Annotated in this window: 69 protein-coding genes, 1 tRNA gene and 1 pseudogene (1 of these 71 only partly in view); 43 read left to right on the top strand and 28 right to left on the bottom strand. The window is 41.7% G+C overall.

The window, feature by feature from the left end:
• Positions 1-199: transposase (locus tag AB685_RS09525; RefSeq protein ID WP_047970387.1), on the bottom strand; the 199-nt coding region annotated here is incomplete at its 3' end.
• A 384-nt stretch (positions 200-583) separates the two neighbouring features.
• Between AB685_RS09525 and AB685_RS09535 the strand changes: the two genes are divergently transcribed.
• Together AB685_RS09535 and pepF are read left to right on the top strand one after the other, a co-directional pair.
• Entirely contained in the window at positions 584-1,765 is a 1,182-nt protein-coding gene (locus AB685_RS09535) for a competence protein CoiA family protein (RefSeq protein WP_047970389.1), read from the top strand.
• 78 nt (positions 1,766-1,843) lie between these two features.
• On the top strand, positions 1,844-3,658 hold the full coding sequence (gene pepF, locus AB685_RS09540; RefSeq protein WP_047970390.1) for an oligoendopeptidase F: 1,815 nt from the start codon (positions 1,844-1,846) through the stop codon (positions 3,656-3,658).
• 624 nt (positions 3,659-4,282) lie between these two features.
• On the opposite strand, the gene AB685_RS09545 is transcribed toward pepF, so the two are convergent.
• The 4 genes from AB685_RS09545 to AB685_RS09560 all read right to left on the bottom strand — a co-directional run bounded on the left by AB685_RS09545 (position 4,283) and on the right by AB685_RS09560 (position 7,090).
• The gene (locus AB685_RS09545) at positions 4,283-5,155 is read right to left on the bottom strand and encodes a ClpXP adapter SpxH family protein (protein WP_047970391.1); all 873 of its coding nucleotides are present in this window, start codon (positions 5,153-5,155) and stop codon (positions 4,283-4,285) included.
• The gene (locus tag AB685_RS09550; RefSeq protein WP_047970392.1) at positions 5,145-5,561 is read right to left on the bottom strand and encodes a globin; all 417 of its coding nucleotides are present in this window, start codon (positions 5,559-5,561) and stop codon (positions 5,145-5,147) included. The genes AB685_RS09545 and AB685_RS09550 overlap by 11 nt, the downstream gene beginning before the upstream one ends.
• A 255-nt stretch (positions 5,562-5,816) precedes the next feature.
• Entirely contained in the window at positions 5,817-6,482 is a 666-nt protein-coding gene (locus AB685_RS09555; RefSeq protein ID WP_047970393.1) for a lytic transglycosylase domain-containing protein, read from the bottom strand.
• A complete protein-coding gene (locus AB685_RS09560; protein WP_047970394.1) occupies positions 6,482-7,090 on the bottom strand; it encodes a CYTH domain-containing protein in 609 nt (202 codons plus the stop codon). The genes AB685_RS09555 and AB685_RS09560 overlap by 1 nt, the downstream gene beginning before the upstream one ends.
• A gap of 281 nt (positions 7,091-7,371) precedes the next feature.
• Here AB685_RS09560 and AB685_RS09565 point away from each other — a divergent pair, with 281 nt between their 5' ends.
• The 4 genes from AB685_RS09565 to AB685_RS09580 are packed head-to-tail and all read left to right on the top strand — an operon-like array spanning position 7,372 to position 10,126.
• Positions 7,372-7,740: a hypothetical protein gene (locus tag AB685_RS09565; protein WP_047970395.1), complete on the top strand. Its 369-nt coding sequence runs from the start codon at positions 7,372-7,374 to the stop codon at positions 7,738-7,740.
• A 15-nt stretch (positions 7,741-7,755) separates the two neighbouring features.
• Positions 7,756-8,388, top strand: coding sequence for a GTP pyrophosphokinase family protein (locus tag AB685_RS09570; protein WP_047970396.1), 633 nt, complete (start codon positions 7,756-7,758; stop codon positions 8,386-8,388).
• A gap of 18 nt (positions 8,389-8,406) precedes the next feature.
• Positions 8,407-9,204 carry an NAD kinase gene (locus AB685_RS09575; RefSeq protein ID WP_047970397.1) on the top strand — a complete coding sequence of 266 codons (798 nt, stop codon included), beginning with the start codon at positions 8,407-8,409 and terminating at the stop codon, positions 9,202-9,204.
• A 13-nt stretch (positions 9,205-9,217) separates the two neighbouring features.
• Complete coding sequence (locus AB685_RS09580; protein ID WP_047970398.1) at positions 9,218-10,126, top strand: RluA family pseudouridine synthase; 909 nt, start codon at positions 9,218-9,220, stop codon at positions 10,124-10,126.
• A 249-nt stretch (positions 10,127-10,375) separates the two neighbouring features.
• On the opposite strand, the gene prpE is transcribed toward AB685_RS09580, so the two are convergent.
• Complete coding sequence (gene prpE, locus AB685_RS09585; RefSeq protein WP_047970399.1) at positions 10,376-11,119, bottom strand: bis(5'-nucleosyl)-tetraphosphatase PrpE; 744 nt, start codon at positions 11,117-11,119, stop codon at positions 10,376-10,378.
• A gap of 217 nt (positions 11,120-11,336) precedes the next feature.
• Here prpE and AB685_RS09590 point away from each other — a divergent pair, with 217 nt between their 5' ends.
• Both AB685_RS09590 and fabI read left to right on the top strand, forming a co-directional pair.
• On the top strand, positions 11,337-13,400 hold the full coding sequence (locus AB685_RS09590; RefSeq protein ID WP_047970400.1) for a cation:proton antiporter: 2,064 nt from the start codon (positions 11,337-11,339) through the stop codon (positions 13,398-13,400).
• Between the two features lie 147 nt (positions 13,401-13,547).
• The gene (gene fabI / locus AB685_RS09595; RefSeq protein ID WP_047970401.1) at positions 13,548-14,318 is read left to right on the top strand and encodes an enoyl-ACP reductase FabI; all 771 of its coding nucleotides are present in this window, start codon (positions 13,548-13,550) and stop codon (positions 14,316-14,318) included.
• A gap of 39 nt (positions 14,319-14,357) precedes the next feature.
• On the opposite strand, the gene AB685_RS09600 is transcribed toward fabI, so the two are convergent.
• Entirely contained in the window at positions 14,358-14,663 is a 306-nt protein-coding gene (locus AB685_RS09600; RefSeq protein ID WP_047970402.1) for a hypothetical protein, read from the bottom strand.
• Between the two features lie 231 nt (positions 14,664-14,894).
• On the opposite strand from AB685_RS09600, the gene AB685_RS31260 reads away from it, so the two are divergent.
• Positions 14,895-15,059 carry a hypothetical protein gene (locus tag AB685_RS31260; protein ID WP_157860712.1) on the top strand — a complete coding sequence of 55 codons (165 nt, stop codon included), beginning with the start codon at positions 14,895-14,897 and terminating at the stop codon, positions 15,057-15,059.
• A 94-nt stretch (positions 15,060-15,153) separates the two neighbouring features.
• Here AB685_RS31260 and AB685_RS09605 read toward each other — a convergent pair whose 3' ends face one another.
• Entirely contained in the window at positions 15,154-16,215 is a 1,062-nt protein-coding gene (locus AB685_RS09605) for a CotS family spore coat protein (protein WP_277814279.1), read from the bottom strand.
• Between the two features lie 273 nt (positions 16,216-16,488).
• Between AB685_RS09605 and AB685_RS09610 the strand changes: the two genes are divergently transcribed.
• The 4 genes from AB685_RS09610 to AB685_RS31265 all read left to right on the top strand — a co-directional run bounded on the left by AB685_RS09610 (position 16,489) and on the right by AB685_RS31265 (position 19,689).
• Complete coding sequence (locus AB685_RS09610; RefSeq protein ID WP_047970404.1) at positions 16,489-17,628, top strand: glycosyltransferase family 4 protein; 1,140 nt, start codon at positions 16,489-16,491, stop codon at positions 17,626-17,628.
• Positions 17,629-17,662: 34 nt separating this feature from the next.
• A complete protein-coding gene (locus AB685_RS09615) occupies positions 17,663-18,706 on the top strand; it encodes a CotS family spore coat protein (protein WP_047970923.1) in 1,044 nt (347 codons plus the stop codon).
• A gap of 1 nt (position 18,707) precedes the next feature.
• The gene (locus AB685_RS29715; protein ID WP_053073777.1) at positions 18,708-19,181 is read left to right on the top strand and encodes a hypothetical protein; all 474 of its coding nucleotides are present in this window, start codon (positions 18,708-18,710) and stop codon (positions 19,179-19,181) included.
• Between the two features lie 79 nt (positions 19,182-19,260).
• Positions 19,261-19,689: a hypothetical protein gene (locus AB685_RS31265; protein ID WP_047970925.1), complete on the top strand. Its 429-nt coding sequence runs from the start codon at positions 19,261-19,263 to the stop codon at positions 19,687-19,689.
• Positions 19,690-19,753: 64 nt separating this feature from the next.
• Here AB685_RS31265 and AB685_RS09630 read toward each other — a convergent pair whose 3' ends face one another.
• From AB685_RS09630 to AB685_RS09640, 3 genes are read right to left on the bottom strand one after another with little or no spacing between them, the layout of a single operon-like run.
• Positions 19,754-20,890 (bottom strand): glycosyltransferase family 4 protein, encoded by a 1,137-nt coding sequence (locus tag AB685_RS09630; protein WP_047970405.1) that lies wholly within the window; start codon positions 20,888-20,890, stop codon positions 19,754-19,756.
• Positions 20,887-21,843 (bottom strand): NAD-dependent epimerase/dehydratase family protein, encoded by a 957-nt coding sequence (locus AB685_RS09635; RefSeq protein WP_047970406.1) that lies wholly within the window; start codon positions 21,841-21,843, stop codon positions 20,887-20,889. The genes AB685_RS09630 and AB685_RS09635 overlap by 4 nt, the downstream gene beginning before the upstream one ends.
• Complete coding sequence (locus AB685_RS09640) at positions 21,840-23,129, bottom strand: UDP-glucose/GDP-mannose dehydrogenase family protein (protein ID WP_047970407.1); 1,290 nt, start codon at positions 23,127-23,129, stop codon at positions 21,840-21,842. The genes AB685_RS09635 and AB685_RS09640 overlap by 4 nt, the downstream gene beginning before the upstream one ends.
• A 396-nt stretch (positions 23,130-23,525) precedes the next feature.
• Here AB685_RS09640 and AB685_RS09645 point away from each other — a divergent pair, with 396 nt between their 5' ends.
• The 3 genes from AB685_RS09645 to AB685_RS09655 all read left to right on the top strand — a co-directional run bounded on the left by AB685_RS09645 (position 23,526) and on the right by AB685_RS09655 (position 26,294).
• Positions 23,526-24,344, top strand: a complete 819-nt coding sequence (locus AB685_RS09645) for a UTP--glucose-1-phosphate uridylyltransferase (RefSeq protein ID WP_047970926.1) — start codon at positions 23,526-23,528, stop codon at positions 24,342-24,344.
• A 213-nt stretch (positions 24,345-24,557) separates the two neighbouring features.
• Positions 24,558-25,967: an N-acetylmuramoyl-L-alanine amidase gene (locus tag AB685_RS09650; RefSeq protein ID WP_047970408.1), complete on the top strand. Its 1,410-nt coding sequence runs from the start codon at positions 24,558-24,560 to the stop codon at positions 25,965-25,967.
• A gap of 120 nt (positions 25,968-26,087) precedes the next feature.
• Positions 26,088-26,294: a hypothetical protein gene (locus AB685_RS09655; RefSeq protein WP_047970409.1), complete on the top strand. Its 207-nt coding sequence runs from the start codon at positions 26,088-26,090 to the stop codon at positions 26,292-26,294.
• A gap of 73 nt (positions 26,295-26,367) precedes the next feature.
• Here AB685_RS09655 and AB685_RS32080 read toward each other — a convergent pair whose 3' ends face one another.
• From AB685_RS32080 to AB685_RS09680, 6 genes and pseudogenes are all read right to left on the bottom strand, one after another.
• Entirely contained in the window at positions 26,368-26,742 is a 375-nt protein-coding gene (locus AB685_RS32080; protein ID WP_347230868.1) for a glycosyltransferase, read from the bottom strand.
• Positions 26,716-27,285 (bottom strand): annotated as a pseudogene (locus tag AB685_RS09660) (DUF4372 domain-containing protein); the annotation flags it as partial. The pseudogene AB685_RS09660 and the gene AB685_RS32080, both read right to left, overlap by 27 nt.
• Positions 27,286-27,778: 493 nt before the next feature.
• Positions 27,779-28,009 carry a hypothetical protein gene (locus AB685_RS09665; protein ID WP_047970410.1) on the bottom strand — a complete coding sequence of 77 codons (231 nt, stop codon included), beginning with the start codon at positions 28,007-28,009 and terminating at the stop codon, positions 27,779-27,781.
• Between the two features lie 132 nt (positions 28,010-28,141).
• Positions 28,142-28,435, bottom strand: a complete 294-nt coding sequence (locus AB685_RS09670) for a hypothetical protein (RefSeq protein ID WP_047970411.1) — start codon at positions 28,433-28,435, stop codon at positions 28,142-28,144.
• 137 nt (positions 28,436-28,572) lie between these two features.
• On the bottom strand, positions 28,573-29,337 hold the full coding sequence (locus AB685_RS09675; protein WP_047970412.1) for a hypothetical protein: 765 nt from the start codon (positions 29,335-29,337) through the stop codon (positions 28,573-28,575).
• A gap of 144 nt (positions 29,338-29,481) precedes the next feature.
• Positions 29,482-30,222 (bottom strand): hypothetical protein, encoded by a 741-nt coding sequence (locus AB685_RS09680; RefSeq protein ID WP_047970413.1) that lies wholly within the window; start codon positions 30,220-30,222, stop codon positions 29,482-29,484.
• A 178-nt stretch (positions 30,223-30,400) separates the two neighbouring features.
• Here AB685_RS09680 and AB685_RS31270 point away from each other — a divergent pair, with 178 nt between their 5' ends.
• From AB685_RS31270 to AB685_RS09725, 12 genes are all read left to right on the top strand, one after another.
• Complete coding sequence (locus tag AB685_RS31270; protein WP_047970414.1) at positions 30,401-31,378, top strand: hypothetical protein; 978 nt, start codon at positions 30,401-30,403, stop codon at positions 31,376-31,378.
• 94 nt (positions 31,379-31,472) lie between these two features.
• Positions 31,473-31,616, top strand: coding sequence for a hypothetical protein (locus AB685_RS31275; protein WP_157860713.1), 144 nt, complete (start codon positions 31,473-31,475; stop codon positions 31,614-31,616).
• Between the two features lie 61 nt (positions 31,617-31,677).
• Positions 31,678-32,031: a DUF1360 domain-containing protein gene (locus AB685_RS09690; protein ID WP_047970415.1), complete on the top strand. Its 354-nt coding sequence runs from the start codon at positions 31,678-31,680 to the stop codon at positions 32,029-32,031.
• A gap of 314 nt (positions 32,032-32,345) precedes the next feature.
• Complete coding sequence (locus AB685_RS09695; protein WP_047970416.1) at positions 32,346-32,798, top strand: YhcN/YlaJ family sporulation lipoprotein; 453 nt, start codon at positions 32,346-32,348, stop codon at positions 32,796-32,798.
• 13 nt (positions 32,799-32,811) lie between these two features.
• Positions 32,812-33,288, top strand: coding sequence for a stage V sporulation protein AC (spoVAC, locus tag AB685_RS09700; protein WP_047970417.1), 477 nt, complete (start codon positions 32,812-32,814; stop codon positions 33,286-33,288).
• Positions 33,288-34,301: a stage V sporulation protein AD gene (spoVAD, locus tag AB685_RS09705; RefSeq protein ID WP_047970418.1), complete on the top strand. Its 1,014-nt coding sequence runs from the start codon at positions 33,288-33,290 to the stop codon at positions 34,299-34,301. The genes spoVAC and spoVAD overlap by 1 nt, the downstream gene beginning before the upstream one ends.
• Positions 34,301-34,657, top strand: a complete 357-nt coding sequence (spoVAE, locus tag AB685_RS09710) for a stage V sporulation protein AE (RefSeq protein WP_047970419.1) — start codon at positions 34,301-34,303, stop codon at positions 34,655-34,657. Before spoVAD ends, spoVAE begins: the two co-directional genes overlap by 1 nt.
• A gap of 12 nt (positions 34,658-34,669) precedes the next feature.
• Complete coding sequence (locus AB685_RS30265) at positions 34,670-34,846, top strand: DUF1657 domain-containing protein (RefSeq protein WP_082153581.1); 177 nt, start codon at positions 34,670-34,672, stop codon at positions 34,844-34,846.
• A 109-nt stretch (positions 34,847-34,955) separates the two neighbouring features.
• Entirely contained in the window at positions 34,956-35,816 is an 861-nt protein-coding gene (locus AB685_RS09715) for a DUF421 domain-containing protein (RefSeq protein WP_047970420.1), read from the top strand.
• A gap of 49 nt (positions 35,817-35,865) precedes the next feature.
• On the top strand, positions 35,866-36,117 hold the full coding sequence (locus tag AB685_RS09720; RefSeq protein ID WP_047970421.1) for a hypothetical protein: 252 nt from the start codon (positions 35,866-35,868) through the stop codon (positions 36,115-36,117).
• 210 nt (positions 36,118-36,327) lie between these two features.
• Positions 36,328-36,471, top strand: a complete 144-nt coding sequence (locus AB685_RS30270) for a YjcZ family sporulation protein (RefSeq protein WP_082153582.1) — start codon at positions 36,328-36,330, stop codon at positions 36,469-36,471.
• A gap of 149 nt (positions 36,472-36,620) precedes the next feature.
• Entirely contained in the window at positions 36,621-36,881 is a 261-nt protein-coding gene (locus tag AB685_RS09725; protein ID WP_047970422.1) for a stage VI sporulation protein F, read from the top strand.
• A gap of 335 nt (positions 36,882-37,216) precedes the next feature.
• On the opposite strand, the gene AB685_RS09730 is transcribed toward AB685_RS09725, so the two are convergent.
• The 3 genes from AB685_RS09730 to AB685_RS09740 all read right to left on the bottom strand — a co-directional run bounded on the left by AB685_RS09730 (position 37,217) and on the right by AB685_RS09740 (position 40,380).
• Positions 37,217-37,687 (bottom strand): hypothetical protein, encoded by a 471-nt coding sequence (locus AB685_RS09730; protein ID WP_047970423.1) that lies wholly within the window; start codon positions 37,685-37,687, stop codon positions 37,217-37,219.
• Positions 37,688-37,736: 49 nt separating this feature from the next.
• Positions 37,737-37,922 (bottom strand): sporulation histidine kinase inhibitor Sda, encoded by a 186-nt coding sequence (sda, locus tag AB685_RS09735; RefSeq protein ID WP_047970424.1) that lies wholly within the window; start codon positions 37,920-37,922, stop codon positions 37,737-37,739.
• A 160-nt stretch (positions 37,923-38,082) separates the two neighbouring features.
• A complete protein-coding gene (locus AB685_RS09740; protein WP_047970425.1) occupies positions 38,083-40,380 on the bottom strand; it encodes an ATP-dependent helicase in 2,298 nt (765 codons plus the stop codon).
• A gap of 136 nt (positions 40,381-40,516) precedes the next feature.
• Between AB685_RS09740 and AB685_RS09745 the strand changes: the two genes are divergently transcribed.
• Positions 40,517-40,780: a hypothetical protein gene (locus AB685_RS09745; RefSeq protein ID WP_047970426.1), complete on the top strand. Its 264-nt coding sequence runs from the start codon at positions 40,517-40,519 to the stop codon at positions 40,778-40,780.
• A 29-nt stretch (positions 40,781-40,809) separates the two neighbouring features.
• Complete coding sequence (locus AB685_RS09750) at positions 40,810-41,718, top strand: MBL fold metallo-hydrolase (protein ID WP_047970427.1); 909 nt, start codon at positions 40,810-40,812, stop codon at positions 41,716-41,718.
• Here the strand turns inward: AB685_RS09750 and AB685_RS09755 are convergent.
• From AB685_RS09755 to AB685_RS09770, 4 genes are all read right to left on the bottom strand, one after another.
• Entirely contained in the window at positions 41,688-42,389 is a 702-nt protein-coding gene (locus AB685_RS09755; protein WP_047970428.1) for a DUF421 domain-containing protein, read from the bottom strand. The genes AB685_RS09750 and AB685_RS09755 overlap by 31 nt on opposite strands.
• A 116-nt stretch (positions 42,390-42,505) precedes the next feature.
• A complete protein-coding gene (locus AB685_RS09760; protein ID WP_047970429.1) occupies positions 42,506-42,931 on the bottom strand; it encodes a GNAT family N-acetyltransferase in 426 nt (141 codons plus the stop codon).
• A 3-nt stretch (positions 42,932-42,934) separates the two neighbouring features.
• Positions 42,935-43,456, bottom strand: coding sequence for a YjcG family protein (locus AB685_RS09765; RefSeq protein WP_047970430.1), 522 nt, complete (start codon positions 43,454-43,456; stop codon positions 42,935-42,937).
• A gap of 313 nt (positions 43,457-43,769) precedes the next feature.
• The gene (locus AB685_RS09770; protein WP_047970431.1) at positions 43,770-44,495 is read right to left on the bottom strand and encodes an esterase family protein; all 726 of its coding nucleotides are present in this window, start codon (positions 44,493-44,495) and stop codon (positions 43,770-43,772) included.
• A gap of 290 nt (positions 44,496-44,785) precedes the next feature.
• Here AB685_RS09770 and AB685_RS09775 point away from each other — a divergent pair, with 290 nt between their 5' ends.
• The 5 genes from AB685_RS09775 to AB685_RS09795 all read left to right on the top strand — a co-directional run bounded on the left by AB685_RS09775 (position 44,786) and on the right by AB685_RS09795 (position 49,323).
• Positions 44,786-45,559: an ABC transporter ATP-binding protein gene (locus AB685_RS09775; RefSeq protein ID WP_047970432.1), complete on the top strand. Its 774-nt coding sequence runs from the start codon at positions 44,786-44,788 to the stop codon at positions 45,557-45,559.
• Entirely contained in the window at positions 45,556-46,311 is a 756-nt protein-coding gene (locus AB685_RS09780) for an ABC transporter permease (RefSeq protein ID WP_047970433.1), read from the top strand. The genes AB685_RS09775 and AB685_RS09780 overlap by 4 nt, the downstream gene beginning before the upstream one ends.
• A 24-nt stretch (positions 46,312-46,335) precedes the next feature.
• Positions 46,336-47,331 carry an aliphatic sulfonate ABC transporter substrate-binding protein gene (locus AB685_RS09785; RefSeq protein WP_047970434.1) on the top strand — a complete coding sequence of 332 codons (996 nt, stop codon included), beginning with the start codon at positions 46,336-46,338 and terminating at the stop codon, positions 47,329-47,331.
• Between the two features lie 255 nt (positions 47,332-47,586).
• Positions 47,587-48,171 carry an SCO family protein gene (locus AB685_RS09790; protein ID WP_047970435.1) on the top strand — a complete coding sequence of 195 codons (585 nt, stop codon included), beginning with the start codon at positions 47,587-47,589 and terminating at the stop codon, positions 48,169-48,171.
• A 276-nt stretch (positions 48,172-48,447) separates the two neighbouring features.
• Positions 48,448-49,323 carry a GNAT family N-acetyltransferase gene (locus AB685_RS09795; RefSeq protein ID WP_047970436.1) on the top strand — a complete coding sequence of 292 codons (876 nt, stop codon included), beginning with the start codon at positions 48,448-48,450 and terminating at the stop codon, positions 49,321-49,323.
• A gap of 53 nt (positions 49,324-49,376) precedes the next feature.
• On the opposite strand, the gene AB685_RS09800 is transcribed toward AB685_RS09795, so the two are convergent.
• Together AB685_RS09800 and AB685_RS09805 are read right to left on the bottom strand one after the other, a co-directional pair.
• Positions 49,377-49,928 (bottom strand): HD domain-containing protein, encoded by a 552-nt coding sequence (locus AB685_RS09800; RefSeq protein ID WP_047970437.1) that lies wholly within the window; start codon positions 49,926-49,928, stop codon positions 49,377-49,379.
• 78 nt (positions 49,929-50,006) lie between these two features.
• Positions 50,007-50,231 (bottom strand): hypothetical protein, encoded by a 225-nt coding sequence (locus AB685_RS09805; RefSeq protein WP_047970438.1) that lies wholly within the window; start codon positions 50,229-50,231, stop codon positions 50,007-50,009.
• A 134-nt stretch (positions 50,232-50,365) separates the two neighbouring features.
• Between AB685_RS09805 and AB685_RS09810 the strand changes: the two genes are divergently transcribed.
• From AB685_RS09810 to AB685_RS09830, 7 genes are all read left to right on the top strand, one after another.
• On the top strand, positions 50,366-50,677 hold the full coding sequence (locus AB685_RS09810) for a hypothetical protein (protein WP_047970439.1): 312 nt from the start codon (positions 50,366-50,368) through the stop codon (positions 50,675-50,677).
• An 89-nt stretch (positions 50,678-50,766) separates the two neighbouring features.
• Positions 50,767-50,838: transfer RNA gene (locus tag AB685_RS09815), tRNA-Val, on the top strand.
• A 170-nt stretch (positions 50,839-51,008) separates the two neighbouring features.
• Positions 51,009-51,227 (top strand): hypothetical protein, encoded by a 219-nt coding sequence (locus AB685_RS31665; RefSeq protein ID WP_198530484.1) that lies wholly within the window; start codon positions 51,009-51,011, stop codon positions 51,225-51,227.
• Positions 51,228-51,443: 216 nt separating this feature from the next.
• Positions 51,444-51,719: a hypothetical protein gene (locus AB685_RS09820; RefSeq protein ID WP_128755843.1), complete on the top strand. Its 276-nt coding sequence runs from the start codon at positions 51,444-51,446 to the stop codon at positions 51,717-51,719.
• Positions 51,720-52,010: 291 nt separating this feature from the next.
• Entirely contained in the window at positions 52,011-52,334 is a 324-nt protein-coding gene (locus tag AB685_RS09825; protein ID WP_047970440.1) for an SCP2 sterol-binding domain-containing protein, read from the top strand.
• Between the two features lie 170 nt (positions 52,335-52,504).
• Complete coding sequence (locus AB685_RS31280; protein ID WP_157860714.1) at positions 52,505-52,645, top strand: hypothetical protein; 141 nt, start codon at positions 52,505-52,507, stop codon at positions 52,643-52,645.
• A 192-nt stretch (positions 52,646-52,837) separates the two neighbouring features.
• Positions 52,838-53,842, top strand: a complete 1,005-nt coding sequence (locus tag AB685_RS09830) for a DUF3231 family protein (RefSeq protein WP_047970441.1) — start codon at positions 52,838-52,840, stop codon at positions 53,840-53,842.
• 27 nt (positions 53,843-53,869) lie between these two features.
• Here the strand turns inward: AB685_RS09830 and AB685_RS30275 are convergent, their stop codons facing one another.
• Complete coding sequence (locus tag AB685_RS30275) at positions 53,870-54,190, bottom strand: CHY zinc finger protein (protein ID WP_082153585.1); 321 nt, start codon at positions 54,188-54,190, stop codon at positions 53,870-53,872.
• Positions 54,191-54,213: 23 nt separating this feature from the next.
• Positions 54,214-54,735, bottom strand: a complete 522-nt coding sequence (locus tag AB685_RS09835) for a hypothetical protein (protein ID WP_082153586.1) — start codon at positions 54,733-54,735, stop codon at positions 54,214-54,216.
• A gap of 811 nt (positions 54,736-55,546) precedes the next feature.
• Between AB685_RS09835 and AB685_RS09840 the strand changes: the two genes are divergently transcribed.
• Positions 55,547-55,902, top strand: partial view of a M42 family metallopeptidase gene (locus tag AB685_RS09840; RefSeq protein ID WP_047970442.1) — the 5' end (the start) only. It continues 700 nt past the right edge of the window; the window shows 356 of its 1,056 coding nt (coding positions 1-356); its start codon is at positions 55,547-55,549; the stop codon falls past the right edge of the window.

The raw sequence follows: 55,902 nt of genomic DNA on the forward strand, positions 1-55,902 counted from the left end.
CCCTCAGTTTAAAGGCTGGCGAATAGTTTGTATAGGGAAACACAAACGCTTGATCACCGTGGTGCTTTACTAACATCACCCAATATCGGAGTACAGAATCATCTACTCCAAGTTGTTGAGCTAATTCGCGGTAACTAAATAATTCATCTATATATCGTCTTGCGGCAAGGAGTTTTTCCTCCTTAGTGAATTTAGGCATTCCAGACCACACCTCCTATTGTTAATGGTGTGTCCAACAAAAGGGGTGCAGTGGATGCGCCCTGCGGGGTCTCAAGATTGTCGCTACTTCCCTGCAGGAGTCTACGCTATTTGCTCCAATCCACAGCTAGAAACCATTAAAACAATTCGTTTTCAGCCTTTCAGTGCCCTCGCAAGCCTGCGGGGTCTCCACCAAGCGCTACCTCCCGCCGGAGTCTTCGCCTTTCGCTTCAATCACCAGCTAGGTTATTTAAAAATCACCAGCGTCCAATAAAAGATCCTTGTGAAAAAAGAAAAAATTTCTTAAAATTTATTGCAGGAATTTGTCTGATGGTGACGAAAACTTACAGAGCAAAGTAAATATGAAAAGGAAAGGTGTGTTTCAATGTTTGTTGCTAAAATGAAAGATGGGTCTTTCTTCTCCCTGCTCGACTGGAAAAAACGGGAGGATATTGAACGGATGATCAAAGGGGAGCTGTTTTATTGTCCCGCCTGTGATAGCACGCTCCGATTAAAGAAAGGACAGGTAAGGAAAATCCACTTTGCCCATATAAACGACTCCTGCAAAGCATCCTCAGAATCGGAAACACTCTACCATCTCGAAGGAAAAGCCAAGCTATATGAAAGCCTCCTACACTATAAAAAAACTACACTCGAACATTATATCCCGAGCACCAATCAGAGAGCGGATGTTTTTGTGGAAACGGACAACCGGCAGTACGCTTTTGAATTCCAATGCTCCAATCTCTCACAATCCGAATTTAATCGAAGGACGAAACTGTACGAAAGAGAAGGGATCCGACCTATATGGATTATCGGCAAAGACAAGCTTGGAAGTATGAGCCAGATAATTAAACTATCCCCGTTTCAATGGCGTTTTCTCCAGAGAGCATCACCACTTAATCCACCCTACATCCTGAGCTTTTGCCCTGAAAAATCTTTGTTCTTCTATCTGTATCCGACATTCTCCTTCAATAGCTCCACCACCTATCTCACATTCATGACACACAAAAACTGGATAGAACAACCTGTTTTCCAACATTTTCATTCTGCGCCATGGAAAGAGCACTACCTCCGATATAAGCTGAAGTGGCGTTATGAATATTCGCTCTATAAACCCTATTATAAATTGAGAAGCTTTTGCTACAATAAGATGAAAATAACTCTGTCCCTGTTTCCCGCAGAAATTGGCCTCCCAGTTCCTTCCTTCTACCAGATCCACTCTCCTATTTTGGAATGGCAAGCCTGGCTTTATTTTGATTCCATCTACCAAAGACAGCAATCATCCATCATCCATTTGCCGACAGTTCTGAAAAACTTTAAAGCACGGATAAAAAATTCGCAGATAAAGGTAAGGGACCTGCCACTTGTAAAAGGGGGATCCTATGAAGATGCCATTGTGGAATATTTGGACGTGCTTGTCGTCATTGGCGTATTGGAGAAGGTGACTCCTGTCATATATCGGAAATTGAAAAAAGAGCGACCGTACCATTCATTGGAAGAAGCGTTGCATCAGGACCGCTCGCAGCTTGAGTGGTTGTTGAGATTAAAACAATTCTGCAATTAATAAAAGAAAAAAGGGAATAATAAGCGCGCGTCGAATTAGTTAAGGGATGCACTTTTTATTTTTAAAGGGGGTTAAACGATGGCGGAACAAACTGCTGTTAAGAAAATACAAGAAAGAAAAGACATTTCTTTGGAGGATACGTGGAGATTAGAGGATATCTTCTCAAGTGACGAGGCTTGGGAAAAAGAGTTTCAAGAAGTAAAGGGTCTGATAGGCAAAATCAAGGATTACGAAGGGAAACTTGCCGAGTCTGCTGACACTTTATATGAAGCGCTGCAATATCAAGACTCCATCTCTAGTCGCTTAGGGAAGCTATATACATATGCACATATGCGTTATGACCAGGACACGACGAACTCCTTCTACCAGGGATTGAACGACCGTGCAACCAACCTGTACACACAAGTGGCAAGTGCACTTTCTTTCGTAGTGCCTGAAATCCTGACGATGAAGGAAGAGAATATTGCGAGGTTCCTTCAAGAACATAAGGAACTTGCATTGTATGAGCACTCTTTGGACGAGATCAACCGTCAGCGCCCTCACGTATTATCCGCAAAAGAAGAAGCATTGCTTGCTGAGGCATCTGAGGTATTATCGGCATCTTCCAATACTTTTGGCATGATGAATAACGCGGACCTTACCTTCCCATCCGTAAAAGATGAAAACGGGGAAGAAGTGGAAATCACACACGGCCGTTACATTCGCTTCCTAGAAAGCGAAGACCAAGAAGTTAGAAAAAATGCGTTCAAAGCCGTCTACGAAACTTACGGGAACTACCGCAATACTTTCTCCAGTACACTTAGTGGAGCAGTAAAAAAGGACAATTTTCAAGCGAAGGTCCGCAATTATGACTCTGCGCGCCAATCTGCATTAAGTAACAACAATATCCCGGAAACGGTTTATGATAATTTGGTGAACACAATAAACAAAAACCTTCACCTGCTACACCGTTATGTGGACCTACGTAAAAAAGTCCTTGGGGTAGAGGAATTGCACATGTATGACCTTTACACTCCACTGATTAAAGAAGCAAACATGAACGTATCCTATGATGAGGCGAAAGACTATTTGCTGAAAGGACTTGCCCCACTTGGTCAGGAGTACTTGGATATTGTAAAAGAAGGCTTCGACAACAGGTGGGTCGATGTCCAAGAGAACAAAGGGAAGCGTTCGGGTGCTTATTCTTCGGGCACGTATGGAACAAATCCATACATCCTAATGAACTGGCAGGATAATGTGAATAACTTGTTCACACTGGCTCACGAGTTCGGTCATTCCGTTCATAGCTATTACACAAGAAAAACACAACCGTACCCGTACGGAAACTATTCAATCTTCGTTGCGGAAGTAGCATCTACATGTAACGAAGCACTATTGAATGATTACCTTTTAAAAACAATTGATGACGATAAAAAGCGTCTATACTTGTTGAACCATTACTTGGAAGGTTTCCGCGGTACAGTATTCCGTCAGACCATGTTTGCCGAATTCGAGCACAAAATCCACGAGATGGCTCAGAACGGCGAAGCTCTAACGGCAGATCTTCTGACAGAAACCTACTATGCCTTGAACAAGAAATACTTCGGTGAGAACCTCACGATTGATGAGGAAATCGGATTGGAGTGGGCAAGAATCCCTCACTTCTACTACAACTATTATGTGTACCAGTATGCAACTGGCTACAGCGCTGCAACAGCATTAAGCAAACAAATTCTAGAAGAAGGGCAGCCTGCCGTTGACCGTTACCTGGAATTCCTGAAAGCTGGAAGCTCCGATTATCCAATCGAAGTACTGAAGAAGGCTGGAGTGGATATGACAGATTCCAACCCGATCGAAGAAGCTTGTAAAGTGTTTGAAGAGAAATTGAAAGAGATGGAAGAGTTACTTTCTTAGAATGAATGGGGGACCACCTTGTGCAGTGAATTTTTGCTGTATGAGGTGGTTTTTGCTTTTGGAGGAAGCACGTGGATGGAGGTATATGGAATTACTTGAATCCTTTGAATCGCCGCTGGTTATTCAGTAGCACAATTAATAGAAAAACGGAAAAAAATAATAACGGTGAGGTCAGGTAGATTGGGTACAGCTTCATGAGTCCAAGGACATTGATGAAAAGACTAAACAGAATGAACAATATACAAAGAATGAACGGGATTTTTGACATGGAGGCTGCTCCTTTCAAACAGACTTGTACCTCTTCTAGTTATGTGTACGTAATTGGATTGAGTTTCATAACAAAAAAATCTAAAAAATCTATTTAATTCGTTTGTGACAATGTTGTGAATTAGAGGTCTAACCACTTGTCAAAAGTCGACAGTATCTGATATATTAATAACTGTGAAACGATTCACAAACAAACATATACCCCTTTGTTTGACCGTGAAAAATTTCTCCCATCCCCTTTGTTGTCTTTAATGACAAACGATGAGCCCTGGTCCCGTTGACCGGGGCTTTTCTTTGTTTAGTTTAAGTAAATAAAAAAACCAGGCTATCAATTAGCCTGGTATAATTACTCTGTATTTAATTCGCAATATACCGCCAGAACGTTCCGTATTTCACAGGGACTTTCTCCACTCGTTGAGCAAATTGCAGTTTCTTCAATTGCCGTTCCACTTCCACAATCGGAAGGTTATAAACAACTGATATTTCTTTTGTTGCTACAAATGAGAATTGCTTCAAGAAATCCTCCAAAGGCGGGAGCATCTTCGGGAATGGCTGCTCCCCTAGCATGTCCTGTAGAATATGCACATACACTTCGTAAGAATGATAGCCGGATACCTTTATGCCTTCTTCTTCGATATTCTCGTTGAAGAAGACAAGTGTAGGAATTTCGCTAACGTCCATTTCATTCGTAATTTTAAAGTCGCAGTTCAACGCCTTGGATGCACAATCCCCGTTCATATCCTTCGTGAACTCTTCCATGTCCAACCCGACTGATTCGGCACATTCCATTAGCACCGACAATTCGGATATGTCCTGTTTTTCAAGGAAAAGAACCTCTTGCATTTTCCGTAAATATTTGATGCCTGCTCTGCGCCCTTGAAGCTCGGCCGCCTTTATTGCAACAGATGCAACATATGGCGACTCAATCGGATTCTCAAGCCACAAGGACCCATCACAGGACATGCCTGAGCGAGTAGCCGTCCGTTCCCACACCTGTGCCATCGAGGCCGCATAATGCTTTTTCGCAAGATTGAGGGAGGTCAACTGTCCGGTCACGATATGCTTGATTGTAAAATATTGACCATATTGCACATATAACTTCTTTAGCATCGGTTCCAATGCCCAGCACTCCGGACAGAGCGGATCGATGAAGAAGTATATCTCTATCGGTTTATTGGTAGTATGTTGAATATTTTTTAAATAGAATAATTTCTTATCTTTACAGGTCACATGAATCTTCCTTTTCTTCAGGTTTGTCTGGGGTATTGATCATATGTTGAGCCGTTAAAACTAAACGCTGAAAAAATTCTTTTCGATATGAACCCTCAAGTCCAATTTCATCCATTGCTTCCTCCATACAAGCAAGCCATGCTTTCGCGCGCTTTGGTGTAATTTCAAAAGGCATATGGCGAGCGCGAAGCATCGGGTGCCCATGCTCACTCGTATAAAGAGGTGGTCCTCCTAAATACTGGGTCAGAAATTGCTTTTGCTTTCTTGCTGTTTCCGTTAGATCATTTGGGAAAATCGGAGCTAAACTGGGATGGCGACCTACACGATCGTAAAATGCATCTACAAGTTCATGAATAACTTGTTCTCCGCCAACAGCTTCAAAAGGTGATTGTATGTTATCCATCATTTTTAACCCCTTATCAATTTCAAAGTAACGATAGTATGTATATTTTAGCAATGTGGTTATTATATCTCAAACAATACGATTCCACCCTTGCAAAAAATAGGGAAAAAAGGGAGTTGGGAGGAAGGTGTGAGAGGTGATATGAAAAATTGGAAAGCGGTTGACTTCCGTTTCAGGCGCTTCGCATTCCAGCGGGCGGTTGAACAAAAAACCACTCATGCAATCTTAAGCATAAGTGGTTTTAGCTCTCGTATTTATTTAGGCCTGAAAGCTGCCTGTAACTTTACGTACATAGTTCATCGTTTCCTTGAAAGGTGGAATCCCGTTATACTTGTCCACATTTCCGGGGCCGGCATTATATGCTGCAAGCGCGAGTGTTATATTTCCGTTGTACTTGTCAAGCATCTGGCGAATATATTTGGTGCCTCCCATAATGTTCTGTCTGGGGTCCATGGAATTTGTCACGCCTAACCCCTTAGCAGTCAGAGGCATCAGCTGCATCAAGCCTGTTGCTCCTGCATGGCTTACAGCACTCGGGTTGAAGTTGGACTCGTGCTGGATGATGGATTTGATCAATTTTGGATCAACATCATACTTCGCAGAAGCTTCCTCGATTATGTCTTCAAAATTGGAGCGTTTCGCTGCACTCATGGTAACATCAGCAGAACTGGGTACTTGCACACTACTAGAGACCATATTTTCCAAGGCAAGAGCCGCATTGTTTAATGGGTGTGAAAAAGGAAGGGGGCCGGATGGATTCGTGTTTTGTCCAAATAGTCCAGAGTTCTTATTTCCATCCTCCAGTAACCCTTCCAAAATAGATGCGAAGGGATGAGTAGTTCCGTTTGTGTTCAACTTTCTATTTCCTTGTATGTTCTGCATGGCCTGAAGCTGCATCATTGATCGAAGCTGTTCTACATTCATTATGAATCCCCTTTCGCAGTCAACGCGCAGGCTTTTGCTTCATAGAAACGGACAATTTTGTTTTTGGTTTCACGTGAAGGAATGCCGTATGCGTCCAGGAGCTCATGGAACAGCTTTTCGCCTTCCGCATAATCTTTCACTTCAAACTCCACTTCAAAGTCACTTGTTTCCATGTAGTTGCTTTCATCAAGAACCAAAAGGCCATCTTTGTATGGTAGTTCTACTCGGTTTGTTTTCAAGGATCCGAAATACAGCACTTCGGAAGGATCCACACCTAGTTCGTCCTTTAATATGGTGGAAATGGTCCCTTGAATTAAGCCATGAGTGCCTTCCTTCATTGATGTGAAGGCTTCTTCAGATACGATCTGGTGCGTTTCCAATAAGCCTTCAGTAGCTGGTTGCTTTAATGTCAGGGTGAAGGTGTCACCTTTTTGGCGGACACGGATGGCACACCCCTTTTCTTTTAATGAAAAACTTGGCGTGTCAAAATAGTGGTTTTCTTGAGAAAAAAAGTCTTCGGAGTTCACTTTGAATGCCGAACAGAGAGATGTGAATTCATCAAAGGTCAGTAGGTTTTTAAATTCTATTTCGATTTCTTGGTGGCTCATATTTTTACCTCTCCTGATTTGTTATACTTCTATTATTACTTTGTTTCCCGGTGAAGGCAATGATAAAGTGCCATTCCTCTAGGAATTACGCAAACCTTGAAATTTATTAAAATTGCTAATCTTCAAATCCGTCACTCCCCTCAATTAAAAGGAAGTCAACAGGGAGTTTATCAGAACATACACATATAAAAGGAAATTGGGAAAAAGTGAGGTTTCCATTTAGTTGAAAGATGGGAAATATGATAATATATGAGTAGGATTTAGCTTGGAAGGAGATTATTATGCAAAAAAGAATTGAAATCAAGAACACATCATGGAACGAACATCAACTTTTGCTAGAGGCCGATACGGTTTCTTTTCCGCTTGAGCAAGTGACAGCAAGCAATCAAATGCTGGTGGATTCAGACAACCTCTCGTTTATTTACAAATTGGAAACCGCGACGGAATTTATTTATGTGAGCATCAGGGATGATTTTTGGGGAGATCTGAAACAAGCTTTACAAGAAAAGCGGTCCGTTGTCCTTGTAGTAGACAAAATGGCTTTGTTACTGACAGATATAGAGGAAGAGCTTGGGTATCTAATAGAGAATATTCGTGACAACGCCAACTATGGTGAAGAGATGGAGAGAAGAGTAAACGAGATTTTTTAAGGGGTTTGACCAATTATGATACAACACTGGGATTTGTTTTTAGCGCCTTATAAACAGGCAATAGATGAAATGAAAGTGAAATTGAAGGGGATGCGTGGCCAGTTCATGATGCAATCGGAGCACTCGCCGATTGAGTTTGTAACGGGGCGGGTCAAGCCTATTGCAAGTATCTTAGACAAGGCAACGCGAAAAGGGATTTCACTTGAGAAACTAGAGGACGAGATGCAGGATATCGCCGGTGTCCGCATGATGTGCCAATTCGTCGATGATATACATAGAGTGGTGGAAATTCTCCGTATTCGCAACGATTTTGAAATTGTAGAAGAGCGGGACTATATCTCGTCTCGAAAAAATAGTGGATATAGATCTTACCATGTGGTAGTACGATATCCTGTGCAAACGATTGACGGAGAAAAGAAAATCCTTGTTGAAATTCAGATCAGAACGCTAGCTATGAATTTCTGGGCGACAATCGAACACTCGCTGAACTATAAGTACAGCGGCCAGTTTCCACAGGATATCAAGGAGCGACTTGTACGTGCAGCGGAAGCCGCGTATCTGTTGGATGCGGAAATGTCCCAGATACGTGGAGAAATCCAAGAAGCGCAAGCAATATTTTCACGAAAAAAAGAGATGGATTCGGAATAACGGAATAGGGGTGGGATTATGAAATTCGCCATAACCTCCAAAGGGGACTCGGTTTCAAATACGTTAATGCATAAGATGAGAACATACTTGCAGGATTTTGATTTGACATATGACGAGGACCAGCCGGACCTTGTTGTGTCGGTCGGTGGGGACGGAACGCTTCTTTACGCTTTCCACCGCTATCGCAGTCGGTTAGATAAGACCGCCTTCATCGGAGTACATACAGGTCACCTCGGATTCTATGCGGATTGGGTGCCGGAAGAGATCGAGAAGCTTGTGATTGCCATTGCAAAAACGCCATATCAAACAGTGGAATACCCGCTGTTGGAAGTTATTATCCGTTACAATGATGGTGGCAGGGAAGCCCGCTATCTTGCCTTGAACGAATGCACCGTGAAGAGTGTGGAAGGAACATTGGTGATGGATGTGGAGATTAAGGGGCAGCTGTTCGAAACCTTCAGAGGAGATGGACTGTGCATCTCCACTCCATCAGGAAGTACGGCGTATAACAAAGCCCTTGGTGGAGCGATTTTGCATCCATCTTTGCCTGCAATCCAGCTGGCGGAAATGGCTTCCATTAATAATCGGGTATTCCGTACGGTCGGTTCACCGCTAGTTCTGCCTCAGCACCATACCTGTTTGCTGAAGCCGGTGAACGATGTCGACTATCAGATCACGGTCGACCATCTGACATTGTTGCATAAAGATGTGAAATCAATCCAATGCCGGGTAGCAAAAGAAAAAATTCGTTTCGCACGCTTCCGCCCATTCCCGTTCTGGAAGCGGGTCAGCGATTCATTTATTACGGATAAATAAGAGGAATGTTTCTATGGAACGATTTTGTCTGACATTTAAGGTTGGAGTACAGGACAAGGGCAAGTTTTTACGGAACTTTTTACAAGAAAGACAAATCTCGAAATCTGCCTTGATTGACATAAAATTCAACGGAGGGGCGCTGCATGTAAATGGCAGCGCCGTTACTGTGCGATACGTACTAAATGAAGGCGATTTAGTTGAAGTGTTTTTTCCAAAAGAGGAGCCGAGTGAAAATCTTCTTGCTGAAGAAATGCCTTTGGATATCTTCTACGAGGATGAATATGTATTGGTCGTGAACAAGCCGGCCGGAATAGCATCGATTCCTTCCCGGGAGCACCGGTCCGGTACGCTTGCCAATGGCATTTTAGGATACTATCAATCCAAGGGCATACATGCGACTATTCACATTGTGACAAGGCTTGATCGTGATACATCAGGTCTGATGCTTATTGCTAAGCACCGTCATGCGCATCACCTTTTTTCCTTGCAGCAGCGGGATTTTGGGGTGAAGCGTAGGTATGAGGCGCTGGTGCATGGGGAGCTGATTGGTGAAGAGGGTTGTTCTTCTGGAATGGTGGATGCGCCGATCGGTCGGAAGGATACGAGCATCATTGAGCGAGAGGTACGTGCGGATGGACAGCGCGCGGTTACTCATTATGAGGTGCTTCTTGCTGGAGAAGGATGGAGTCATGTTTCTTTGCGACTGGAGACAGGGCGCACCCATCAAATCCGCGTGCATATGGCGCATCTTGGACATCCGTTACTTGGGGACAGCTTATATGGAGGCTCGGAGTTGGCAGGTATGGTGCGCCAAGCGTTGCATAGCTGTCAATTGAGCTTCTTTCATCCGGTGAATAAGCGGGACATGATGTTCCGATGCGAGTTGCCGGAGGATATGAGAAGCGTATTGGGGGGGAGCTGACGAGTGAGGTGTCAGCTTTCTCTTTTTTGGTTAGTAGTGAGACGAGCGGGGAGAGGCGAAAATAGGAATAGTTCGTATTTTTCGTTTTTGGCCCGTGTTGTGGAAAAGTCGCCCTTAATTTTCATTTTTCGCTCATAAAATTGAAAAATCGCCCGTATATCTTCATTTTCGCCCGTATAATAAGTAATCGCCCGATTGACAAATCTTTAATTCCTGAGAGGGGAACCAGACTCCTCCCTGAATCAAAAATCAATCCCACAGCTCCCGAAACTTCTCCTTCACAAACGGCATCCCTGAATCCACAGAAACCGTCTCCATTTCAGGATATCGAAGTGCGGAAAGTTTTCCGCCAAACACCGCGCCGGTATCAATATTTGCCGTTTTGTTTACCACTCTCACGTCGCGAACTGGCGTATGGCCATAAACAACCCAAGCATCGCCGCCATATTCCTGTGCCCAATCGCGACGAACAGGCATGCCGTTCTCATGGAATTCGCCGGTGATGTCGCCGTAGAGGACAAAAGTTTTCACCTTTTTTCCTTGCTGGCCTATGTATTCTTTCTTGATCCCAGCATGGGCGACAATTAATTTGCCACTGTCTAGTACCTGATAAAGCGGGGCATCCTCATACAGTTTAATAAATGTCTGCCGGATGCTTTCCTGGTCTGCGCCAGTTAGAGCTTCGAACTCGGCTACGGTCGTTTCAAGTCCATGTGTATGCTGGACTTTGTTTCCAATCAAAAATCTGTACAGCTTGTTGCAGTGATTGCCTGGAACATAATAGCCAAGTCCCGCCTCCACCAATTCGGAAACGATTTTCACCACACCAATCGAGTCAGGACCGCGGTCGGTGAGGTCCCCGACAAAGGCGAGCTTCCTTTCATCCGAATGCCTGTAGATACTGTTTTCTTCTGTATAACCAAGCTTCTTTAAAAGATTTCTAAATTCATCGATGCATCCGTGTACATCCCCGATTATATCTATTTTCTCCATGTATAACACTCCTTTATATGTACACATAACTTTTCCGGAATCACCATACATATGAGTGAGCGAGAAGGGAAAAGTTCATACTACTGTTAATATATTCATTTTACCATTATTAAAATTTATCATAAAAATTTTACTTGATTACTGTTTTAGTGTAATAAAAACATGGTATAATCTTTGCTTATTACATACAAAAATAGAACTGATTGGGGAAGATAGAATGTTTGAACTACCAATCAAGGAACCGGTATTAATTTTTACAATCGCCATGATTATCTTTTTCATTTTTCCCTATTTCATGAAATTGTTGCGAATACCGGGATTGATCGGACCGATTTTGGCAGGTGTTATCATTGGACCGAATGGATTAGCTGTGTTGGAGAGAAGTTCGACAATTGAGCTGCTAGGCACTGTCGGGTTGCTATTCATCATGTTTATTGCGGGTCTTGAGATGGACCTTGATGGCTTCAAGAAATATCGGAACCGGAGTATTGTCTATGGAATGCTATCGTTCTGGATTCCTCTTGCGGTAGGGACGGTAATTAGTTTGATGCTCGGCTATAGTGTAGCAGCTTCCATCCTGATTGGATCGATACTTGGGTCACATACCCTGCTTGGCTATCCGATTGCTAGTCGTCTTGGAATCGGTAAAAGCAAGGCCATCACGACAGCAGTAGGTGGAAGTATTCTGACCGATACCTTTGCCTTATTGGTGCTTGCAGTTATCACAGGTGCAGCAGCAGGGGAACTGGATATATTCTTCGGGGTGAAATTGACATTTTCATTGATTGTTTTTGTCGCAATCATCTTTTTGGGGACCCCGTTTCTTTCCAGATGGTTTTTCCGGAACGTTGGGACAGAAGGGACGGGAGAGTTTATTTATGTCATGGTTATGCTCTTTACGGCGGGATCCCTGGCACTTATTGCAGGGCTTCAGCCGATTATCGGGGCATTCTTGGTGGGTCTTGCGCTTAACCGATTCATTTTTGATCAGGGACCATTGATGAACCGGATCCGTTTTACGGCCAACAGCATTTTCATTCCGTTTTTCCTGCTTTCGGTTGGAATGCTGATGGACCTAAGTGTTCTTGTCGGAAATCCAAAAGCGTGGGTTTTAACGATTGCAATTGTAATTGGACTGTTTTTCAGTAAGTATATTGCGGCAGCGTTAACTAGTAAGTTCTACAAGTATTCCAAAGACGAGCGTATGGTCATATTCGGACTTACTACTCCACAGGCAGCGGCAACCCTGGCCGCGACGCTTGTCGGATTCAATGTGGGTCTGCTTGATCAGGCAACCGTGAACGGCGTCATCATCATGATTCTGATTACGTGTATCTTTGGTCCGTATATGGTGGAAAAATACGGACGGAAACTTGCGCTTGAGGAAGAGATGAAGCCTGTTCAAAAAGGCGATGCACCGGAGCGTATCTTGATTCCAATTGCCAATCCAAACACCATGGAATCACTGATGGACCTGGCGTTTGTCATCCGACAGTCCAATTCCGTCGAGCATCCGCTATATGCGCTCAGTGTCGTGCAGCGTGACATGTGGAAAGCTGATGGGGATGTGGCCAAGGCAGAGAAGATGCTTGGGCAGGCAGTTTCCTATTCAAGCGGAGCCGATGTGCCAATCCGAGTAACCACCAGGGTAGACCGAAACATCGCTATCGGTATCAACCGCGCGATTGCGGAAGAGAGGATTACCACATTGGTAGCTGGATGGAACGGGGAGCGTACCGCACCACAGAAAATATTCGGTGGTGTCATCGACCAAGTACTAGACCAGACGAATGTATCGGTACTGATTTCCAAGCTTGGTCACCCATTGAATACGACAAAGCGGATTGTGCTTATCCTGCCTAAAGGAATCGATCATAAGCCAGGTTATTGGGATGCGCTCGCTACTATCAAGTTGATTGCCAGCAACCTAGGTGCGACGATCCAATGCTATGTTATCAAGGGGTTCCCTGATGTGTACAAAGCGCATATGCGCGAAATCAAGCCGAACTCGCCGACCATCGTGGAATGGGTCGAGGGCTGGACGGCATTATATGAAAATAAACTGCCCACCTTGGAACCGGATGATTTAGTGGTCGTACTCAGCGCCAGAAAAGGAACGACAGGTTGGCATCCACAGCTCGAGAAAATTCCAGGGAAACTTGCAAAAATCAACCCAGAAAGCTTCATCGTCTTCTATCCGCGGGAGGAAAAAGAGGACCTGCGTGGGACACGTGGGACGGAGATACCAAAAGAGGTATTGTTGGGTAGGGATTACGACTAGGATAGAAGACCGGTTCATAACAGAGCCGGTCTTTTACCTTATGAATGCAAACTACCCTAAAAAAATAATAAGTTCGCATTTCCACAACAATATGCTATAATTATGACTAGGTACTAATAACTTATATAAATAGGAGGATATAAAACAATGAACTTATCCTTAAATGGTCGTACATATGTAGTAATGGGTGTTGCAAATAAAAGAAGTATTGCATGGGGAATTGCCCGATCCCTCCATGATGCAGGAGCACGCCTCGTATTCACATACGCTGGTGAACGTTTGGAAAAGAGCGTAAGAGAGCTTGCGGAATCTCTTGAAAGAAAAGACTCCATTGTCCTTCCATGTGATGTAACAAAAGACGAAGAAGTGCACACATGCTTCCAACAGATTAAAGAGGAAGTCGGCGTGATACACGGTGTAGCACACTGTATCGCATTTGCAAACAAAGAAGAGCTGCAAGGCGATTATATGAATACAACGAGAGACGGGTTCATGCTTGCTCACAACATCAGCTCTTATTCGTTAACAGCTGTAGCAAAAGAAGCGAAGGACCTAATGACAGATGGTGGCAGCATCGTTACGTTAACATACCTTGGTGGTGAAAAAGTGGTTCCGAACTACAACGTTATGGGTGTTGCAAAGGCAAGTCTTGACGCAAGTGTGAAATACCTTGCAAATGACCTTGGAAAAGTTGGCATCCGCGTGAACTCCATTTCCGCTGGACCGATCCGTACGCTTTCCGCAAAAGGTGTAAGTGATTTTAACTCCATTTTAAAAGAAATTGAAGAAACAGCCCCATTGCGTAGAGTAACTACTCAAGAAGAGGTTGGGGACACTGCTTTGTTCTTGTTCAGTAATTTGTCTCGTGGAATCACTGGGGAAAACATTCACGTTGACTCTGGGTACCACATATTATAAGGGAAAAGCCGCATAGGATTTATGCGGCTTTTTCATGTTTTATGCCGGAAGTGACTGAATAATACTAGTTACAGACTTACAGCAGATATGCAAGATTTGGGCAGGTTCATCTTCCTCTGTATCAGCAGGAACAGCCAAAATTAAAATTCCAGGTTTTTTCTTGAAGTCCATAAGTGTACCAGTTCTTTGTCTTCCTCCACTTGGACCCCCAGTATAGGTAACTGTGACAACTTGATTGATGAAGTCTTCAGTGTACCTCCCGCAAAAACAATTTTGGTCTTCTTTTTCATGTTTTTTCCATGAACAGCAGCTACTACCCATTCCTTTATCGTAGTATAATCCCATAATTCTCACCTCCTTTTTTCAAAGAACTAAGTTTTCTTAGTACATAATACTCACCGGTGTATGTATTGGAAGGGCACTTGTCCCGAAGATAAAGAATTTATTAAAAATACTAAATAACATTGAAATATATTAACTCTATTTTTCTGTTGAAAATAATTCTCGCCTTCCATATTCACTCATACCACCCTCAGGAATCTAGCATATTCTATAGCAAAAGGAGGGAATCACCAGATGAAATCGATAGATTTAGCCCCTGGCCATGGAGAACAGGGGCTAAGTCTTATTAAAAATGAAAAATTTCAGAAAAATCTTGAGTGGACTACTCAAAAATGTCAATACTTTTTCAACACCCTTGGTTCTGATTACTGGTTAAATCAAACAAAGAATTATATATAGTTTAAAGTGTAATACACTTATGTGTACGAAAGATGGTTTGAAAGGGACGTGGTTATCCGTCTCCCTCAAATCACTATCAAAAATGATTGAAGGGTTATTTTATCAGTTGATTTAATGCACCTGACTTGATTCGCTCGTATTCAAATGCCTCAGCCAGTTCAGTTTCCAACAAAGGTGATTTTCTTACATATCTTTCCCGGATAACATCGTAAAGCTCATATGGAAATAACATATCGATAAACATGATTTCCTTTTGTTTTTCAGTTAAAGGAGAGACAGATTCGTATGCATTAATCATGATATTAAATTGATCGTCGTTCCAAACTCCTGTTGTATCCAATAGTGGAATGATCATTTTACGCAAATCACGGATAGGTAGATCGAATGATACGGTATCAAGATCAATTACCCAGATTTGGCCGTCATCCCCAAGAAGAGAGTTCCCCGTTCCATAATCTTGGTGACAGAGGTTTGGCATTCCTTTTACCGTTCCCACCCAATCCAGGTATTCCGAATCCAATAATCTTTTTAGTGTATCCCGTCCTTCCTTTATAAAGAAATCCGCTTCCGCTAAGTAGAGTTTGGAAAACGGATCATCAGGCAGCGATTTCGCTAATAACTTCCAGGTTTCCATCTGCTGACAACGTTTAATGTAGTGGTTTGGCCATCGACCAAGTTTTGTGAAAATAGGGACACCTTCCGGAGGGCGATATCCAATAGAGGCAGTATGAAATTCAGCCAATCCCTTCATGATAAACTCAAGATCTTCTTGAACGGTCAATTCAAATGGCCGTCCTTCTATCCACTCATAGACGACAAATAGGAAAGGGCCGTGCTTTGTGTAAAGAATCCCATTCTTATTAGGGATGATTCCTGGTACTCTCATTCCTTTTAATGCCAGATAATTTTGTGCATTGATGGAAAACAAGGCTTTTTTCTCTGGTCTGTGTATTCTCTTTAAGCATATGGGGCCCTCAATAGTATGGATTTTCCATACTATTGCCATTTGACCTCCTTGGATCACTTCTACTGAATTTACGGTTACCTCCCAGTTCTTGATGATTGTTTCTGCTAGTGTGATAAGCTTTTGTTCCTCTTCGGGAGTCAGTACATATTCAGCCGAATTTTCTTTTTGATTATGATTATTTTCTTCCAACAAACGTTCCACCTTCCTCTTTAGAAGTCTGCTTTATGTTGCGGTAGCAGACAGCCTAAAATTGATTTTCCTCCCAATCAGGAAGGGACCTTTAAATTAAGGTATGGTCGTAACGGAAGAAATGTTATTGAAGGGTGTGTTTTTTTCACCGTATGCGTACTAAATAAGGTAAGGGCCCTTTTTCCTAAAAGAATAAGAGGAAAAGGTACTTTTAAACCTGCTCATCCATACCATACTTATAAACTACCGTTTTTAGGTAAAAGGAGGTCACAAATGAAAATAGCCTATATTGCTACTGAAAAACTTCCGGTACCGGCAATTCGTGGTGGTGCAATTCAAATATATATTGACTCTGTTGCTGCCATTATTGGGAAAAAACATGATGTTACCATTTTTTCTATTCAGCATGAGGAACTGGAGAAGCAGGAAAAAAGAGGAAATGTACGCTACATTCGTTTTGACGAAAAAAATTATCTGACTTCAATCATTACTCATCTTCAACAAGAAACCTATGATGTCATCCATTTATGTAATCGCCCGTTATGGGTGAAATCGGTAAAGGAAGCAACACCTGCATCCAAAATAGTATTAAGTGTCCATAACGAAATGTTTACTTATGAGAAATTAAGTGATCAAGAAGGAAAAGAGTGCTTAAACTTTGTGTCAAAGGTAGTTACAGTCAGTGATTTTATTGGAAGAACCATTACAGACCGATTTCCATTTGCAAAATCAAAAGTAAAAACCGTATATTCTGGAGTAGATTTAGATACATTCCAGCCACCGTGGACTTCAAAGGGAGGCCAGGGAAGAAGCAGTATAAGAAGCGAGCTGGGACTTTCGAATAGAAAGGTCATTCTTTTTGTAGGAAGGCTCAGTAAGGTAAAAGGACCTCATATTCTGTTACAAGCACTTCCGTCTATAAAAAAAGAGCACCCAAATGTCACGATGGTATTCATAGGATCCAAGTGGTTTGGTGATGACCAGGTAAACAATTACGTGAAGCATCTTTATACACTTGGTGCCATGTATCAAGAAAATGTATTGTTCATTAAATTTGTTAAACCAGTGGATATTCCGAAATTATTTGCCATGTCGGATGTATTTGTCTGTTCCTCCCAATGGCAGGAACCACTAGCAAGGGTCCATTATGAAGCCATGGCTGCCGGATTGCCAATTATAACGAGTAAGCGTGGTGGGAATCCCGAGGTCATCAATGAAGGGAAAAACGGATATGTTGTTGATCAATTCGAAGATCCTGAAAGTTATGCGACTCTAATTAACTCCTTATTACATGATTCCAATAAGAGAGAAAGACTAGGAAGATATGGGCGTGAAAAAGTAGAAAGGGACTTCAGCTGGAGGAATGTAGAGAATAATCTGATGGCGGTGTATAAAGAAGCCACTGGTAATTAAAGAGAGGTGATGACTTTTGGAAGAAAATCAAGAGATGGAAAAAGATCACTTGCAACTAGTATTGGATTTTTATCCGTTTGATATTTCCGATGTTCGGCTAATATCCAGTAGAAGCGGGAGAACTACTTGGGAAGTTGATACACCAGAAGGGATAAAGATTCTAAAGCAAGCAAGCATGAAGCCGGAAAGAATGCTGTTTATCGCGGGGGCTCATCAGCATCTACACCAAAAAGGACTTGCGATAACACCGATTCATGAAACGAAAAATGGTGGTATCTGCATTGGTGCGGGATCGGTTAGTTATGTTCTGTTCGATAAAGTAGAAGGCAACGAAGTGATCTATTACAACAAGGAGCAAATGCTAAAGGCTATGGAATTTGCTGGTAATTTCTATCAATCTTCAAAAGGGTATGTAACGGCGGAAGAGAGTAAAACTCGAGGCAGGCTAGGTAAGTGGCATAAATTATTTCGTTGGAAACTTCAAGAGCTGGAAGGAAACAAAACGATTGCCCAATCGTATCCTGATGATGCTTTCTCCCTATTATTTTTAGAGCATGTAGATGAAATGATTTCTCGGGCACAATTGGCATTGGCTTCTCTAGAAGAACCAATCTATACGGAGATTTCTAGAGAAGTCAGTAGTTTAAAAGGCTTCTGCCAGCAAGATTTCACTTTAGCAAGATTTACAGAAGTGGAAGACGCCCTGTTTATGAAAGAGTTACACTCGGTAACCTATGATCTACCAACCCGTGATATACGAATTATTTTAAACAAAATGATGAAGAAGTTTTCTGTTTGGGATGAGAACCTTGTATTTGACTTATTACGGGCCTACCAAACAGCCAATCCATTGGCTGAGGAGTACTACCGAATCCTTTCAATCGATTTACAATTTCCTCATCTTTTTTGTGCGATTGCCCATAAATATTTCTTAGCTCAAAAAAGGTCATGGTCAGATGAAAAATATATATGGGCATTGCAGAATATTATTGCGCTTGAAGAGTCTAAGGGTATCTTCCTAAAGCAGTATCCTTCCATTTTTAAAGAAATCACTTCTTCAAACAAGGAGGGAAACTAAAATGGCGGAAAGTCCTAAAATTCCAAAGTTGGAGTTGGAAAAATTCACCTTCTCACCTCCAGGTCCAATGGGATGGAATATGGCGGAGTATGAAAAAATGCTACAAAATCCTGACCAACTCGTATTAAACGAGACAACTGTTCATTCCAAGTTGCACTCCCTGCTAAAGAACGAATTAGTAGAGCTGTCGATGAGTGGTGAATTGAAGAATCAGGTACAGGGGGCGATAAAGAAGGAACCTCTTTCAGAAAATAAAGAAGTTGTTGAACAGGATATTATTATAAATGAAGAATCAGTCGAATCTGATTTTTCTACAAACAATGATGAAGTAGAAGAAAATGAAGAAATCATGGAAGAAGAGGAAAAAATCCCGTTTTCCAAAATAAAAATAACTATAATCGTGGAGGAAACAGACTTAAAGCTACCTTGGATTGCCTTTAAGTCAACCTCTAGTCAAAAAAAGCGCGGAATTTAAAAAATGGGTTCATTAAAGGTGTAGGTAATTGCATAAATTGGTAATATATCAATTATTTATGTGAGTAGGAGTGAGAAGAATGTCAAATGAATTACGGAAAGCAAAACTGAAACTTGATTTTGACAAAGATTTTAGTTTATCTCCAGATCTTAGTGCAGAAGAAGCTTTAAGTGCTCTTTTGAACGCAATTAAGGATGGGGAAGTAGCTGAAGTGAAAATTGCCGCAGAGTATAGTGATGGTTTCAAAAGGGATTATCATAATGACGACGATGGTGATGATGATGATGACGATGAGGAGGATGAAGAGGTAGCAGAAGCTGACGACGAAGACGACGATGACGATGATGACCAAGACGATGATGACGATGACGATGAAGACGACGATGACGATGATGACGACGATGATGACGATGAAGACGATGACGATGACGACGATGAAGACGATGACGATGAAGATGAAGATGACGAAGACGATGAAGACGACGAAGACGAAGAAGAAGAGGAATAGAGTAATACAAAATAAGTGCCAGAATCCTTTAAAGGGAATCTGGCACTTTTCTCTTTGTTACAAATTAGAGTATTACCTTCTCATATACAGTAATAAGGCGGTCGGCAACGTGTTTGAAGGTGAAATTAACCTCAATGAATTTTCTTCCATTATGGCACATCCATCCACAAATTTCCGGCTCTTTGAGTACATAGTGTATAGATTTTGCAAAAGCGGAAGGGTTACTATAATCGTCTATAATCAAACCATTGAAGTTATCAAGGATTACTTCTGCATTTCCGCCCCTGTTGGTAGTAATCAATGGAATTCCGGCTGCCATAGCCTCATAGTGCACTCTTGCTAATGGTTCATTCCATTGGGAGCTGCATACAAACACATCTCCGGAGACAAAAGCTTCATGGATTAATTCTGCAGGAATGTACTTGGTGAATATCACCTTCTCTTTTAACCGCTGAGCTAATTTGTATAGGGCACGGACATAGCTATTCATACCATCGTCACTGAACCATTTCCCGCCAACTATCAGCAATACAAGATTATCGTGTTTTTTTTCTAATGCTTGCATTGCTTGGATAAGTAAGTGTGGACCTTTCGTTTTACTTAAACGCCCAACAAAAAGAATGACTTTTTTATCTTCCAGATTGTACCTCTTGCGAAAATTACTTCTTATCTGCTGCCATTCTTTACTTTTTCTTAATGGATAGGAGGACAAATCCACCCCGGAATACACGACCCTTATTTTGTCTTCTGCTTTCGGGAACCGTTTGATAACCGTTTCTTTAATATAGTTACTGACTGTCGTAATGGCACTAACAATCTCCACCACTTCTTCTCCCTCAGCTTCAGAAAGTTTTCTTATCGAAAACATATCATTGTGAAGGCTTAAGACGATTTTACTATCTGGAGAAGAGTGTTTATATAATAGGACATTTTTCGGCCTGTTACAGACATGGATCACATCAAATTGATGATACATCAGTTCGTTGGCAACATGTAGGCGATACTCTTCACGAGGGAAGCGAATATACTGGACACCATTTTCTTCTTCACGATCTGGAAGGTCTGGATCTGACACAGAAAAAATGGTTAACTCATATACCTTTGATAGATAAGGGGTCACCCCGTCGATCATCATTTGGATGGCGCCACCTTTTATCGAGGGGGCCGGAAGCTTCTCTGTACAAATAATCGCTAATTTCATGTCAACATTTCTCCATATAAGTTCTTCAAATAATGGTATTCCCTTTCCAGCCCATCTGTTAAGGGAATTAGAGGTGAATAATTTAGCAACCTCTCCGCTTTACCAATATCCGCCCATGTGTGCTTTGGCTCACCTTTTACCGTATCAGAAAAAGATAGCAAAGCTTTTTTCCCTGTAATCTGTTCCAATAATGCGATGATTTCCAGTACAGATGCTCTTTCTTTGCCACCAATATTAATAGTTTCACCTATTGCGTCGTCCGAAGTTAATGCCGCTTTCGTTGCTGTCACACAATCATCGATATAGGTAAAGTCCCTCGACTGCAGCCCATCTCCAAAAACAGTGATAGGCTGGTTTATCAGCAGTTGTTTGATGAAGCGATGGAAGGCCATGTCAGGTCGTTGTCTAGGTCCATAAACGGTAAAGTAGCGCAATATGACAAGAGGAAGTCCAAAGCTTTTTTCATAAACTCTGCATAAGTGCTCCCCGGAAAGCTTTGTTATGCCATAGGGGGACAACGGTTCTGTAAATGCTCCTTCTGATACCTTTCCAGCTTTTTCTCCATATACCGAGGAAGTAGATATATAGATGAATCGCTTAATGTTGTAATCTTTCGCGGCTTCCAAAAGGCGTTGTGTCATGAGGATGTTATGGTTCACGTAAGGGGTAAATTCTTCTCCCCAGCTCGTTCTCACTCCAGGTATTGCGGCCAGATGATAGATGACATCCACCCCTTTTAATAGTTGGTGAAGGTCACAGTGTAATAGATTCAAATCTTGAAAGGTGAAGAGAGTGTGCTTCCTTAATGCTTGAATGTTCTTCTTTTTGAAGGATGGTGATGTAGGGCCGATAAAGGTATCCACTCCGATCACTTCGCAGGTTGGCTCCATTAGTAATTTTTCACATAGATGCGAGCCGATAAAACCGGCAGCTCCCGTAACTAAAACTCTCATCCACGTCCAACCCCTTTGAAGTTCAGTCCAAATCCCAATACTTCTTCCCTATTTATACAGTTTCTGCCGTCGAGGATTAAATTACCCTTAAGATGTGCTTTAACATGCTTCCAGTCTAGTTGACATATCTCCAGCCAATCTGTGGCGATGATGACCGCTTCTGAATCAATATAGGATGATTTCAGTGATTTATGCTGAGTGGCTATATGACGTAAATCAGCCGGTAAAAACGCTTTCGGATCATACGTATGGACATCGGCTCCCAGGGAATGCAGCTGTTGAATAAGTGCTATCGCAGGGGAATGCCTTATATCATCTGTATTCGGTTTAAACGCTATTCCAAGGACGGTCACTTTTTTATCCCGGATAGAAGGAAGCTCTTCCTGCAATTTTTTTATATACCATTCCAGTTGTGAGGAATTTACTTCATGCACCGCATCCAAAATGGGGGTGCTGACTAATTTGGTAGCAGCAATACTCTGCAATGCTTGTAAATCCTTTGGAAAACAAGACCCACCGTAGCCTATTCCAGCTTGAAGAAAAAGCGGGCCTATCCTTGGATCTGCTCCCAAGCCTTTTGCAACATCCAAGACATCTGCCCCATAAAAGTCGCAAATTCGAGCAATCTCATTTATGAATGATATTTTAGTGGCAAGAAAGGCGTTTGATGCATACTTGATCATTTCTGCTCCATTCCAGCTTGTGACGATAAATGGGGCGCTTAAAGGTTGATAAATTTCCCTTATAATCACTTCAGATCGTTTATCAAATTCTGCTATCCCTATAATCGTTCTATCTGGATGGAACATATCATGTATGGCAGAACCCTCCCGCAGAAATTCAGGGTTGGACACGATATTAAACATGGAAGGGGATACTCCTTTTGCCAGCAGATACTGGTGCATTTTTTGGTTTGTTCCCGGTGGCACTGTACTTTTGATAATGATGGTTTTATAACTTTGAATATGTTGTGCAATGGTTGTGAAAACAGAATAAAGAAAGCTTAAATCAGTGCTTCCGTCTGTTAAGCCAGGAGTTCCGACTGTCACAAAGATGACGGTACAACTCTGAATAGAATCGGGTAGATTTGTTGAGAAAGTTATTTTGTCGTTATTTTTACAGATTAATTCTTTTAATTGCGGTTCGTAAATAGGAACATACCCTTTTTGAAGCTTCTGTATTTTATCTGAATTGATATCCACGCAATGAACAAGATGTCCGAATTCCGCCAGTACGGCAGAGGTGGTGAGCCCTACATAACCGGCCCCTATGATGCAGATGTTCAAGGCTTACACTCCTTTTTGGTTTAACCAATATAAACCAGGCAATTTCATTTAATATGGCTCTTTTCTCAAAGATTGTTGCTATTCGCTTGTAAAAAGTCGGCATTTGGACTTTTTACTGCTTATCTACTATAAAATTGGCATGCAAGTTATCCTGTACAGCCATGAAAAGAGCACGACAGAAAGGAATATAACGGTTGGTTTATAAATACGTAAAAGCAACAAAGTTTACGATAACAGCCTTTAATATACTATTACTGGACAAAGACGGATTGTGACGAATACACCGCCCAAAAAGAATTAAGGAAACTGAGTATAATGCCCTTTTTCCATAAGACAACTTTCTGGTCTATTAATAATGAATACGATATGAAAAAGACAGGAATAGAGGGGTTTAGTGTGGTGAAAAAAGCGATAATACCAGCAGCAGGCTACGGAACTCGGGGGTTACCCATCACTAAGGTACTACCAAAAGAGATGTTTCCGATAGATTTAAAGCCTGCTATTCATTATGTGGTGGAGGAAGCTATCGAATCCGGTATCGAACAAATATTGATGATTGTATCAAAAAAGAAAAACATGATTGTTGATTACTTTGATGAATCCTTAGAGCTTGAGGCCTTTCTGGAAAGGGAAAATAAACATCATCTGATTGAAATTGTACCGGTACCCTCAGTCCCGATTCATTATATCCGCCAACCATATGCAAAAGGTCTGGGAGATGCAATAAGAATCGGGAAATCATTTATTGGGGATGAGCCATTTGCTGTGCTTTTGCCGGATGATATTATGATTTCAGAAAAGGAGCCTGCTTTAAAACAGCTTATAAACCAATACAATAAATTCGGAAAAACAGTCATCGGAATAAAAGAAGTGGAAGAGTCGAAATTGAAGCATTACGGTGTTATAAGTGGTGAGCCAAAAAGTAATGGGGTGTTTAAATTAAATAATATAGTAGAAAAGCCTAGTGAAAATGCTCCATCCAATTTTGCTGTAATCGGCAGATATATTTTCACCCCTGAGATTCTAACCATATTGAATTATAAACAAGCACCAGCAGGAGGGGAGCTGCAGCTTACTGATGCAATTAAAGATCTGTTATCTCAAGAAGAATGCTATGGAAAAGTTGTTAACAGTGAACGATTTGATATTGGGATTAATGAAGAGTATATAAAATTGATTAATGAAATCGAACGAACTAATAAAAGGAGGAAATAAAGGTGTCAGGACAATTTCTGACATTTTTCCTCATTTATGATAGAAATGGCTGTATCCGAGTGTAGCTAATTTTACATAGATGAAATTAATAGATTTGTGTTTGCTTTTAATTCTCTTTAACTATTCTATTAAAAATATTCCGCCATACTGTCATTCACCCAAACCACCCTTCTTAATCTAGCATATTCTATAGCAAAAGGAGGGAATCACCAGATGAAATTGATAGTATTGGACCCTGGCCATGGTGGTCAAGACCCGGGGGCTGTGTATCAGAGGCTCCCGGAAAAAGATGTGAACTTGGACATTGCAAAACGCGTGAGAACATATTTGGAAAAGGAATATGAAGGGAAAGTGATGATGACAAGAGAGGGGGATTCCACGGTCAGTTTGGAAGCTAGGTCAAATCTAGCAAACTCAGTAAAGGCGGATTACTTCTGTTCGATCCACCATAATGCAGGTGGTGGAAGCGGTTTTGAGAGCTTTCGATTTAATGGTTCCGTCTCTAGTGAAACGAAAACGCACCAAGAAATTATTCATAGAGAAGTCATTAATGTGGTCACAGGTAAATACAATCGAAGAGATAGAGGAATCAAAGCGGCAAACTTCCATGTGTTGAGAGAGACATCGATGCCTTCCGTACTATTGGAGATTCTGTTTCTTGATACGACCGAGGACCGTGCGCTCATCCAGCATGAAAGCTTCAAAGAGGATGTGTCAGCTGCTATCGGTGAAGGACTTGCAAAAGCTTTGGCCCTGCCAAGGAAGGTGACCACCAATTTGTATAAAGTGATTGCAGGTTCTTTTAAGGACAGAAAAAATGCAGAAACTAGATTGAAATTCCTTCAGGAAAAAGGGATCACCGCATTCATTGCGACGACCACACTAAACGGTGCACCATATTTCCGAGTGCAAGCGGGTGCATTTAAAGATAGGAATAATGCCGAGAAGTTGGTAGAACAGATTAACAAACTTGGTGCAGAAGCTTTCATCCTAGTTGAATCAACCATGCCCGCCACTCCAACTCCTCTACCTAACCCAACGCCGCCAGCACCACCGTCCGCTCCGGAACCGACAGGTCTATCCATTGAAGGAAAAACTGTCATGAAGGCGTATGAGCTGGATGCATTCGCCAAAACGATCAACCCCAATGCTCCATTGCTTGGCGAGTACTATATCGAACTAGGGGAAGCATACAAGATTAGGGGTGACATTGCTTTTGCCCAAGCCATTCATGAAACGAACTATTTCCGATTTACCGGTATCGTCAAACCGCAACAGAACAACTACGCAGGTATCGGTGCTACAGGTGGGGAAGTACGTGGTGCCACATTCTCAACGCCGGAAGAAGGAGTACTTGCCCATATCCAACATCTGTTTGCCTATGCAAACCGTGACCCGCTGCCATCAACCTACCCTAAAGTCGATCCACGCTTTAACCTGGTCACAAGAGGAATAGCACCTGGATGGATTGACCTCAATGGGCGTTGGGCTGTGCCTGGCACCCAATATGGCCAGCTCATTTTAAAAATTTATGAAAAAATGCTCGAAGACACGATTACCGTCAAGCAGGAAGAGCTGGAAAAGATGAGAGATGTATTGGTTGAAGTAAGAAATAATAACTGATGAGTAGGCGAGTCCCTTTAACTAGGGCAATGCTCCTTCTTTCAAAATGACTCATGAAAGTCCTCACCTTCAGCATAAACTTTAATTAAAGGTTAAATCCTTACGACAGGAGTGAGCAGTGTGTCCATAGAAGTATCACATGCAAATCTGATGGTGACATTCAAGAGTGGGTTTACCCTTTCACCCGAACTGAGTGCCGAAGAGGCGTTGAACGCTGTGCTGAAAGCTGTGAAACATGGAGAAGCGAAAGAGGTCACCATTGCAGTCGAATACCAGGATGGTGAATCTGACAGCTTACTGGATGTTGAGGAAGAGGAAGAGGAATAACGGATGAGGAATGTGGAAAATCAAAAGCAGCCAAGTAATCTGGGCTGCTTTTAATCATTATTAAGTGAAAGGATTAATTTTTTATATCTTTCCAGTTTAACTTGGGTATTTTTACCTTAATGGACTGGAACAAAAAGTGTAATCTCATTTTCCAGGTATGGTTTTCTAAGCACTTCTTTTGACCTGCCAGCGCTATTCTCTTTGCTTCATCCGGATTTTCAATGTAGTAATCCAACTTCTTCATCAGATCACCCTTATCCTTGTAGCCGACAATCTCTTTGTCATACTCGAAAAAGTTCTCCATTTCCGCGAAGTATTCTGTCATGATCAATCGACCGGTCGCGGCCGCCTCGAAGATACCAACCTTGACATTTGTGTAGCCGGCCCCGGTTGTCGGGAAATTGACGATGATAGGGGTGGAGAACATGCACTCTTTGTCATCCACCATCACTTCAAGCTGACCACGATCATGTTCTTTTGCTGTTGTGATCACTGCTTTTTCCGGATAGGATATACCCTTCTCCATAAAAACTAGGCGCAAATGAAGTTTGACACCTGCCTTTGTTTTTCGGAATTTTGCCCACCTATGGTGGGTCAAGTTAAGCGGCAGTGTACTGGAGTCCACAATCTTGAGTGGCATAACAAGTTTAGTGTAATGGGTTTTTGCATGGATTTTAGCCACCAGGTCAAGAAACAGCCTTTGAAACATATCTGGATTTAGGCTATTTAATCGTCGAGACAATTGAGAAATGCTTATCGTATCGAGATCAATTGCTTTTTGGAGTTGATCATCGAACAAGGCATCGCTCAATGCATTAAGGCTATCCACTTCTTGCAGTTGTGCATAAAGAAGTAATTTTAAGAATTTCTCTGTCGTCAGATTTTTTGTATAGTGATCTAATTTTAATGTTTTCACCTGATCTTCCATTAATGTAAGATTTATTGATGAAAACCATTGCCCAAATGAAGTTTTTCGTGTAATCTTGTCCATGAGTTGGTCCTTTTTTAGTGGATTTGGACGGGTTACCACCTGACTTATCCATTATAAAGGACTTTTTGTTTGCATAAATTTAAAAAAGTGAACATTTTGAGTATTTTTAATAGTTGAATTTAATTAGTGCAACACTAGTGTTATGAATATATGAATTTATTTTCGTAAAAACAAAAAAACTAAACAAGAGTACAAACCATTTTCATACCATTGAATAGTGTGATAGTAGACTAGAAGAAGGGAGTTGCATGAATGATGAAAGTGTTGCGGGTTATGGGGCAGAAGAAACTTGTTTCAGAAAGCTTGCTAGAAAAAAGAAAAGAAAAGAAGAATAAGGTTTCAAAGAAAAAAACTTGGCAGTGTTACTTTTAATATGATTTATAAATAGGTAGCTGTGCGTAGTTGCACAGCTATTTTTTTAAAAAATGCCTCGAACTATGAAAAGAAGGACGAGGCATTCTGACTATAGGTTTGTTATCCAAGTATAGAATGGTTATCCACCATTTGCAGGTGTAGCGGGTTGGATGGAGCGAATATTTCCACAACAAATATATCTCACATCCGTTAGGGAAATTACAAGGGTTACAATACCAGTCCTTTCATCAAAACAAGCTAACAATCCGGCGGGTAATGCAGTTCCATTGACTGTTACGATAACAGTTCGTCCCAAAAAAGGTCTTAATCCCTTACCGCAAAAACAGGCAGGATCAACATAATGACTCATATAATTCACCTCCTTTAAATCTAGTAGGCTATTAGCGGGATATAGGATTGTGAAATGAATAATTTAAGCGGAATTAAATAAGAACCCATGTTAAAGGTGATTAACATGGGTAGGGAATATTTTGTGCTTATATTAGGCCCCGGCTATAACTGGTTGAATATAATCAATCTTTCTGCAGCAGATGTAGTAAACTGTGGTTGCATCTAATACTAGTGTAACCAATCCAGTTTTTTCATCAAAGCAAGTCAGTAAACCTGGTCCCAATGCATCACCTTCAACAAAAACAGTTACCTGTTGACCAAGAAACTGTCTGATTCCTTTACCGCAGAAACAGTCCAATTCGTGTTTCTCTTCCTTCTTGTGCTCTTCTTTCTTGTGCTCTTCTTTCTTACCACAACAACCTTTTTGCTCATAATAAAAACTCATTATTTTTTGCCTCCCTCTGGATTTTAAGTTCTTTAGGAATTTTTACTTCCTACATTAATGTATTCTAGTTAGTCTATTATGAGAGGGCGTTTACCTTAGTACAAGTGCCTTTTTTTCTATAAATCTAGTAATTTGGCCTATGGGATTTGAAGTTTTATTTTATTGAGGGAAGTAAGCGGAGTTGGATTAGTTTCGAAATATGTAAAAGCTTCCATGCTGACATTGCCTGAGTAAGATTGTTTATTGATTGAAATTTCAAAAGTTTTGAATGTTAACCGGTTTTCTTTAGGTGAATGGACCGGTTGTACCCAGTACTTTCCTTCTTTGATGATTCTTTTACGCCAATCATTAACAGCATAGATCCATTCAATATCCTCACGATTTTTTCCAGGACCTTGCAGCAACATTGGATCGGATACCTTTCCAGATAATGTTATCACGCCGCCCACAGGCTTTACTTTAAAACAAACAACAAAATTCTCCAATGGGACTTCCTCGGAATTCATAATTGTGAAATCTCCATAAATACTAACCGTATCTTCCCCTTCAGTTGGCAGGATAATCGAATAGTTAAAATAGCTATAGAAATCTATTTTCTCTTCTTTTTTTTGCTCTACAGCAATCTCAGATATATGGACCAAGGATTCCTGGATATTCCTTTCTTCCTCCAACTCCACCTCGAGTTCCAGCACTTTCTTCCGCAACTGGTGTATTTCCTCTACATATCTAGCAATCTTGTCACTATTCAATTCCCGTATTTTTGCCTGCAGATATTTATTCCTTATAATCTCCTTGTCCACCAATCTTTCCAATTCTCGAATCTTTTCCTTATACTTAGCTACCTCTGCCCGGTAGTAGATGACCTGCTGCTTAGTTAGAAATAATTCTCCTTGCTGATCCACGGTACAACACTCCTTTTTGCTTTTTATTCCATCCTATGTTTCGGACAAATTATAATATGAACACAATAAAAACAGCCAAAAAGCACCGGATAACCCTCCGATCCTTTTGGCTGTTCTAGAAAGTGATTATTTTGTATATGGTACTTATCTTGGGCGTTTATGTGCAGGGAAGATTTCTGGGCATTGGTCTGGAAATTGTTTTGGTGGGCACAGAAGGCCTTCGATAATTTCCTCACGTGGACGGCAGATTCTTGCTTCCACTTCTAGTTTTACGTCTGCTTCCATTTGAAGGTCTAAGCAAAGTGCAAGTGTTACATCTAGTTGTTGGAAGTCGTCTGTTGCGATTAGGTTGGAATCACACTCAAAGAATGTTACATGGCAATCTAGCTCTGTGCCGTCTGGAGCACAAAGTAAGAAAGTTTGAACGGTTGCAAATGGTAGTGCAGCAGAGCAACATCTTACTCGGCCTTTTTCGTCTACAAGCTGCACTGTTACAAACCCTTTGATAAGAACTTTAACGCGTTGTAATTCAATCTCTGTGCCATCTGGAAGTTCTACATCTACAGTCGGACGTCCACCTGGTTGCTCAATTTCCTTGCAGATAAACCCTTTATGATGGCGGTGGTGGTGTGCTGCCATTATATCAATTTTACGACCGTGCTCATCAGATAGGTAACATTCTACTGCTAAAGGACCGATTTTTGGATCTTTTTCACATAGAATATCAGCAATGTTTGCGTCATCATCGTGCTCCCAATCGCAAGCAAAAACCCCTCTTAAATCTGAGTTACATATACTTTTAGGGGAAACCTGCACTTGACGAGTTACCCAGTCGTAAACTTTTCGAGCCTTTATACAGACTCTTTCAGTTTCTTTATGACTCACTAAAAACTCCTCCTATTCATTTAATACCCATTTGGGTTACGGGACTAATGTATAGTATGAATTTGGTGGGTAAGTGTGCTGAGACAAAAACCCAAATTTAATTTTTGCATCAGATTGTCATATTTCCCGCTTGTAAAGAATTACTTGTAAAAAGGGAAAGTTTTATGGAGGGATAAGCATGAAGAACTTCAATAATGACGATAAAGTGATTTTGCAGCAGAAAATAATCCACCTGGGGGCAGAAGTGAGACGCCTTACTGCAGATGTGGAGAAACTGAACAGCAAAACTTATCTGAAACATATAGAAAAGGAAAGAACAGAATATGAACGGAAAATAGAGGATCTCACAAATGAACTGGCTGAATTAAAAAGTCAGGGAGAGGAAAAGGCCAATCACCTCCAACAGGAAATAGTGGATTACCAAAAAGAGATATCAAAGCAAAGGGAACTGCATGTGAGCAGGACTGCCACACTTCAAGATGAGGTATTTGAACTAAAAAAAGACCTCTCCAAACAAAGGGAGGAACACCAAAACAAACTTGTTACGATTAGCAATGAGGTAAGCGGCTTGAAGCAACAATGTGAAAAGGAAAGAACGGCTCACCTGAAAGCGATTGAAGTGAACGAAGCACTTTCGGCAGAACTGGTCAAGGCGAAAAGAGAACTTGCAAAACAGAGCACCATCAACATGGATCTGGAAAAAGAGTATGAAATGGTTAAGGAAACGGTAAAAAGTCTCCTCATGAAGATAGAAAGTTCGAACCAGGAGAAGATGGGCTATCAACAAGTGGCCGACATTAATGAAAAACTAGAAGAGGAGAATATGGCATATAGGAATGAAATTGCGCAACGGGAAGAGGAAAATAAGGCGTACCAGAAAGAGGTTACGGAGCTGGAAAAGGAAAATAAAGCGTACCGGAAAGAGGTCGCGGATCTGAAAGAGGAACTGAAAAATCTGCAGGGTGAGAATTCCCTTTTTGTTGATGATATAAAGAAACTCAATAAATGTGTAAGTGAATTGGAGAAACAGGGGAATCAACTGATCCATGAGTCGACGGTCGTCTCCAATCTGATACCCCAAAAGCCTGTTGCATCACCAGAGCCCGATAAGAGGATGCAGTCTTGGTTCTATAATAATTTGAAAAAAAACACATAAACCTATACGAGTGGTGATATATGCGGAAAACCTTTTTGTCAAAAATCGCATAAGATAGTACTATATTATACTACCAACAAATTGGAGGTTGCATATGAACTATTATCATTACTCAGGTCAGAATAAACCTACAACTGGTCAAGTGAATGTCATTTCTTCTAAAAAGAAGTCAAAAACAAAAAAGAAATCCTCCGGTTGTGGCTGTGGAAAAAAGACAAAAGTAATTCAACAAGATTAAGCGCATAAAAGACTAATTCCCCCTTTCATACATATTATCAATATGAAAGGGGGAATTTTTCTTGCTTGAAAGCTGGTTTTGGTTTCTTCTGCTTGGACTTGCCAGTTTCCGTTTGACTCGACTGATTGTGCTGGATAAAATAGCAGGATTTTTACGGAAGCCTTTTATGGAAGAAATTGAGGAGAAGAATGATAAAGGAGAAATAGAGGAATATATCGTCATCAAAGGTAAAGGACTCAGGCGCTGGATCGGGGAGTTACTTAGCTGCTATTGGTGTACGGGTGTCTGGGTTACAACCGGATTGTTTTTTTTGATGACGTTCTACCCGATTGTCGGGCAGCCGGTACTGATTATTTTCGCGGCAGCCGGTTTGGCTGGAATTCTGGAAAGTATTGTGGCAAGAATAATCGATTGAATGTGGCTCTCCTGGTGGAGGGCTGTTTTATTTTTGGCTGTCATCTAAATGAATGTTGTTATTGGCGTTGAAGTTTGACCGTTCCTTTCCGCAGCGGGCACTCGCTTTCCGCGGGGAGGGCCGGTAGCTTCCTCGGCAAGCCTGCGGGGTCTCCCGTTTCCCTCAACCTCCCTCCGGAGTCGAGTGCCCTCCGCTCCAATCCATTTAGATGGTCCTAATTTACTAAATGTAGTGGACTCAAGGAAAAAATACATAATTTCCTAACAGGATAAGAATATTAATTGATAGAGCATTTTTGAAAATGAGGTGAAAAAATGAAAGCATTCGCTTGTTGCATAGTATTGCTCATTTCTATTTCCGTTGTAGCGGCGTGTGGGAACGGAGAAGTCAAAGAACGGGTAGAAGATACGGTCATGAGGACCTCCAATGAACAGAAAGAAAAATCGGATAAGGAAGAACGTGCTGAAAAAATTGCAACAGACTTTAAAGAGGTGAAAGGTGCCATCGCCTATGATACCGAAGATGAACTTGTCGTCGCCTTCCATGTGGCTCAGTATCAGAAGTTTTTTACCGAAAAGATTGAAAAGAAAGTGAAAAAGGCTCTGGAAGAGGAATTTCCGGATGAAAATGTGGTTGTTTCCCATGACCTGAAGATCCGTCTTGAAATCGAAAGGCTGAGACGGGATGTAGAGCAAAAAGACATATCGGAAAAAGAGCTAGATAAGCGTATTGAGAAAATGAAAACATTGAGGGAAGAAAAGGCATAGGAGGTGTTCGTAGATGAGCGGGAAAGACAAGCAGCTTACCCCAGAGCAGAAAGCCTATCAGCAATTTGAACAGACCATGGAATTGAAGCGGCCAGTGTGGAAGAACTGCGTCATCGCCTTTCTGGTTGGGGGAGTCTTTTGTATCGTTGGACAGGCTATTCAGCTGATGTACATATATTTTTTCAATTTTACTGAAGTGACCGCGGGGAACCCAACCGTTGCTACGATGATTTTCATTGCGATGCTATTGACGGGATTCGGGGTGTATGACCGGATTGCACAGTTTGCTGGAGCTGGTAGTGCTGTACCTGTAACGGGGTTCGGGAACGCCGTCATTTCTGCATGTATCGAGCATAAAACGGAAGGCTTTGTCCTTGGGGTGGGCTCCAACATGTTCAAGCTCGCAGGTTCGGTCATATTGTTTGGCGTATTCTCAGCCTTTGTGGTCGCATTGATTAAAACCATCGTCGTTTCGTTAGGAGGATTCTGATGCTGCAGGGAAAACAATCATGGATTTTTGCCAATAAGCCTGTCATCACGTCAAGTGCTGCCATCGGAGGCCCTTTTGAAGCAAATGGATTGCTGGCCAATGACTTTGACATGCTACATAAGGATCTCTGGCTAGAACAGGACAGTTATGAAAAGGCACATCGGGTGCTGCTTGAGGAGGCGTGCGAGACGGCAGTGAAAAAGGCGGCGCTGGAGCTATCCAATGTCCAGTTTTTACTCGCAGGTGACCTAATCAACCAGATGACGCCATCTAATTTCGCTGCGGAATTACTAGGCATCCCATATCTCGGTGTGTTTGGTGCATGCTCGACATCGATGGAGGGACTTGCACTAGCTAGCTTCCTTGTCAACTATGGCGGAGCGAAGTATTGTTTGACCGGTGCCTCAAGCCACAATGCTGCAGTAGAGAAGCAGTTCCGTTATCCGACGGAATATGGAGGGCAGAAACCTCCCACAGCTCAATGGACTGTTACAGGGGCTGGTGTGGGGCTTGTGAGTAATGTTGGAGTCGGTCCGCATGTGACATCTGCGACCATCGGAAAGGTGATCAACATGGGACTAAAGGATCCCTTCAATATGGGAGGTGCGATGGCACCAGCTGCTGTGGATACAATCGAAGCACATTTCAAGGATACAGGCAGAGATCCTTCTTACTACGATCTGATTGTCACAGGTGACCTCGGGGAAATTGGCAGGAAGGTATCTCTTGAGTTATTGAAGGAAAAAGGGTTGCAAATGGAAGATTCAAAGTATCAGGACTGCGGATTAATGATCTATGACAAAAGCCAGCCTGTGCTGGCCGGGGGAAGTGGAGCGGGCTGTTCTGCGGTTGTGTTGTATGGGCATTTATTGAATGAAATGAAAAAGGGGACGTATAAGCGCATTCTGCTTGTTGCGACTGGAGCGTTGCTTTCGCCCGTTTCCTTTCAGCAGAAAGAATCTATCCCTTGTATTGCGCATGCGGTATCCATTGAGATGGGAGGTGTCAGCTAATGTTGTTATCCTTCTTTTGGGCCTTTGTGGTTGGAGGGTTAATCTGTTTAATTGGTCAGATCATGTTTGATGTATTCAAACTCACTCCTGCCCACACATTGAGTGCGTTGGTGGTAGGGGGTGCGGTGTTGGATGGATTAGGATTGTATGAGCCGTTGATTGCTTTCGCTGGAGCAGGTGCGACAGTTCCAATCACAAGCTTCGGAAACGCACTTGTTCATGGAGCGTTGGAAGAGGCACAAAAACATGGGCTAGTCGGTGTGTTGACAGGAATGTTTGAAGTGACAAGCTCTGGTATCTCGGCAGCAATCGTGTTCGGTTTCATTGGAGCGTTGATATTCAAACCGAAAGGATAGGTGGTGTGGAAGATGGATGAGAAACTGATGCTGACCTACAACCGTGCAAGCCTGAAAATGATCCGCAACAACCTGCACGTCTATGCCATGGAAGCAGAGGAGCCAAACGCTCAAAACGCCTACCATGAATCCATGATGAAAATCGACGACATCCTCCAAAACATCGACCAACGTCTCAAGAAAATGTGAGAGAGGGAGGGGCAAGTACTTTAATACTCTAAAGGGGAGCGGGTCAGACCCTCGGCACTTCTCTGAAGTGCTAAAGCGCGCTTCTCCCCCTACAAAGGAGGATTTTGTTTTGCCTCAGTGGATTGAAATTGCTGTTCGGTCTTTTTCTATTATTATTGGGTTGTTTATTATTACGAAGCTTTTGGGAAAGAAGCAGCTGTCAAAGCTGTCTTTTTTTGAGTATATTGTGGGAATTACGGTAGGGGATATCGCGGGAACTCTATCGATGGATAAGGATTTGGATTTGAAGAATGGTGTGACGAGTATTCTAATCTGGTCCCTCTTCCCACTGGTTACCTCTCAGGTATCCCTTAGGAACAAGCGTTTTAGGGATTTTATCGAAGGGAATGCGACCGTTTTTGTGAGAGATGGGAAGATACTTGAGCAGAACCTTCGAAGAGAAAAATACACGATTGACGAGTTTCTGGAGCAACTGCGTAAAAAGGATATTTTCTCGATAGACGATATTGAGTTTGCAACGCTCGAATCCAACGGAGATCTAAGTGTTCTTGTGAAGAAGGCAAAGCAGCCGGCCACTTATGGTGACTTGCATCCAGTTGTTCCACATTTGAGAGAGCCTCAGACAGTCATCATGGACGGGGACATCCTGGACGAACCGCTGGCACAAATTGGCCTGAACCGTGCGTGGTTACAGGCTGAACTGGAAAAGCGGAATATCCTGATAGAGAATGTATTCCTCGCCCAAGTTGATTCATTAGGGGATTTGACCTTCGACTTATACAATGATCATATTAGGTCGGCTCCTAAAAAAGACAAGGTGCTAACCCTTGTAACCCTTGATAAATGTTCATCCGACTTGGAGTTTTTGAGTGTAATAGTTCATTCTATAGAAAACAAAAATTTTTATGAAGATACAGCCAAAAGCCTCGAAGAAATAAGCGGTAAGCTCCGCCCATTGTTAAAAAGGTAAGCTTCCTTCAGGTCGCCTAACTCATATACTGTTTTGAGGTGAGTAGGGAATGAGCGAATTTGATTTTGGTGAAGAGCACTTGAAGTTTCTTTTTGAACGGTGGAAGGTGCATGAAGGACTTGCGGAAACTGATAAGCTGGCTAAGGCCGATATCACCAGTATGGATGATGCTTTTAAACAGATGCAACTGTTGGAATCGCAGATGAATAGGGATATCGGAAATCTGGAACGTTGGATGGAAGGGGAAGCCAGTTCGGTACCGTGGAAAAAAATAAAGATGCTTAAGAATTGCGAAGGGTGATATATAATCCTTCGTCTTTTTTATTCCTAGTTGGATGACGACAAACGGCCTGCATCCAATAGTTAGCCACCGGTTACATCTCTAATAAGGAAATAAGTCATCTACCCAAAAAAAATTACCGAAACTGCGCATTGCACCCAAAAACGCCCATACCGTTTTTCAAAAGATACATATAGTAATAGGGAAACTTCATCAAGGAGGTGCGAGATTATGGGTTACTATGGAGGCTATCCTTATGGCGTAGGTGGCGCCGGTTATGGCTACGGTTGTGGCGGCAACCAAGGCGGCACATTCGTGTTAATCGTTGTTCTATTCATTCTTTTAATTATCGTGGGTGCATCTAAATTTTATTAATAAATAGTGTAAATAAGGAAAGTGCGGGAGCAGTCCCCGTGCTTTTCTGCTTTACCTATTGATGGAAAGGTTCCGGGACGAAAATTATTAAAGTCACACCGATAGGCTCTCTCACATACAATGTGATATATCCGAGAGGAGGATGTTTGGTGGATAATAATATTTTTAAGGGCATTGAAAAGAAAACTGGGGTAAGCATGAAGGACGTATTCGAGCTTGCCAATTCCATGCAGAATGCAAATTTCAAAGACGAGCAGACAGTCCGCAATCTGGTTTCTCGTGTGGCGATGATGGCGAACAAAAAGGTGCCGCAGGAATTGGAAGATAAGATTGTTAATACATTGATTAATGGAAATAAGCCTGTGGATATGGGAACTATTTCGAAAATGTTGAATGAGAAGAAGAAGTGAAAAAAACATCTGCCGTCCACTTTGTAGTGGGAGGGGCAGATGTTTTTTATTTTTGGGTTAGTTAGAACCCCGCTGATGATTTACACGTAAGGCTTCGCTTTCCGCGGGGCGGTGCGGGAGCCTCCTCGGCAAGCCTGCGGTCTCCCGACTACCGTTACCTCCCCCTGGAGTCTACGCCTTTCGCTCCAATCATCAGCTATGTGACTTCGCTAAAGTATGTAATAGATCACGTCAATGGAAACCAACGCTGCTTGATGTTTTAAAATTAGGTTCCTCAATCTGGATTTATTCAAATCCTCCGCACCACTTTTTAAAATCAACTTGAAACCAACCTTCTATTTTATCGTCCCCAAATCCTGAAGGACAACATTTCGGTTGCCTTCTTTTTCGATAGATGCGGCTGCTTCGTGGGCGAGGGTAAGGTATTTTGCTTTTGCTTCAGTATCTCCCGTCAGGCTGTAGGCACGAGCAAGGGCTTCGTATGCACATGCGAGATCAAAGTCCTTGATATCATTTTGCTGCACGATTCTGAGGTTTCTTCTTGCATGTTCAAGGCATGGCTCCGGTCGATTAAGTACGGCATAGACTCTGGAAACCTGCCATTCTCCGCGGGAGAAATTGACCGGCTCACCGATTTCGCCCCAGTGGAAGCGGGAGGCATGTGCTTTATGTATCATCTGGAAATCCTCTTCCGAAGTGCGATCTTTTTTCTCCATCAGGTCCCATACTTCATTGAATAGGTTTATTGCTGTTGTCCTGTGGAATCCATATTGCAAATCATTAGCTTCATGTGTAACATTCGCCATCTTGAAACCCCTTTTCCAATAAATTAATTATATTCTAAATAGTAACATTTTATAAATTGGAAAGGGAGGATAAGTTGTACAATGGGGCTTTTTTCCGTTTCATCAGCTCAGCTTCCAGCAGTTTAATAAAGTATTGGTCCAGGTTTTCTTCAATCGCATTATCGTATGCAAACTGGAGGGATTCATCGGACAATTGTGTGATGGAACAGTTAGTATGAGGAGCCAATGTTCTCATAAAAATGTCCCCCTTTCTACTCATATAAGAGGTACATACCCAGATAGGGGGGCATGAAACGTACTTTTACACTATTCGAAAAATATATTTTTTCTATCAATTAAAGGTTGACAAAAAGAAAGAACGCAATTCCTATGATAAAGGAGGAATTGCGTTCTTTTTATAGAATATCTTTAAGAAATCTGGTCATGTAAGCCTTTTTTCCCCGTCGATTCATCGGAATGGAAAGGTGTAACGTTTCTTTAGCGCGTGTCATTGCCACATACAGGAGTCGACGCTCCTCTTCTAGGGCCAGAGGTTCGCCGTTGCGGTGGGATTCTAGGGCAAAGTCATGTGGCAGACTGCCATCCACGGCGCTTAGGACATATACGTTGGTATATTCCAGTCCTTTCGAACGGTGGATGGTAGAAAGATGGATGGCATTGCTGTACTGTTTGCTCAACCTTTTCATCTCGTCCGTTTTGGCGATCATATCATCCACATGGTCAAGAAATTCAGTGGTGGTCTTAAATTTACGGGCTACCACCTTCAGATCTCGGATGTCATCAGACCCTTTTTCCAGCGCATTGCCTTCATTTCCACGCTTTTTTATATAGTCATCAAACCCCATGTCCTTTTCGATCATCTCTAGAGAAACAGAAGGGGATATGTTGGCTAGCGACTTGAATAAAGGGATGATGCGCTTTATTTTCTTCACTTGGAAGGGTTGGACATTTGTTAGCTTACTCAATGATTCTACTAAACTGCAATCTTCCAGAATACTTATTGCTTTTGCATCTTGCAAGTTGGATTGTTTTAGGAAAAGGGCCGGCATTATATCCGACAACGCTTGAACATCATTGGAATCTCTGCTCAAACGTAAAAAGCCCAACATCCCTTTTACAATCCTTCTTTTATAAAAACTTTCATAATCTTGGTCAAGTTTGAACGGAAGACCAGATTGTGATAGCCTCTCGAAAATGGCACGTGCTGCACTGTGGGTTCTGTACAAGACTGCCAAATCACTAGGGCTGGCGCCTTTTTCAATCTGTTCCTTCATATCCTGCACAATGATGGTGGCTTCCTCTTCCTCATCATAGGGATAGAAAAGGGTGGGAAACCGTTTATTGTCACGCTGGGCAATCATCTTTTTCACACGGCGATTTTGGTTCCTTTCAATCACCTGGTTTGCCGAGGCTACAACGGAATGGGTAGACCGGTAATTCTCAGAAAGTGTCACGACTTTCGTCGACGGGAAATCACGGTGGAAGTTCAAGATGTAGTCCGGACTGCTACCGCGGAAGGCATAGATGGACTGATCATCATCACCAACAGCGCAGATATTTCCACTCTTGGCCAGTAATTTCATGGTTTCATACTGTACTTTGTTGACGTCCTGAAACTCATCAATTAGGAAGTATTGGAATCGCTCCTGGTATTTTGCCAGCAGAGCGGGATTTTCCAAAAGTAGTTCATAACAGCCGAGAAGCATGTCATCAAAGTCGAACACATTCTTTTCTTTCTTCCAATCTTCATAGTCCTGATACAATGATTGAAACTGTTCTTCCAGCTTACCTTCAGCTTTAATCATTTTAGGTGTTTGCATGTTGTTTTTCCAATAGCCGATCTGCTGGATGGCTTGGTCAAAGGGAAAATCTTTTTCATCGAGACCAATTTTTCGTCCGGCCTGTTTCAGAAACTGCTCCTTTTGCCAATCCCATTTCAAGAGGTTGTCACAATTCCAACGGGCTGAGTGATGATGCTGTAGCATCCTATAGAAAATGCTATGAAATGTGCCGGAAAGGAGGTTCGCAAACGTACGCGAACCAGGAGCTTCATATAAACGGAGCCTTTCCTTCATTTCGTTGGCTGCCTTGGCTGTAAAGGTGATGAGCATTACCGACCTCGGATCGATCTGCTGGTCCTGAACCATATACGCAACACGAGTAATCAGTACCCGTGTTTTCCCGCTGCCGGCCCCCGCCAATACGAGCAATGGTCCGTCAACGGTTGAAACAGCTTCTTGCTGCATCGGATCCAGAAATATGTTTTTTTCTTGCAAAGTATGGAAAAACCCACTTAAATTCTTGTGGCTTTTCGTATGTTCTTTAATAAAGATAGGGAGATGTGTAAGCGGCTTCGGCTTCTTCCAAGTTTCCTCGGAACTTTCTTTTTCCGCTACGATGGTCCTTGATTTCGGATAACGGAAACCGTCACGTTCGACATATTCCTTTTTTTCCGCCATCCCTGCCATCGTCGTATTCGTTTTGGTCAATTCCTTTTCTTCCTCATGTTCAATTCCTGCATCTATGTGATAAAAATGTGGTTCTTTTTGCAGGCCAAGATACAGCCTGACCTTATTGCCACAGGTTTTACAAGAGAGTCGGCCCTTAACTCCAGAGTCATATATCTCTTGATACATCTCTCTTGACATTGTTCCAATATGTATTGCGCGTTCATTCCATACAGCTGACTTCATATGTACAGACTCCTTTATACCAGTCAATCTTATTCATAGTAACACATATTATATAGAGAGAACACGAAGGGGAGGAAGTTTGTGTTTTGTAAATTGAGGGAAAAATGAAACTAAGATCAGGAAGGGGAGAAACGTAATGGGATATGTATTACCCGTGCAATTGGATGCCTATACACAATACGCAAACCGAACTATTTCTGAAAAGCAACGAATCAGGCTTGACCCTGTTGTTAGACCGACCTTTTATCGAATAGATCCGCAACTTACCTGGCAGGAGGTTCACAAAAATACCCAGCATAATCAGTTGAACCATAAAAAAGAAAAACAGGCTGCCGATATCTCCGATAAATTATTGGCGGACATAACAGGAAAAGGTCGCCTCTTTAACGAACTTGTATAAAACTTCATGAAACAAGGAGTGCATATAAAGTGGAGTTTCATCAATTAACCGAGAATGTCTATTATTTTCATGCATCCGTCAATATTGGATATGTACGCTTTTCTGAAAAAGAAGGAATGCTAATAGATGCAGGCCTAGAAGACCAGACGATGAAAAAAGTCATCAAAAAGCTTGCTGAAAAAACCCTTCCTCTTACACATCTTTTCATCACACACGCACATGCGGATCACTATGGCGGTGCGGCGTATCTTCAGCAAAAACAGGACGTTTATACACTAGCACCGAAATTTGAGGCTGCCATCCTTCAGGAGCCGATGATGGAGCCTTTGTATTTGTTTCATGGGGCTAACCCGATCAAGGAGTGGAGGAATAAATTTTTGGAAGGCAAACCGATCCAGGTTGACATGGTGCTAACGGAAGAAGGGGCAGTGGAACAGGGGGATGCTCATTTTGAAACGGTTTCCTTGCCTGGACACAGCTATCATCAATTCGGAGTGATGGTGGATGGTGTTCTTTTTGCTGCCGATGGCTACTTTGGAACGGATGTCATACATAAACATGGTATTCCATACATAGTGGATGCGAAGCAAACTGTGGAAACGTTGGAGAAAATAAAAAAGCTCCCATGTTCAGGGGCCGTACCTGGACACGGAAGCTTTGAAGCGAATCTGCAATCTACAATCGAAGAAAATATTAGAGTACACAATCAGATTGAAACACTGCTTCTGTCCCTGATTGAACAAGAGCCCACTGGTATTCCGCTTGAACAATTGGTCACAAAGGCTTGTACGCAAAAAAATATCACCATTCGGAACGTTCCATCCTTTATGCTGTTTCGAACTGCAGTGACGGCTTACTTGACTAAGCTGATGAAGGAGCAAAAAGTGGTATTGCAAGTGCGCGACAATCAATTACTGGTCGAATCCTCTTCAGAGTAGGGCATCACATAAATAGGCTTTCCTTCTTCCCATTCTGCAAACACAATGTCCTTGGGAGTGTGGTAGCCTATTTTTTTTATTTCATTCAACAGCCATTGCTCGGAAAGATTGAATTCATCCAGATTGTCTGTCAAGATCTCCCCATCCGATATGACAGGGATAGGCAATGTTACGTTACTTGGAGGAATGTTCAATTCTTTATTCGTAGGTGCACCATAGTCATGCTTCTTCATTACACTTACTGTTCCATCTGTTTCCAGGATGGCATACTCCACCTCCTGAATGGAAAACGCTCCTTTTGATCGAAGGAGGTGGCGGAGTTGGTCAATGTCGAGTTTGGATTTCTTTAATTCTTTTTTGTTTATTATCCCCTTATGTATGACGATAGATGGTCTCCCCTCCAATATTCCACGTGTTTTTCGCCACTTTTGTGTAATGGTTTCCAAAAGGAAGATTAAGATTCCCCACATCCCCAAAGCGAAGATTATTTTCGCTACACCAATTTCATTATCATACAAAGCATTTCCCACAAGCTCCCCAAGAACAAGGGCTGAAATGAAATCAAAGGGAGTGATTTGGGTGATTTGTGTTTTTCCAAGCAGTTGTGTGATGATATATAATGCAAAAAAACCAATTACGAGCTCTATAGCTATCCGACCGAAATCCATCATAATATCTTTGTCATCCTTTTTTCTCGTTCCATACCAATAGTATGAGTAAAGGGGAGATAAACTATGATAAAAAAAGAGGATGGCTCTCGGCAGGTTTCCCTTGGAGAGTCATCCTTTTAAATATTTTTGGTCATGGTCACATGGGGAATTCCGGCGTCCAGGAAAATATCGGACACGGTTTCATAGCCCAGCTTCGCATAAAATGCTTCGGCATGTGTTTGTGCATTTAATTTCAGTACATGCATTTCTTTTGTTTTTGCATACTCTTCGATAGTATCCATAATAAGGCGTCCTGCCCCTTTTGATGAACGATAGGAAGGAAGGACGCAGATGCGTTCCACTTTTCCTTTTCCCTCAACAATACGAAAGCGGCCTGCACCAACGGGCTGGTCCTCATCATATAACACGAAATGAGTGGCATCCTCTTCATATTGATCTATTTCTTCTACTAACGGTACATTTTGTTCTTCGACAAACACTGTCTTACGAACAGAATATGCATCCTGAAGTTCTTTTTCATTATCCACTAGTTGTACATGCAAGACTCAGCAGTCCTTTCCGAAACGGAATGTTTCATAGACGGTCCACATGCCATCTTCGAGTTGATATAGAAGGTGGAAGCGGTCTACCATCTCTTCATGTTCTATGTTGGTCATTTTCAACGTACCCAACACATCAGAATGCTCATCATCTGACAAGTTCTGCGCGATGGTTATGTGGGGAACATAAGAAAATTCACGGTTATCCTGGAAGTACCCCTTTCCGGAATGAAGCTTTTCATGCAAGGATACTAGGTCATCTGTTGGGTCTACTTTAAGATAAATTACATTGTTTACTGGAGCGAAGGAGCTCACTTTATAAATGTTCAAAGGGATTGGAGCTGTATCTTTTGCGATAGCAGCAAGCTCATCGGTCACAGATTTCATATCATTTTCATCAATTTCAAAGGCTGTTTTCAATGTCACATGCGGCGGAATCAATGCGTAGTGAGCATCATAACGTTTTCGAAATGAATTCGCGAGATCTTGTAATTTTTTTGTTGGAAAAATAGCTATTCCATATTTCATCCAATATCCCTCCTATTTGCGTTTTAATATAGTAACTTATAATTTCATTTTATCTTAATTTTTTTGAAATGGATAGGAAAGTTTGTTTATCATTCTTAAATAACTATCGCTGTAAATGAAGTGTACCAAGAATAAAGGATTTCCCCTGTAGCTTGGAGTGCAGGATGTGAGACTCCTGCGGGAGATAGCGGTAGACTTGAGAACCCGCAAAGAAGTGAGGAGGCTCAAGCACCGCCCCGCGGAAAGCGAACATCCGGAACGGAAAGCTATAGGGAATTTAACGCAAAATACTTGTTCTACTTTGGTCTTTAGTCTAGGATAGCATATTCGGCAGGGCTTGTTTTAGGTCTGGTTGCCAGTAGGTCCACGTGTGTGTTCCTTCGAATTCTTCATAGAAGACCGAGAAGCCTTTTTCTTTCATTAGTTGATGCAATGAGCGGTTCGGTTCGATGAAATTTTTCTTTTCGCCTTTTGTGGTTGGAACTTCGGTTTCCTTTGTTCCGATCACATGATAAAGGGATAGGAAGGATGGTTGTGCGAACTCTTCTACTTTCTGCATCACTTTCTCGTCTACATAAGGAGATTGCATGATTACTTTTCCGAATGTATGTGGATAGGAAAGTGCTGTCATCAAGGAAACCGTTGCTGCCAGAGAGTCCCCGATTAGAGCCCGCCCCATTCCCATCTGGTACGATGGATATTTTTCATCGATATATGGAGTCAACTCATGTGCAAGGAAGCGGATGTATGCACTGTTCTTGCTTCCGTCCGGATGATACTTATCCCAGCGGTCCTTCACATCGTTATATGGAATCCCTACTATAATGGTATTTTGCATTTCATTGGCTGCAAGCAATTTATCAGTCGTGCTGCCAATTCGCCCAAGAGTGAAATAATCTTTTCCATCCTGAGCGATCAGAATGTTGTATTTGTATAGTGGGGAATAGTTAGCTGGTGTATATACCATCAATGTCATTTCTTCGTTCAATTCGTTACTGTAGAGTGTAAACTCTTCAATACGCCCAACACTTTTACTCATTGTTATTACCTCCCGTGGTGCCTTATGTATTCTGGTAAGCGCTTTACCCATTATCATACCATATCTTTCCCCGGTATGTTGAATGGTTAGTCTTGATGTCGATTACAACTTCTTGTGGTTGGTATTAACGGGAGTTCAAGCGATTACTTAAAAAAGCGATCCGCAAAAAAATTCAATTATTTTCTGTCAATATATTGACCTTTCGCACATACGTTATATAATATATTTTATCCCATTAATCCGATTAAACTAATATGGATTATATGAAAAGTGCAAAGTAGGTGCATAAGTTGTTTTTACAAATCTCGGATATCTCAAAAGTTTACACGCAACAAAATATTGATAATACAGTACTTTCGTCTATAAATATTGACATTCAAGAAGGAGAGTTCGTTTCCATTCTTGGGCCATCGGGCTGTGGGAAATCCACATTACTCTCCATGGTGGCAGGTTTACTTAAACCAACAGAAGGAGAAATCCGACTGAAAGGATCGGCTATTACCAAACCGGGCAAAGACAGAGGGATGGTGTTCCAGCAGGCTGCGCTGTTTCCTTGGATGACAGTGGAGGAAAATGTCCTATTTGCCATCCGTGACATGAAAAACAAGGAAGAAAGGGAGTTAAGGGCCCTCCATTATTTAAAGATGGTGCAGCTTGGCGGCAACCTTAAGCAGTATCCTCATGAATTATCAGGGGGGATGCAACAGAGAGTTTCCATTGCACGTGCATTAGCTATGGATCCAACGGTGCTCTTAATGGATGAACCATTCGGTGCACTTGACGAACAGACGAGGTTGAGAATGCAACAGGAGTTGGAGTCCATATGGCTGCAAACGAAGAAGACAGTATTGTTTGTGACACATAGTATCCATGAATCCATTAAACTATCAGATAGAATACTGGTGATGGGAACAAGACCCGGAACCATCATTGCGGATATAAAAGTGGATGTGGAGCGACCTCGCTTACGTACGAGTGAGAAAGTGGCACTACTGGAAGCGGAAATCAGCAGCATGCTGGAAAAAGAGATCGACAAGGTCGTACAAGAGGAGCTGAGCCGATGAAAGCAGGAGTAAAGCGCCTCATATTTTTTGCCTCATTATTTATTATTTGGGAAGTAGCAGTTCTGCTTATCGGGTGGTCCCCGGCAGTTATGCCAAAGCCTTCCAATGTGGCAGTGGCACTATACCAGGGATTTACGGATAAAACCTTAGTATATGATTTGGCTGCAAGCTTTAAAAGGCTTGGGATTGGTTTGTTTTTAGCGTTAAATATAGGAACGCTGCTCGGGATTTGGCTTGCCAAGTCAAAAACGGCGGATGAAACGGTAGGAACCCTGGTTCTTGCCTTACAAAGTGTGCCGAGTATTGTATGGTTGCCACTAGCCATCATCTGGTTCGGTTTTAACGAGACGGCTATTATTTTCATCGTTACCCTTGGCGGAACGTTAGTAATGACGATCAACATGAGGATGGGAATCAAGAGTGTCCCTCCGTTATACATTAAAGCGGCGTCCACAATGGGTGCATCTGGCATTGAAATGTTCTGGAAAATCATTTTACCGGCTTCAGTCCCTTATGCTGTGACTGGTGCAAGACTAGCCTGGGCCTTTGCCTGGCGTGCGCTGATGGCAGCTGAATTGCTAAGCATGGGGCCGGGACTTGGGTACACATTAAAGTATGCAGCAGACTTCGGACAGATGAGCCTTGTATTCGGGGTCATCATCATCATTTGTGTTATCGGTTCAGTGGTAGATCTAGTTATCTTCCAGCGCTTTGAGAAAAATGTCATTAAACGCTGGGGCTTGGAATCATAAATGGAGAGTATGGGAGGAAAAGAGATGAAAAAAGGTTGGTTGTTGGTTAGTGCATTGTTTCTAATATTAATGGGGGCTCTAGCGGGATGTGGATCAAGCACAAGTGGATCCAATGGCAAAGAGAAAGTCGTTATCGGATATTTTCCTAATATTGATCACGTGCCGGCGATGGTTGCACGCGAGAAGGCTTTGTACGAAGAAGCCTTGGGTGACAAGTATGAAGTGGAATATAAAACATTCCCTGATGGCGGCGCATTCATGACGGCTCTGAAAACAGGTGATATCCATGCTGGATTGGTTGGTCCTGGACCGGCGATGAACAACTATGTAAGTGGGGCAGATGTAAAGGTTGTGGCTGGAGCATCATCTGGTGGTACGGTAATTATTGCGAGCAAGGAAAGTGGTATCACAACTGTTGAAGGGCTTGACGGGGCAACATTTATCACTCCTGGGGTTGGGTGCACACATGATGTGCAGATGGAAACATTCCTGAAAGACTTCGGATTAACGTCTGCCCGTATTGGTGGAAGCATGAAGCATGTAACAGGGAACCCAGCCCAGTATGGCGGAATGTTTGAATCCAAAAACGTAGATGCAGCTGCAGTTCCAGAACCATGGGCGTCTCTTCTATCTATTGAACATGGTGCCAACATTCTAGTGGACAGTGATGAAATTTCATTCGGCACGACGTTACCAAATACTATCTTGGTTACAAGTGGAAAATTGATTGAAGAAAACAACGAGTTAGTTCAGAAGCTTGTGGATGCGCATCAGGATTCCGTGGATTTCATCTCTGAAAATCCTGAAGAGTCAAAAGAGATTGCCATCAACTCTATTAAAGAACTGACAAACCAAGAATTATCCAAAGAAGTCATCGATTCTGCATGGGAAAGAATCCGTTTCACTCATGAAGTGGACGCAGAAGTGGTCCAGGAATTTGCCAACTCTTCCTTTGATCTGAAATTCTTGAAAGAGAAACCAGATTTTAAAGAATTCATTGATACTCAGTTCGTTGACTAGCATTATAAAGGAGTGTCGGGCTATAATGGTCTCGACACTTTTTTTAGGCTCTTTTCTCAAGGATTGTTGCTATTCGCTACTAAAAAGTCGGTAATTGGACTTTTTGCCGCTTACCAACTCTAAAATAGGCATGGATTCTATTCGGTATAGGCAGGAAAAGAGCACGACAGCAAGGAATATAACGGCAAATTTATTAATACGAAAAGCAACAAGGTTTACGAAAACAGTCATTTTTACGAGTTTGGAGGGATCTGTTTGAAAAGGCTCTGGCCATTTGTAACAGTTTTGTTTTTGCTTCTTCTTGCCGGATGTGGCAGCAATGAAGTTAACTTAGATGAAGAATTTTCAATGAAATTGGAAGTTGGGGAACTTGAAGGGATTAATCAGGATGATCAGCCTTTTTCCACCTCTGATACAGACGGGGAGTTTTGGCTGGCTAATTTCATCTTCACCAATTGTGATACCGTTTGTCCTCCAATGACTGCAAACATGGCAAGGGTGCAGCGAGAAATGAAGGAATCCGGAGTGGAAGTGCCGATTGTTTCATTCAGTATCGACCCTGAGAATGATTCTCCAGACGCGTTGAAGGAATATGGAGATCTTTATAAAGCGGATTATACACATTGGGATTTTGTCACAGGTTACGATCAAGAAACGATTGAACGCTTTGCAAATGTTTCTTTCATGGTACCAGCTTCTAAAGAAGAAGGTTCCGACCAGTATATGCATAGTACGAGTATTTTCCTTGTAGACAAGGAAGGGTATGTGCGGGAATCTTATAGTGGCTTGGATGTGCCTCTGGAAGACATCATGGAGGATTTAAAAAAAGTAACCGACTAAAAGGAGAAATACTAATAAATGTCGAACACTCATATGATGTCATGTGGGTGTTTTTTATTTGGCTCTTTTCTCAAAGATTGTTGCTATTCATAGTAAAAGATTGGCCTTTGGATTTTTCACCGCTTATTACATACTCTAAATTAGGCATGCAGTCTATCCCGTATAGCCAAGAAAAGAGCACGATAGCAAGGAATATAACGGTTGGTCTATAAATACGAAAAAGCAACAAAGTTTACGAAAACAGCCTTTTATATTAATCACAAAAGAGGGTAGTAAATGGAAATTAAAAAGACAAACAATTTATCTCCAGAAGAATACAAAGAAGTGGTGCAGCTTTTGAAAGAGTGCGAAACGCATGATTCGTTCGAAATCAGCGCGAGTATTAATGTATCGATGTTGCAAAAAGCGGATGATGGACATCACAGTTTTATCTTGGCTCGCGAGAAAGGAACATTAATTGGATTCCTGGGGCTTTACTCTTTTGTCGACCCGAAGAAGATGGAACTTGCAGGGATGGTTCATCCTGCATACCGTAATCAAGGACATTTCACACAATTAGTGGAACAAGCGAAGAAAGTTACTCGTGCACGTGATGCAGAGGAAGTGCACTTTGTCTGTCCCGCAAAATCGGATCCGGCGAAACATCTGGCGTTAAAAATGAAGGCAACATACTCTTTTTCTGAATTCACCATGGAATATAAATCCGATTTCCATAACCTTTATAGTGGTCTTGATGTCTTGTCCATACAAAAGGCGAAAGATGAGGATGTGGAAGTTATAGTAAAGCTTTTATCAGATGGATTCGGTTTTGGACCGACAGATGATAAGGTGAGAAGCCTCATTGCACGGAATAGGACGAAGCCTGGATATGAGTTGTTTCTAGTTGCAAAGGAAGAGGTTCCTATCGCGACATTAACTGTCAGTGATGAAGGGGAGTCCATGTATATAAGTGCCTTTACGGTAACGCCAACTGAAAGAGGGAAAGGATACGGTAGAGCCGTACTGGAGGAAATAATCCAGGTGATAAAAGATAGTTACCCAAATAAAACCCTCAGGCTGGATGTGGATGTCAAAAATGAACGTGCCTTAAACTTGTATGAGGATGCAGGTTTCAGAAAAACAAGCGGGTATGACTATTATCTTGCTAAGTAAGGGTTTTCATATTTGTGCAAATGAAGAGGTGGCAGCATCGGCTACCTCTAAGCTCAGATCGATTGTTCGTGCGAGTGGGAAGATAGTTGTTGTTTTGGTAGATAGTGATTGACAAGTTGGTCCAGGTAGTTGATTTTTTCAAGGGCTGCAGCTTTATCAATTTGCTTGTAGTGGTGGTTGCCGCCTGTTTCCTCGTCCATTTCATCCGCAAGCTTTACTACCTTTTGTAAAGGGCTTCGTTTTACATCAATTTCAGGTAGGTATGAATCAGTGTGAAGAAGAATTGCCACTGATATCTCTTTGGCTTTTTGCGGGCTTTCTCCTAAACGGATCAATAATTTGTGCGCGCGTTCTGCACCTTTGATCGCATGGATATCGTTTTCTCTATACAACTCATAGTCCCATTTTCCTTGTCGATACCATTCATAATGGCCGATATCATGAAGCAATGCCGCCTTTGTAGCCAGATCGACACTTACATTGTATTTGAATGCCAAGTGGAAGGCATGATTGGCCACTTCGAGGGCATGGGCAACCCCGGAACGTTTCAAATATTTCTGTGTAATTGTGTGTGTAAAAATATCTGTTAGTGTTACGTCTCTCATTAAAGTCTCCCTCCTGTAAAAATGTGTTTCTTTATAGAATATCATAATTAGGGGAGAGTGTGCAAGAAATGTGTTTTATCAGATGACCTCATTCACATATTTCTTCTTCAGAGGACGAAAGGATAATATATTCTCTAGAAGAAAAGTCCTTTTCGTTTGACGAAGGTAGCAAAAAGCAGTCATTGTTTTGTTGTTGATATGCAAAGCCATGATGTTTCTATGTGTGATGGATCCATCGTTAGCCATGTAAATCATTTCGATGGGAATCCTGGCCACTCTATATTGCTCAAGCAATTGATTCATGTTATCATCTCCTTAGCTTATATTATATGCGAACATACGTTTTATATACAAGAAAAAAGCGAACGTATATTCTAGTTGTTTTCTGCAGAGGATGGAATATACTTGTAATATAAAGAGAGGGAAGGTGATTTTTTGTGAAACCATCTACTACGTTAAAATGGGTGACTGGCGGAATGGAGGCGTTTTTGGCAATCCCGTTTCTTGGAGGCTTAACTGTAATGGGGTTCGGGTATTCCCCATTAGGGCTTATGTTAATTTTACATATCATTACATTGGTGTTTAGTGCCAAAGAAGGTCAAAAGTTTCACGGTAGCATTTGGGGGATTGTTGCCTCCTGTTTAGGTTGGGTCTTTTTGCTTGGCTGGATTCTTCATACCATAACGGCCATAATCCTGATGATTGATGCTTTTGCTTCTGGCAGAAAAGAAAAAAGAATGCGAGTTTAACCGTTCCGTGTTGAGCGGTTTTTCTTTTGAAGAATTTCCTTTACAAACAACAGGGAACTATCTATAATAATATTTACAGTCGCATTCAAGATCTGATAGTTCAGTGGGAGAACACTACCTTGACAGGGTAGGGGTCGGGGGTTCGAATCCCTCTCAGATCATCTATAGAAGCTTCAATCCTTTTTTTAGTAGAGGATTGGAGCTTTTTTCTATTGGTCCTCCTTATTCGCGAAAAGTAGTCTAGGTGGTAGGTTGGTCAAACAATTGGATCTTCTACGGTTCAGAATGCTGTGATTAATAATACGATCATTTCCGCAGACATTGTTAGCAATTGGGAAAGCTTAATGTTCCATTTAGTTTGGTCACAAACTATGTCATCAGCATCACTTGTTCCAATCCTGGTTCCGGTGCAGATTCTTTTGGTCAAACTTCAAGTTATTCAATAGGTCGAACAAATGAAGTAAGAAATTTACAGGCTTCGTCCTCGTCCGATTGTGGCTGCGGTGGAGGATTGACAAGCTCCAATCCTAATTGGGGTTCGGAATTGTAAAATAGTTAGTTGTTGAAGTGCATTCCCAAGTGAATTGTCCTTTTTTTTTGTATGAATCATTGTAGTTGACAATATACCTATAGGGGTATATTCTAAGAGGACAAAAAAGTTCTTTCTGGAGGGAAAGGTTTGATTATATTTATCATTGTCTTAGTTATTACATTGGTTACTTTTTCTATTTACAATAGATATGTTCCTGTTATAGGTGTACCTTGTGTGAGGGATTTAGAGCAGAGTGATTCCTTTATTTTGATTGTAGATGTTAGGGATTATAATTATGTGCAAGATACGGTCCCAAACACAACCAATATACCTGTTGCCTATCTGCAGCGTAATCATAAACAGTTGAATGGAGAGAAAGTGATTGTTCTTGCTTCAAGTCATATGGAAAAGAACATCAGTGTGCGTTTTATGAAGAAAAGAGGCATTGAGGTTGTTGGATATAGTATCATGGGTAGTCCCTGTAGATGCACAAAATTAACCACGGTTTAAGTTTTCCATGACAGTTTAATATCTCCCGAGGTAAATAAAGGATATCTATAAGTTATAACGAAATAAGAATATATACTTTATAAAAGGCTGTTTTCGTAAACTTTGTTGCTTTTTCGTATTTATAGACCAACCGTTATATTCCTTGCTATCGTGCTCTTTTCCTCGCGATACGGGATAGACTGCATGCCTAATTTAGAGTCGATAAGCGGTAAAAAATCCAAAGGCCGATTTTTTACTAGTGAATAGAAACAATCTTTGAGAAAAGAGCCTTATAAAAAAGGGGATTAGAAGATGAGTGTGGAAAATGCATTTCAGGAACTTCAGCTGAAAATGAATGCACAACCTGAAGGGATTCAACGTTTGAACGCAGTATATCAGTTCAATTTAAATGACGATAAAGTGTATCAGTTTGCATTTCATGAGGGCCAGGTAGAGATGGCAGAGGGGGAGGGTAAATCTCCGGACTGCACACTACAATTATCGGACGAAAATGTTTTGAAAATGATAGAAGGTAATTTCAATACCACGATGGCCTATATGACTGGAAAGCTGAAGGTTAAAGGGGATATTGGATTGGCATTGAAGCTTCAATCCGCATTGGAGAAATATCAATAGAAAGATTTAGTAGAGGCAGGCGAAATGATCGCTTGTCTATTTTTATGGATATTAATTAAATGACACAGGCATTTTCTATCAGAATGAATATACTTTTAGTAGATTGATAGAGGGGGTGAAAAATATGGGAGTATTATATGTAGAATGCAAAAAATGCTGCAAGAAGAAATGTGAATGTCATCATCATTGTAGACGCCGCCATGAAACGGACAATGCTGTTATGGGGACGATGTCACGCCGCCGTCATCATAAATGTGGATGCAACAGTTGGGGATCTAGCAGTAGCAGATACGACGACTAATAGTGATTAAGAGATAGATAAGCGTAAACTCGCTTGTCTATTTTTTATTTTGTTTAGATAGAAAGCTCCGTAAACAATCCAAGAAAGATATTCAATAGGAATATCTTTCGCCTACATACTAATTAGACCAGAATAATTTTAAGATATTGAAACAAACTAACTAATAGAAATTTTATATATTGAAAGGCAGGTCCATTCAAATATGGAGAACACCCACGAACACATTCGTCTCACCTCAGCGGAAATAGGGCACTTGTGGAGCAGCTATCTTTTTGAAACGTCCGTTCATCATATGTTCAGTTATTTCTTAATGCATGTGGACGATCCTGATAATGCAGAGTATGTGGAATATTGCTTGCAAGTCTCCAAGCGACATGTTCAAGATTATATAAAAATTTTCAAAAAAGAGAATTTCCCTGTTCCAAGAGGAATAACTTCAGAAGACATAAATCCAAAAGCTCCACGTCTATTTTCTGATGTATTCTATCTTCATTACATAGATGGAATGGCCAAGTTTGCGTTGAACGGATTTTCTCTTGCTGTTTCTGAGGTATCTCGTAAAGATGTCAGAGAGGTTTTTCATCTGCATCTTGATGCTCTTCAGAAAGTGACGGAGATGGGGAAGAGGCTTCTGTTGGCGAAGGGAATCCATTCAAGGCCACCATATATCTCCACTCCGGAAACTATAGAATTTGTGAAAAATGGCCATTTTTTTGCTGGATTAACGGATGAGAAGCGGCCGTTGACTGTAATCGAAATGAACCAACTCTTTCAGAATGTTCGTTCCAATGCGCTAGGGAAAGCTTTGTTGAAAGGGTTTATGCAGGTGACAGATGACAAGAAACTGTGTGCGTATTTTGAGAAGGGTAAACTGCTGGCGAATAAATATGTAACGGTGTTTTCTACTATCCTGCTGAAAGAGGATTGTAATGTCCCCTCCACTTATGGAAGTGAAGTGATGGATGCAACAGTAGCACCTTTTTCGAATCGCTTTATGTTGAATCACGTCACACATTTGATTTCGTATGGAACGGCCAGTTACGGATTATCAATGGCGTTGAGCCCTCGCAAGGACCTTGCTTTGATGTATATAAAGATAATGGGGGAAGTGATGACGTTTGCAGCAGGTGGAGCAAAGCTTATGGTCAAGCATGGCTGGCTAGAACAGCCTCCAACGAAAGTCAATCACAAGCTTTGTGAAGAGTGAAAAAAATAGAGAGCCATTAAGGGGTCTCTATTTTTCGAAATATAGATGATAATGCAGCTGACAACCAGGATTGAATGATGAATGACATTTTGGGCAAATCGAATGGCTGTTCAAGTACTCGTGGATTGTTAGTTCGTTCTGGCAGTTCCCACATAGAATAGCTTTTGCGTGAAACTCCTCTTTTGGCCAGACGCTGATAGGGTGACGAGCATGCTCTTCATGGCATTTGTAGCAAGGGTAATAAACGCCGCAGCAATGGAACTTAATGGCGATGATATCCTTCTCTGAATGGTAGTGGATGCAGCGTGTTTTGTAATCAACAGTGGAGCCGAGTACTTTAACAGTCATTCCATCAATCCTTTTACAATTATTTAGTATGGCCGCCAGACAATCTCACCAGACATAGTCTCCTGATCGATTTCCACCTGGAAGTCATTTTTTTCATAGAAGTGAACAAGACGGTCCACGTGGTCCCAGTCACGTTTGGCAATATCACCAGAAATATATTGGATGTTCTGATCTTTGGCAACTTCTTTTAAATAGTTCAGGCAGATGGTGCCGTAGCCTTTGTTTTCAGGACCCTTAATATCACCAATGAAAATGGTGTCATCTTCTTTGTAGGTCGCCTGGATGGAAAAGTCCCACTGGCCGCGATAGGCAGACTCACAATCGTTGAGCATGATTTTACAGGAGTTGTTATCGTAGTTTGTATAGATAACGACCCAGTTATCTTCTTTTGTCTGGTCGATGCCGATCACTTGCCATTTCTTTGCAATTTCTTTCATGTTCTCTTTCATGCGGAACATTTGGAATTCCAAGTCATCCAGTTCCTGTTTGATTTCCTCTTTATCTTTTGTCTCCTCTTCGGCCATGAATAAGCTTGTAAAAGACATCCAATTCCCCCTTAAAACGTGGTCCTATTATACATCGCTGTTGATCTCCGTGCCAGGCTTCGCTTTCCGCGGGGCAATTGTGGAGCCTCCTCGCACAAAGATAGTTTTTATTTTTCCGTGCATAATAGACAATCAGCATTTTATTATACAGACATCATACAAAAAATTCAAATCAATGATGACAAAAATAAAAGCAAGTTATCACAAAGGACAACTTGCTTCTATCTTATTTATTCGAATAAAGGCGCTAATTAAATGATGTATAGCGCAATTAGTAACTTGCTTCATCACAAGCATTATAAGTTGTCCCCTACATGGGCATGATTTATAAAATGACATAAAAGTATTATATTCGTTTGCCGCGGTATAATTCCATGGTAGTTTCCCTTACTTAAACAACGTAAGCCCTACCTCTCATACGTCCTTACGGCTCCTAGGCCGTGCCAGATCGATTAAGCCTCTGTGAAAAACTATATGGAACGCCAGTGCATCCTTGTGACACGTTGGTATTGCTTAAGAATGTCATAACGTTCTTCCTTTCTATATCAAGTTACTAATATTAATGGGCTTGCACCCAAACCCTTATTATACATGAACTGTGCAAGAAGTCAACCCTCTTGAGTTTATTATCTATTAATCTTTTGCTTGATTTTTCGAAATGATGATTCTGTTACCACATCTCGCCTATTCGGTACAGGGCATCACGGAGTAAGAAATCGTATATAAGCCCCCTTGACAACGGACTATACAAGAGCAGTTTTTTCTTTTATGCTAAATGGAGGTAAATATTAGTAGCAAAGGAAGTGTCTATATGACCTATCAATCAAATGTACAGGAAACCTTTTCATTAATAAAAGATCTTGTTTCCATACCGAGCCCTTCAGGCAACACGGAGAAAGTAATCAATTTAGTGGAAAAGTATCTTGGAGAATGTGGCGTGGAGACATACCGAAATAGAAAAGGTGGATTAATTGCTACCATTAAAGGGAGCAATGACAAAGAGCATCGTATGCTGACAGCGCATGTAGATACCCTCGGTGCCATGGTGAAAGAGGTTAAATCCAACGGAAGATTAAAGCTTACTACAGTAGGTGGTTTCCGCTGGAATTCAGTGGAGGGGGAATACTGTCAAATAGAAACCTCTTCAGGGAAAATATATACGGGAAC

It is taken from the genome of Bacillus sp. LL01 (assembly GCF_001037965.1).

What these genes read in the sequence shown, in the direction of transcription:
- pepF (WP_047970390.1), top strand. Translation starts at nt 1,844, where the DNA reads ATGGCGGAACAAACTGCTGTTAAGAAAATACAAGAAAGAAAAGACATT.
- AB685_RS09755 (WP_047970428.1), bottom strand. Translation starts at nt 42,389, where the DNA reads ATGATGGATTTCGGTCGGATAGCTATAGAGCTCGTAATTGGTTTTTTT.
- AB685_RS32080 (WP_347230868.1), bottom strand. Translation starts at nt 26,742, where the DNA reads ATGGTGGATGACAAAGAGTGCATGTTCTCCACCCCTATCATCGTCAAT.
- AB685_RS09630 (WP_047970405.1), bottom strand. Translation starts at nt 20,890, where the DNA reads ATGAAATTAGCGATTATTTGTACAGAGAAGCTTCCGGCCCCCTCGATA.
- AB685_RS09650 (WP_047970408.1), top strand. Translation starts at nt 24,558, where the DNA reads ATGAAATTGATAGTATTGGACCCTGGCCATGGTGGTCAAGACCCGGGG.
- AB685_RS09535 (WP_047970389.1), top strand. Translation starts at nt 584, where the DNA reads ATGTTTGTTGCTAAAATGAAAGATGGGTCTTTCTTCTCCCTGCTCGAC.
- sda (WP_047970424.1), bottom strand. Translation starts at nt 37,922, where the DNA reads ATGAGAACATTGGCTCCTCATACTAACTGTTCCATCACACAATTGTCC.
- spoVAE (WP_047970419.1), top strand. Translation starts at nt 34,301, where the DNA reads ATGTTGTTATCCTTCTTTTGGGCCTTTGTGGTTGGAGGGTTAATCTGT.
- AB685_RS09670 (WP_047970411.1), bottom strand. Translation starts at nt 28,435, where the DNA reads ATGAGTTTTTATTATGAGCAAAAAGGTTGTTGTGGTAAGAAAGAAGAG.
- AB685_RS09765 (WP_047970430.1), bottom strand. Translation starts at nt 43,456, where the DNA reads ATGAAATATGGAATAGCTATTTTTCCAACAAAAAAATTACAAGATCTC.
- AB685_RS09550 (WP_047970392.1), bottom strand. Translation starts at nt 5,561, where the DNA reads ATGATGGATAACATACAATCACCTTTTGAAGCTGTTGGCGGAGAACAA.
- AB685_RS29715 (WP_053073777.1), top strand. Translation starts at nt 18,708, where the DNA reads ATGGCGGAAAGTCCTAAAATTCCAAAGTTGGAGTTGGAAAAATTCACC.
- AB685_RS09795 (WP_047970436.1), top strand. Translation starts at nt 48,448, where the DNA reads ATGGAAATTAAAAAGACAAACAATTTATCTCCAGAAGAATACAAAGAA.
- AB685_RS09785 (WP_047970434.1), top strand. Translation starts at nt 46,336, where the DNA reads ATGAAAAAAGGTTGGTTGTTGGTTAGTGCATTGTTTCTAATATTAATG.
- AB685_RS09730 (WP_047970423.1), bottom strand. Translation starts at nt 37,687, where the DNA reads ATGGCGAATGTTACACATGAAGCTAATGATTTGCAATATGGATTCCAC.
- AB685_RS09560 (WP_047970394.1), bottom strand. Translation starts at nt 7,090, where the DNA reads ATGAGCCACCAAGAAATCGAAATAGAATTTAAAAACCTACTGACCTTT.
- AB685_RS09590 (WP_047970400.1), top strand. Translation starts at nt 11,337, where the DNA reads ATGTTTGAACTACCAATCAAGGAACCGGTATTAATTTTTACAATCGCC.
- AB685_RS30265 (WP_082153581.1), top strand. Translation starts at nt 34,670, where the DNA reads ATGGATGAGAAACTGATGCTGACCTACAACCGTGCAAGCCTGAAAATG.
- AB685_RS09805 (WP_047970438.1), bottom strand. Translation starts at nt 50,231, where the DNA reads ATGAATCAATTGCTTGAGCAATATAGAGTGGCCAGGATTCCCATCGAA.
- AB685_RS09770 (WP_047970431.1), bottom strand. Translation starts at nt 44,495, where the DNA reads ATGAGTAAAAGTGTTGGGCGTATTGAAGAGTTTACACTCTACAGTAAC.
- AB685_RS09665 (WP_047970410.1), bottom strand. Translation starts at nt 28,009, where the DNA reads ATGAGTCATTATGTTGATCCTGCCTGTTTTTGCGGTAAGGGATTAAGA.
- AB685_RS09615 (WP_047970923.1), top strand. Translation starts at nt 17,663, where the DNA reads ATGGAAAAAGATCACTTGCAACTAGTATTGGATTTTTATCCGTTTGAT.
- AB685_RS09835 (WP_082153586.1), bottom strand. Translation starts at nt 54,735, where the DNA reads ATGTCTTTTACAAGCTTATTCATGGCCGAAGAGGAGACAAAAGATAAA.
- AB685_RS09740 (WP_047970425.1), bottom strand. Translation starts at nt 40,380, where the DNA reads ATGAAGTCAGCTGTATGGAATGAACGCGCAATACATATTGGAACAATG.
- AB685_RS09720 (WP_047970421.1), top strand. Translation starts at nt 35,866, where the DNA reads ATGAGCGAATTTGATTTTGGTGAAGAGCACTTGAAGTTTCTTTTTGAA.
- AB685_RS31265 (WP_047970925.1), top strand. Translation starts at nt 19,261, where the DNA reads ATGTCAAATGAATTACGGAAAGCAAAACTGAAACTTGATTTTGACAAA.
- prpE (WP_047970399.1), bottom strand. Translation starts at nt 11,119, where the DNA reads ATGGAGAAAATAGATATAATCGGGGATGTACACGGATGCATCGATGAA.
- AB685_RS30270 (WP_082153582.1), top strand. Translation starts at nt 36,328, where the DNA reads ATGGGTTACTATGGAGGCTATCCTTATGGCGTAGGTGGCGCCGGTTAT.
- AB685_RS09570 (WP_047970396.1), top strand. Translation starts at nt 7,756, where the DNA reads ATGATACAACACTGGGATTTGTTTTTAGCGCCTTATAAACAGGCAATA.
- AB685_RS09800 (WP_047970437.1), bottom strand. Translation starts at nt 49,928, where the DNA reads ATGAGAGACGTAACACTAACAGATATTTTTACACACACAATTACACAG.
- fabI (WP_047970401.1), top strand. Translation starts at nt 13,548, where the DNA reads ATGAACTTATCCTTAAATGGTCGTACATATGTAGTAATGGGTGTTGCA.
- spoVAD (WP_047970418.1), top strand. Translation starts at nt 33,288, where the DNA reads ATGCTGCAGGGAAAACAATCATGGATTTTTGCCAATAAGCCTGTCATC.
- AB685_RS09745 (WP_047970426.1), top strand. Translation starts at nt 40,517, where the DNA reads ATGGGATATGTATTACCCGTGCAATTGGATGCCTATACACAATACGCA.
- AB685_RS09610 (WP_047970404.1), top strand. Translation starts at nt 16,489, where the DNA reads ATGAAAATAGCCTATATTGCTACTGAAAAACTTCCGGTACCGGCAATT.
- AB685_RS09555 (WP_047970393.1), bottom strand. Translation starts at nt 6,482, where the DNA reads ATGAATGTAGAACAGCTTCGATCAATGATGCAGCTTCAGGCCATGCAG.
- AB685_RS09575 (WP_047970397.1), top strand. Translation starts at nt 8,407, where the DNA reads ATGAAATTCGCCATAACCTCCAAAGGGGACTCGGTTTCAAATACGTTA.
- AB685_RS31270 (WP_047970414.1), top strand. Translation starts at nt 30,401, where the DNA reads ATGAAGAACTTCAATAATGACGATAAAGTGATTTTGCAGCAGAAAATA.
- AB685_RS31260 (WP_157860712.1), top strand. Translation starts at nt 14,895, where the DNA reads ATGAAATCGATAGATTTAGCCCCTGGCCATGGAGAACAGGGGCTAAGT.
- AB685_RS09780 (WP_047970433.1), top strand. Translation starts at nt 45,556, where the DNA reads ATGAAAGCAGGAGTAAAGCGCCTCATATTTTTTGCCTCATTATTTATT.
- spoVAC (WP_047970417.1), top strand. Translation starts at nt 32,812, where the DNA reads ATGAGCGGGAAAGACAAGCAGCTTACCCCAGAGCAGAAAGCCTATCAG.
- AB685_RS09600 (WP_047970402.1), bottom strand. Translation starts at nt 14,663, where the DNA reads ATGGGATTATACTACGATAAAGGAATGGGTAGTAGCTGCTGTTCATGG.
- AB685_RS09635 (WP_047970406.1), bottom strand. Translation starts at nt 21,843, where the DNA reads ATGAGAGTTTTAGTTACGGGAGCTGCCGGTTTTATCGGCTCGCATCTA.
- AB685_RS09565 (WP_047970395.1), top strand. Translation starts at nt 7,372, where the DNA reads ATGCAAAAAAGAATTGAAATCAAGAACACATCATGGAACGAACATCAA.
- AB685_RS30275 (WP_082153585.1), bottom strand. Translation starts at nt 54,190, where the DNA reads ATGACTGTTAAAGTACTCGGCTCCACTGTTGATTACAAAACACGCTGC.
- AB685_RS09695 (WP_047970416.1), top strand. Translation starts at nt 32,346, where the DNA reads ATGAAAGCATTCGCTTGTTGCATAGTATTGCTCATTTCTATTTCCGTT.
- AB685_RS31275 (WP_157860713.1), top strand. Translation starts at nt 31,473, where the DNA reads ATGAACTATTATCATTACTCAGGTCAGAATAAACCTACAACTGGTCAA.
- AB685_RS09830 (WP_047970441.1), top strand. Translation starts at nt 52,838, where the DNA reads ATGGAGAACACCCACGAACACATTCGTCTCACCTCAGCGGAAATAGGG.
- AB685_RS09825 (WP_047970440.1), top strand. Translation starts at nt 52,011, where the DNA reads ATGAGTGTGGAAAATGCATTTCAGGAACTTCAGCTGAAAATGAATGCA.
- AB685_RS09580 (WP_047970398.1), top strand. Translation starts at nt 9,218, where the DNA reads ATGGAACGATTTTGTCTGACATTTAAGGTTGGAGTACAGGACAAGGGC.